At 67.8% G+C, this 54,619-nt stretch carries 59 protein-coding genes and 1 tRNA gene (2 of these 60 running past the window's edge); 33 read left to right on the forward strand and 27 right to left on the reverse strand.

The features are described from left to right. The 3 genes from J7U37_RS03140 to J7U37_RS03150 form a co-directional block, all read right to left on the reverse strand. Positions 1-1,210, reverse strand: the 5' portion of a protein-coding gene (locus tag J7U37_RS03140) for a hypothetical protein (RefSeq protein ID WP_247634789.1). The gene continues 509 nt to the left of window position 1, outside the view; only the first 1,210 of its 1,719 coding nucleotides appear in the window; it begins with the start codon at positions 1,208-1,210; its stop codon lies beyond the left edge, outside the window. A gap of 196 nt (positions 1,211-1,406) precedes the next feature. Further along, positions 1,407-1,688 (reverse strand): hypothetical protein, encoded by a 282-nt coding sequence (locus tag J7U37_RS03145; RefSeq protein ID WP_247634790.1) that lies wholly within the window; start codon positions 1,686-1,688, stop codon positions 1,407-1,409. Between the two features lie 316 nt (positions 1,689-2,004). Continuing rightward, positions 2,005-2,442 (reverse strand): hypothetical protein, encoded by a 438-nt coding sequence (locus J7U37_RS03150; protein WP_247634791.1) that lies wholly within the window; start codon positions 2,440-2,442, stop codon positions 2,005-2,007. A gap of 684 nt (positions 2,443-3,126) precedes the next feature. Between J7U37_RS03150 and oxlT the strand changes: the two genes are divergently transcribed. The 3 genes from oxlT (at position 3,127) to J7U37_RS03165 (ending at position 5,576) form a co-directional block, all read left to right on the forward strand. Next, on the forward strand, positions 3,127-4,443 hold the full coding sequence (oxlT, locus tag J7U37_RS03155; RefSeq protein WP_056182039.1) for an oxalate/formate MFS antiporter: 1,317 nt from the start codon (positions 3,127-3,129) through the stop codon (positions 4,441-4,443). A gap of 127 nt (positions 4,444-4,570) precedes the next feature. Then, positions 4,571-4,894, forward strand: coding sequence for a hypothetical protein (locus J7U37_RS03160; RefSeq protein WP_247634792.1), 324 nt, complete (start codon positions 4,571-4,573; stop codon positions 4,892-4,894). 187 nt (positions 4,895-5,081) lie between these two features. Then, complete coding sequence (locus J7U37_RS03165; protein WP_247634793.1) at positions 5,082-5,576, forward strand: DUF2867 domain-containing protein; 495 nt, start codon at positions 5,082-5,084, stop codon at positions 5,574-5,576. A 200-nt stretch (positions 5,577-5,776) separates the two neighbouring features. On the opposite strand, the gene frc is transcribed toward J7U37_RS03165, so the two are convergent. Together frc and J7U37_RS03175 are read right to left on the reverse strand one after the other, a co-directional pair. After that, a complete protein-coding gene (gene frc / locus J7U37_RS03170; protein WP_056182032.1) occupies positions 5,777-7,027 on the reverse strand; it encodes a formyl-CoA transferase in 1,251 nt (416 codons plus the stop codon). A 150-nt stretch (positions 7,028-7,177) separates the two neighbouring features. After that, on the reverse strand, positions 7,178-7,612 hold the full coding sequence (locus tag J7U37_RS03175; RefSeq protein WP_056182260.1) for a PAS sensor domain-containing protein: 435 nt from the start codon (positions 7,610-7,612) through the stop codon (positions 7,178-7,180). 340 nt (positions 7,613-7,952) lie between these two features. On the opposite strand from J7U37_RS03175, the gene J7U37_RS03180 reads away from it, so the two are divergent. The 7 genes from J7U37_RS03180 (at position 7,953) to J7U37_RS25070 (ending at position 18,447) form a co-directional block, all read left to right on the forward strand. After that, a complete protein-coding gene (locus J7U37_RS03180) occupies positions 7,953-8,396 on the forward strand; it encodes an OsmC family protein (RefSeq protein WP_247634794.1) in 444 nt (147 codons plus the stop codon). A 33-nt stretch (positions 8,397-8,429) separates the two neighbouring features. Next, positions 8,430-8,843 (forward strand): nuclear transport factor 2 family protein, encoded by a 414-nt coding sequence (locus tag J7U37_RS03185; protein ID WP_247634795.1) that lies wholly within the window; start codon positions 8,430-8,432, stop codon positions 8,841-8,843. 43 nt (positions 8,844-8,886) lie between these two features. Continuing rightward, positions 8,887-9,576, forward strand: coding sequence for an esterase (locus J7U37_RS03190; RefSeq protein ID WP_056182023.1), 690 nt, complete (start codon positions 8,887-8,889; stop codon positions 9,574-9,576). A 394-nt stretch (positions 9,577-9,970) separates the two neighbouring features. Further along, on the forward strand, positions 9,971-10,585 hold the full coding sequence (locus tag J7U37_RS03195; protein ID WP_244478340.1) for a sugar transferase: 615 nt from the start codon (positions 9,971-9,973) through the stop codon (positions 10,583-10,585). Positions 10,586-11,005: 420 nt separating this feature from the next. Beyond that, positions 11,006-12,370 carry a tandem-95 repeat protein gene (locus J7U37_RS03200; RefSeq protein WP_247634796.1) on the forward strand — a complete coding sequence of 455 codons (1,365 nt, stop codon included), beginning with the start codon at positions 11,006-11,008 and terminating at the stop codon, positions 12,368-12,370. Positions 12,371-13,256: 886 nt separating this feature from the next. Next, positions 13,257-15,218, forward strand: a complete 1,962-nt coding sequence (locus J7U37_RS03205) for a family 16 glycosylhydrolase (RefSeq protein WP_247634797.1) — start codon at positions 13,257-13,259, stop codon at positions 15,216-15,218. Between the two features lie 673 nt (positions 15,219-15,891). Further along, positions 15,892-18,447, forward strand: coding sequence for a family 16 glycosylhydrolase (locus tag J7U37_RS25070; protein ID WP_282103563.1), 2,556 nt, complete (start codon positions 15,892-15,894; stop codon positions 18,445-18,447). 376 nt (positions 18,448-18,823) lie between these two features. Here J7U37_RS25070 and J7U37_RS03225 read toward each other — a convergent pair. After that, a tRNA-Lys gene (locus tag J7U37_RS03225) sits at positions 18,824-18,899 on the reverse strand. A gap of 103 nt (positions 18,900-19,002) precedes the next feature. Next, positions 19,003-20,571 (reverse strand): 2-isopropylmalate synthase, encoded by a 1,569-nt coding sequence (locus tag J7U37_RS03230; protein WP_247634798.1) that lies wholly within the window; start codon positions 20,569-20,571, stop codon positions 19,003-19,005. A 564-nt stretch (positions 20,572-21,135) separates the two neighbouring features. On the opposite strand from J7U37_RS03230, the gene J7U37_RS03235 reads away from it, so the two are divergent. Both J7U37_RS03235 and J7U37_RS03240 read left to right on the forward strand, forming a co-directional pair. Next, positions 21,136-21,621, forward strand: a complete 486-nt coding sequence (locus J7U37_RS03235; RefSeq protein WP_247634799.1) for an SRPBCC family protein — start codon at positions 21,136-21,138, stop codon at positions 21,619-21,621. 212 nt (positions 21,622-21,833) lie between these two features. After that, positions 21,834-22,160, forward strand: coding sequence for a hypothetical protein (locus J7U37_RS03240; RefSeq protein ID WP_247634800.1), 327 nt, complete (start codon positions 21,834-21,836; stop codon positions 22,158-22,160). Here the strand turns inward: J7U37_RS03240 and J7U37_RS03245 are convergent. From J7U37_RS03245 to pdxY, 3 genes are all read right to left on the reverse strand, one after another. Then, entirely contained in the window at positions 22,151-22,867 is a 717-nt protein-coding gene (locus J7U37_RS03245) for an NUDIX hydrolase (RefSeq protein ID WP_247634801.1), read from the reverse strand. The two genes, J7U37_RS03240 and J7U37_RS03245, sit on opposite strands and share 10 nt — an antisense overlap. Then, positions 22,860-23,756, reverse strand: coding sequence for a PhzF family phenazine biosynthesis protein (locus tag J7U37_RS03250; RefSeq protein WP_056484824.1), 897 nt, complete (start codon positions 23,754-23,756; stop codon positions 22,860-22,862). The genes J7U37_RS03245 and J7U37_RS03250 overlap by 8 nt, the downstream gene beginning before the upstream one ends. 117 nt (positions 23,757-23,873) lie before the next feature. Further along, complete coding sequence (gene pdxY / locus J7U37_RS03255) at positions 23,874-24,722, reverse strand: pyridoxal kinase PdxY (protein ID WP_056185769.1); 849 nt, start codon at positions 24,720-24,722, stop codon at positions 23,874-23,876. Between the two features lie 208 nt (positions 24,723-24,930). Here pdxY and J7U37_RS03260 point away from each other — a divergent pair, with 208 nt between their 5' ends. The 4 genes from J7U37_RS03260 to J7U37_RS03275 all read left to right on the forward strand — a co-directional run bounded on the left by J7U37_RS03260 (position 24,931) and on the right by J7U37_RS03275 (position 28,454). Continuing rightward, the gene (locus J7U37_RS03260; RefSeq protein WP_247634802.1) at positions 24,931-25,452 is read left to right on the forward strand and encodes a DedA family protein; all 522 of its coding nucleotides are present in this window, start codon (positions 24,931-24,933) and stop codon (positions 25,450-25,452) included. Between the two features lie 5 nt (positions 25,453-25,457). Next, positions 25,458-26,258 (forward strand): cobalamin-binding protein, encoded by an 801-nt coding sequence (locus tag J7U37_RS03265; protein WP_247634803.1) that lies wholly within the window; start codon positions 25,458-25,460, stop codon positions 26,256-26,258. Between the two features lie 124 nt (positions 26,259-26,382). Continuing rightward, positions 26,383-26,868: an MmcB family DNA repair protein gene (locus tag J7U37_RS03270; protein ID WP_056185847.1), complete on the forward strand. Its 486-nt coding sequence runs from the start codon at positions 26,383-26,385 to the stop codon at positions 26,866-26,868. A gap of 245 nt (positions 26,869-27,113) precedes the next feature. Next, the gene (locus J7U37_RS03275; RefSeq protein WP_082504019.1) at positions 27,114-28,454 is read left to right on the forward strand and encodes an adenylate/guanylate cyclase domain-containing protein; all 1,341 of its coding nucleotides are present in this window, start codon (positions 27,114-27,116) and stop codon (positions 28,452-28,454) included. A 34-nt stretch (positions 28,455-28,488) separates the two neighbouring features. On the opposite strand, the gene J7U37_RS03280 is transcribed toward J7U37_RS03275, so the two are convergent. The 5 genes from J7U37_RS03280 to J7U37_RS03300 form a co-directional block, all read right to left on the reverse strand. Then, positions 28,489-29,175: a carbonic anhydrase gene (locus J7U37_RS03280; protein WP_056484831.1), complete on the reverse strand. Its 687-nt coding sequence runs from the start codon at positions 29,173-29,175 to the stop codon at positions 28,489-28,491. Positions 29,176-29,665: 490 nt separating this feature from the next. After that, complete coding sequence (locus tag J7U37_RS03285) at positions 29,666-29,854, reverse strand: hypothetical protein (RefSeq protein ID WP_056484833.1); 189 nt, start codon at positions 29,852-29,854, stop codon at positions 29,666-29,668. Positions 29,855-29,968: 114 nt separating this feature from the next. Continuing rightward, entirely contained in the window at positions 29,969-30,241 is a 273-nt protein-coding gene (locus J7U37_RS03290) for a hypothetical protein (RefSeq protein ID WP_247634854.1), read from the reverse strand. Between the two features lie 88 nt (positions 30,242-30,329). Further along, positions 30,330-31,820 carry a protein adenylyltransferase SelO gene (locus tag J7U37_RS03295; protein ID WP_247634804.1) on the reverse strand — a complete coding sequence of 497 codons (1,491 nt, stop codon included), beginning with the start codon at positions 31,818-31,820 and terminating at the stop codon, positions 30,330-30,332. Positions 31,821-32,071: 251 nt separating this feature from the next. Further along, on the reverse strand, positions 32,072-33,166 hold the full coding sequence (locus J7U37_RS03300; RefSeq protein WP_247634805.1) for a phosphatase PAP2 family protein: 1,095 nt from the start codon (positions 33,164-33,166) through the stop codon (positions 32,072-32,074). 124 nt (positions 33,167-33,290) lie between these two features. On the opposite strand from J7U37_RS03300, the gene J7U37_RS03305 reads away from it, so the two are divergent. Then, entirely contained in the window at positions 33,291-33,872 is a 582-nt protein-coding gene (locus J7U37_RS03305; protein ID WP_247634806.1) for a transcriptional regulator, read from the forward strand. A 6-nt stretch (positions 33,873-33,878) separates the two neighbouring features. Here the strand turns inward: J7U37_RS03305 and J7U37_RS03310 are convergent, their stop codons facing one another. From J7U37_RS03310 to J7U37_RS03320, 3 genes are read right to left on the reverse strand one after another with little or no spacing between them, the layout of a single operon-like run. Continuing rightward, the gene (locus J7U37_RS03310) at positions 33,879-36,347 is read right to left on the reverse strand and encodes a branched-chain amino acid ABC transporter ATP-binding protein/permease (RefSeq protein ID WP_247634807.1); all 2,469 of its coding nucleotides are present in this window, start codon (positions 36,345-36,347) and stop codon (positions 33,879-33,881) included. 5 nt (positions 36,348-36,352) lie between these two features. Then, positions 36,353-37,222, reverse strand: coding sequence for a branched-chain amino acid ABC transporter permease (locus tag J7U37_RS03315; protein WP_056185791.1), 870 nt, complete (start codon positions 37,220-37,222; stop codon positions 36,353-36,355). A 13-nt stretch (positions 37,223-37,235) separates the two neighbouring features. Next, positions 37,236-38,423 carry an ABC transporter substrate-binding protein gene (locus tag J7U37_RS03320; RefSeq protein ID WP_247634808.1) on the reverse strand — a complete coding sequence of 396 codons (1,188 nt, stop codon included), beginning with the start codon at positions 38,421-38,423 and terminating at the stop codon, positions 37,236-37,238. 190 nt (positions 38,424-38,613) lie between these two features. Here J7U37_RS03320 and J7U37_RS03325 point away from each other — a divergent pair, with 190 nt between their 5' ends. Then, the gene (locus J7U37_RS03325; RefSeq protein ID WP_056185796.1) at positions 38,614-39,033 is read left to right on the forward strand and encodes a nuclear transport factor 2 family protein; all 420 of its coding nucleotides are present in this window, start codon (positions 38,614-38,616) and stop codon (positions 39,031-39,033) included. Positions 39,034-39,040: 7 nt separating this feature from the next. Here the strand turns inward: J7U37_RS03325 and J7U37_RS03330 are convergent, their stop codons facing one another. After that, complete coding sequence (locus J7U37_RS03330) at positions 39,041-39,778, reverse strand: GntR family transcriptional regulator (RefSeq protein WP_247634809.1); 738 nt, start codon at positions 39,776-39,778, stop codon at positions 39,041-39,043. Between the two features lie 146 nt (positions 39,779-39,924). Then, positions 39,925-40,254, reverse strand: coding sequence for a hypothetical protein (locus tag J7U37_RS03335; protein WP_247634810.1), 330 nt, complete (start codon positions 40,252-40,254; stop codon positions 39,925-39,927). 279 nt (positions 40,255-40,533) lie between these two features. Between J7U37_RS03335 and J7U37_RS03340 the strand changes: the two genes are divergently transcribed. The 10 genes from J7U37_RS03340 (at position 40,534) to J7U37_RS03385 (ending at position 44,612) form a co-directional block, all read left to right on the forward strand. Continuing rightward, positions 40,534-41,394: a glucose 1-dehydrogenase gene (locus tag J7U37_RS03340; protein ID WP_056185807.1), complete on the forward strand. Its 861-nt coding sequence runs from the start codon at positions 40,534-40,536 to the stop codon at positions 41,392-41,394. Between the two features lie 76 nt (positions 41,395-41,470). Next, positions 41,471-41,905 carry a hypothetical protein gene (locus J7U37_RS03345; protein WP_247634811.1) on the forward strand — a complete coding sequence of 145 codons (435 nt, stop codon included), beginning with the start codon at positions 41,471-41,473 and terminating at the stop codon, positions 41,903-41,905. Positions 41,906-41,922: 17 nt separating this feature from the next. Further along, positions 41,923-42,297 (forward strand): hypothetical protein, encoded by a 375-nt coding sequence (locus J7U37_RS03350; RefSeq protein ID WP_247634812.1) that lies wholly within the window; start codon positions 41,923-41,925, stop codon positions 42,295-42,297. A gap of 43 nt (positions 42,298-42,340) precedes the next feature. After that, positions 42,341-42,520, forward strand: a complete 180-nt coding sequence (locus J7U37_RS03355; RefSeq protein WP_247634813.1) for a hypothetical protein — start codon at positions 42,341-42,343, stop codon at positions 42,518-42,520. A 92-nt stretch (positions 42,521-42,612) separates the two neighbouring features. Next, positions 42,613-42,798, forward strand: a complete 186-nt coding sequence (locus tag J7U37_RS03360; protein WP_056185813.1) for a hypothetical protein — start codon at positions 42,613-42,615, stop codon at positions 42,796-42,798. Continuing rightward, positions 42,798-43,016, forward strand: coding sequence for a hypothetical protein (locus J7U37_RS03365; RefSeq protein WP_056185816.1), 219 nt, complete (start codon positions 42,798-42,800; stop codon positions 43,014-43,016). The genes J7U37_RS03360 and J7U37_RS03365 overlap by 1 nt, the downstream gene beginning before the upstream one ends. A 105-nt stretch (positions 43,017-43,121) precedes the next feature. Beyond that, on the forward strand, positions 43,122-43,442 hold the full coding sequence (locus J7U37_RS03370) for a hypothetical protein (RefSeq protein WP_247634814.1): 321 nt from the start codon (positions 43,122-43,124) through the stop codon (positions 43,440-43,442). 64 nt (positions 43,443-43,506) lie between these two features. Next, a complete protein-coding gene (locus J7U37_RS03375; protein WP_247634815.1) occupies positions 43,507-43,689 on the forward strand; it encodes a hypothetical protein in 183 nt (60 codons plus the stop codon). A 69-nt stretch (positions 43,690-43,758) separates the two neighbouring features. Continuing rightward, on the forward strand, positions 43,759-43,896 hold the full coding sequence (locus J7U37_RS03380; RefSeq protein WP_156376169.1) for a hypothetical protein: 138 nt from the start codon (positions 43,759-43,761) through the stop codon (positions 43,894-43,896). A gap of 215 nt (positions 43,897-44,111) precedes the next feature. After that, complete coding sequence (locus J7U37_RS03385; RefSeq protein WP_247634816.1) at positions 44,112-44,612, forward strand: DUF4142 domain-containing protein; 501 nt, start codon at positions 44,112-44,114, stop codon at positions 44,610-44,612. A 76-nt stretch (positions 44,613-44,688) separates the two neighbouring features. Here the strand turns inward: J7U37_RS03385 and J7U37_RS03390 are convergent, their stop codons facing one another. Further along, positions 44,689-44,856, reverse strand: a complete 168-nt coding sequence (locus J7U37_RS03390; RefSeq protein WP_247634817.1) for a hypothetical protein — start codon at positions 44,854-44,856, stop codon at positions 44,689-44,691. Positions 44,857-45,053: 197 nt separating this feature from the next. Here J7U37_RS03390 and J7U37_RS03395 point away from each other — a divergent pair, with 197 nt between their 5' ends. Together J7U37_RS03395 and J7U37_RS03400 are read left to right on the forward strand one after the other, a co-directional pair. Further along, positions 45,054-45,344 (forward strand): hypothetical protein, encoded by a 291-nt coding sequence (locus J7U37_RS03395; protein WP_247634818.1) that lies wholly within the window; start codon positions 45,054-45,056, stop codon positions 45,342-45,344. A 166-nt stretch (positions 45,345-45,510) separates the two neighbouring features. Further along, a complete protein-coding gene (locus J7U37_RS03400) occupies positions 45,511-45,870 on the forward strand; it encodes a hypothetical protein (protein WP_056185830.1) in 360 nt (119 codons plus the stop codon). A gap of 30 nt (positions 45,871-45,900) precedes the next feature. Here the strand turns inward: J7U37_RS03400 and J7U37_RS03405 are convergent, their stop codons facing one another. Further along, complete coding sequence (locus J7U37_RS03405; protein ID WP_247634819.1) at positions 45,901-46,770, reverse strand: NAD(P)-dependent oxidoreductase; 870 nt, start codon at positions 46,768-46,770, stop codon at positions 45,901-45,903. Between the two features lie 25 nt (positions 46,771-46,795). Continuing rightward, positions 46,796-47,815, reverse strand: a complete 1,020-nt coding sequence (locus J7U37_RS03410) for an alpha/beta hydrolase (RefSeq protein WP_247634820.1) — start codon at positions 47,813-47,815, stop codon at positions 46,796-46,798. 146 nt (positions 47,816-47,961) lie between these two features. On the opposite strand from J7U37_RS03410, the gene J7U37_RS03415 reads away from it, so the two are divergent. The 3 genes from J7U37_RS03415 (at position 47,962) to J7U37_RS03425 (ending at position 51,474) form a co-directional block, all read left to right on the forward strand. Then, entirely contained in the window at positions 47,962-49,359 is a 1,398-nt protein-coding gene (locus tag J7U37_RS03415) for an MFS transporter (RefSeq protein ID WP_056185840.1), read from the forward strand. Between the two features lie 154 nt (positions 49,360-49,513). Beyond that, positions 49,514-50,320, forward strand: a complete 807-nt coding sequence (locus J7U37_RS03420) for an SDR family oxidoreductase (RefSeq protein ID WP_056185843.1) — start codon at positions 49,514-49,516, stop codon at positions 50,318-50,320. Positions 50,321-50,514: 194 nt separating this feature from the next. Further along, positions 50,515-51,474, forward strand: a complete 960-nt coding sequence (locus tag J7U37_RS03425; protein ID WP_247634821.1) for a matrixin family metalloprotease — start codon at positions 50,515-50,517, stop codon at positions 51,472-51,474. 19 nt (positions 51,475-51,493) lie between these two features. Here J7U37_RS03425 and phoB read toward each other — a convergent pair whose 3' ends face one another. From phoB to pstA, 4 genes are all read right to left on the reverse strand, one after another. Then, a complete protein-coding gene (gene phoB, locus J7U37_RS03430) occupies positions 51,494-52,198 on the reverse strand; it encodes a phosphate regulon transcriptional regulator PhoB (protein ID WP_056181319.1) in 705 nt (234 codons plus the stop codon). 23 nt (positions 52,199-52,221) lie between these two features. Next, positions 52,222-52,947 carry a phosphate signaling complex protein PhoU gene (gene phoU, locus J7U37_RS03435; RefSeq protein ID WP_056181321.1) on the reverse strand — a complete coding sequence of 242 codons (726 nt, stop codon included), beginning with the start codon at positions 52,945-52,947 and terminating at the stop codon, positions 52,222-52,224. Between the two features lie 93 nt (positions 52,948-53,040). Then, positions 53,041-53,859 (reverse strand): phosphate ABC transporter ATP-binding protein PstB, encoded by an 819-nt coding sequence (pstB, locus tag J7U37_RS03440; RefSeq protein ID WP_056181324.1) that lies wholly within the window; start codon positions 53,857-53,859, stop codon positions 53,041-53,043. Positions 53,860-53,914: 55 nt separating this feature from the next. Next, positions 53,915-54,619: the 3' portion of a phosphate ABC transporter permease PstA gene (pstA, locus tag J7U37_RS03445; protein WP_056181326.1), read on the reverse strand. It continues 183 nt past the right edge of the window; only the last 705 of its 888 coding nucleotides appear in the window; its start codon lies off the right edge, out of view — the gene reads right to left on this strand; the stop codon is at positions 53,915-53,917.

Below are 54,619 nucleotides of genomic sequence, written 5' to 3' on the forward strand. Positions count from 1 at the left end.
ACAACCGCGGCATGCCCGTATAGGCCTCCACATTGTGCGCGAGCAGATCCTCGACCGCTTTGTAGCGGCCGAACTGCTGGCCCCGCTTCCAGGCCCGCTCCACCGTGGCGTCGGGCGGCGTGACCATGAATTGCATGTAGACTTGGTGCCCGAACCGGGTGAGGAGTTGGCTCCCCATCTCGGTCCCGGGATTCACCGCGAAGCTGTCGAAGCGGAAGCGATCGATGAGGAGGTGGGAGATCCGACCTGCCTCCGCCTTGCGCGCCATGTAGCCGTCGAGCTTCCGGTCGACGATCTCGACCTCGTGCCCGGTGAGTGGGCCTGCATAGCGCCAAGCTGGGCCGAGGCTGTCGTAGTCGAGCAGATACTTGCGCCAGACATCCGGAGTGATCAGCGCAAAATCCGCCCAATCGAGCCCCAGGGATTCCACCAATGCGCGCTGATGCGGCCGGATCGTACTTTTGCCGGAGGCGGAGGACCCCTTCACGTTCAGAATGACGGGGCCGTCCTGCGGCCTGAGCCGCCCATAGCCCTCCCGGTCGATCACAGTCTGCATCCAGGGCTCGATCATCTCGCCGAGCGCACGACTGCCATAGCTGTTCGCGAAGAGTATGCCGGCGAGCTTGCAGAGCAGCGTCCGGTCGCGGATCAGGAAGCCACGACGGCCGATCACGCTGGCAACGACGGAGCGAAGCGCCGCGCAGGCTGCGATCGCCATAGGATCGGCGGCCTCGGCGGCGCGTTGCTGCCACGCCTCGAGATGAAGCTCCGCCCTTCGCTCCGGGTCCAAGCCCGCACGTGGCGCGCGCGCGAGCGCAGAATCGGTTTGCCGGAAGGCGCTGGTCCAGAAAGTCAACCAGGGCGGCGATGGGCGGATCGGCGGCGCGGAAGGCAAGCCCTCGCCCAGCATCGCGGCGACTTCAATCTGGAGAAGCGCCGCAGCCTCCGCACGAAGCGCCGCGAGGCGGGTGGCGATCTGCGGAGCGTGGGCGGCGAGGCCGTCTTGGAGGATGGTGGAGACCATAGCGCGGAAGTTCACGCCAAGGTCGCCGTAGGTCTGCCCCATCGGCACGAAGAGATCCGCCATGACGCGGATCAGAACCTCATGGATCACCAGCCGTTCGGCTCGGAAGACCACGAGCTGAGTCAGTGGCAGACCGCTGACATCGCTCATCTCGAAGGCGTCCGCGAGTGACGTCTCGACGTTCACGCTTCGAAACACTGTCGCCAGGGGTAGGATCGTGCGGGGAAGGCCTGACTCGAGACCGGGGTTCCAGGGTCCGCAGACATCATCGCGTATGGCCTGCGGCGGGTCCTCCCGGGCACGGATCAGCATGCCAAAGCCCTCCGCCCCTCAAGAGGCTCCTGTCCCGAAGTCCCGACTGAGATCTCGAAGATGAGAGCGGTCAGGCCGCCTGTGGCTCCTCGATCGCTTCCAGCCGGAGCTGATACTGATCGCCCCAGAGTTCGCCAGCCTTCTGATACCAAGCGGTGTCGAAGTAGACGCGGCAGCAAAACTCGCTGGTCCAGATGCAGACTGCGATCAGACGGCCATCGATCACCTTCACGTGGCGGCTGATCAGGCCGCCTGTAATTCCAGTCGACGGGCACATATCGATGCTGGTCATCCCGTAGCTGTTCTCGCCACTGAAGATCACGGGGCAGTCGAGGATGGCCAGAAACCGCATGGAAGTCCCTCCTTCATGAACCGACCGAGGATCGAGGCGTCACCGGGTGCGCCCTCTATGCTCGTCGGCGCCGGCGCCAAGAGCCAGCTTTGTTGTGCCTCATCCGCCGGACGAGGGTTTAGAAAAATCTGTGTTCAAACGAGATCAGGGTCAAGACGACCGCACCGCAAAAGCTTTTGTGCAGCACAAACCTTGCCTCACCGAATCTACATCTCGCGGTCCGATAAGTTGAAGACAAATCCTGTCACAACCCATGCATCGGTGTCCTTTCCGACATCTTCCCACATTCCAACGGCTCATCACGGCGCAAGTTCGGTCACGCAACCTTGGCGCTCACCTCGGCGCTCGCCGTAGCGCTTGGAGGCACCGCCGCAACGCAATCCCAGATACTCTGGATAGAGTGGAGGGCGAACCCGTCCATGATCGCAATGTGGTTGGTCTTGTGGGTGCAGAAGACCTGTAGACGATCAGCTGGGGGCGTCCGGATATCGACGGACACGACGTTCGGCGCCGTCAGCATCCACACCAGACTATCCAGAACCTCAAGACCCTGATCCGCCATGGCCTGAAAGATATCGCGCTCCGTCAGTAGACCCATGAAGGACCCGGTGTTCTCGCAACGCCCGTCCACGACGATCAGGGCGTCGACATCGGGCAAAGACAAGGTTTGGACCGCTTCGCGAACGGAACGATCCATGCGGATGGCACGGACACGGGAGTCAGGACTGATCGGTGTCTGACGTAACTCCGTCATGCCTCCCCTCCCCGGATCTCTACGTCTTCTCGGATGAACACTGGTATACAGAATTTCAGCCGTCAACGCGCGCGCTGCAATATTATGCAAAAACCAGCAACAGAATCTCCCCTTTGTCGCCTTTGACGCTTCGGCCTGATCAGGCGTTCGCAAGCTACGGTTTGCGAATCACCTCGGTATTTCACTGATTTCGTGCTGCATCGCAAAAATAATCGATCTGGGAGGCCAGTCTTCGCCTGGAACGGGCCAACCCGCGATTTTTTATGAATTTGGCTTGCAGACACGACCGTCTGGATACGAGAAGGTGCATTATCGCGCAGCTTCCGACCACGGGAGCGCGAGGGTGCTGTCCGCCGCGGAGGCGCTCCGGTGTCAGGCGCAAAGTCGGTGGAATGGCCAAGCGATTGAGCCCGTTCCCCTCGAACGCCCAGGTTGAGAAATCGATTGGCTCTGCCGACGCCAAAGCCCACGCTTTGTTATGAAAGCACTTCCGATTTTAATCCCTGTTGCTGCGTTGCGAAATCGATTTCTTGACCAAAGACCCTTGACGACTGCATCGGCGCGAGCGAGGCTGGTATTCCACATACCAGTCGGCACCAAGTTCGGCGGCGGGTGGCCTTTGCGCCCAGGATCGGCCCTCGAGCCGACCGCGTATCTCGTTTCAAAAAATGATGGAGGAAAGCCATGTCGAGGGCGGAAACTGCACCTGAGCGCGTATCCGACAGTTATCGATGGGGACAGCTCGTAATCGGCGTCATCTGCATGGTGATGATTGCCAACCTGCAATACGGCTGGACCTTCTTCGTCCCGGACATCCAGAAGAAATTCGGCTTCGATCGCGCCGCGATCCAATGGGCCTTCACCTTGTTCGTGCTGTTCGAGACCTGGCTGGTTCCGGTCGAGGGCTGGTTCGTCGACAAGTACGGCCCGCGCGTGGTGGTGCTGTTCGGCGGCCTGCTCTGCGGCATCGGCTGGGTCATCAATTCCTACGCCAGCAGCTTGAACATGTTCTATCTCGGTCAGGTCGTTGCCGGCATCGGCGCGGGCGCCGTCTACGGTACCTGCGTGGGCTCTGCCCTGAAGTGGTTCCCGGACAAGCGCGGTCTCGCCGCCGGCATCATTGCCGCCGGATTCGGCGCGGGCTCGGCCCTGACCGTGGCACCGATCCAGTGGATGATCGCCGATCACGGCTTCCAGGCCGCGTTCTTCAACTTCGGAATCGGCCAGGGCCTCGTCGTCTGCGCGCTGGCCTTCTTCTTCACCTCGCCGAAGAAGGGCCAGGTCCCGGAGGTCGTCGCCAACGCCAACATCATTCAGACCCGGCGCAACTACACGCCCGGTGAAGTCGCCCGCCAGCCGATCTTCTGGCTGATGTACTTCATGTTCGTCATCGTGGGCGCCGGCGGCCTGATGATCACCGCCAACCTCAAGCCCATCGCTTCCGACATCGGCGTCGACAAGGTTCCGGTCACGATCATGGGCATCACCATGGTGGCGATCACCTTCGCGGCCACCATCGACCGCGTGCTCAACGGTCTGACCCGTCCGTTCTTCGGCTGGGTCTCCGACAAGATCGGCCGTGAGAACACCATGTTCGTCGCCTTCGCGATGGAAGGCTTCGGCATCTACATGCTCTACCTCTGGGGCCATGATCCGCTGTGGTTCGTGCTGCTCTCCGGCTTCGTGTTCTTCGCCTGGGGCGAGATCTACTCCCTCTTCCCCTCGACCTGCACGGATACCTTCGGCACGAAGTTCGCCGCCACCAATGCGGGGCTGCTCTACACCGCGAAGGGCACCGCCGCCCTCCTGGTGCCCGTCGCGAACTACCTGCAGCAGGCGACCAACAGCTGGGACGGCGTGTTCCTGGTGGCCGCCGGCGCCAACATCCTTGCGTCGCTGCTCGCCATCGCGGTGCTGAAGCCCTGGCGCAAGCGGGTGGTGGCTCAGGCCCTGGCCGTCTCCGACGAGACCAAGCCGGCTTCGCGGATCGCGGTCGCCTGATCCTTCGGACCGTATGACAGCAGAGCGCGGGGGCCGGACATCAGTCCAGGCCCCCGCGTCCGTTGCGGCCCCCAGGCAAAGCCTCGGTCTCGAGCAGGCAACGCCACACCTCAGGAGGAGATGTCCGATGCAGTCGCTCGCTCCCTGGCGCCCGATGCACACCGCGCCGCAGACGATCGATCGGATCTGGCTCAATCATCTGACCCTTGGGCCGATCCTGGCGGAGGGACGGCCCGGACGCTGGTATGCTCCGAGCGCCGCCCATCAGGTCTGGCGCTGGTATCGCTCCGTCGAGACGAGCGCGATCGAACCGTTCAGCGGCTGGCTGCCCTTCGAGGCTGTGGCGGGCACGGCGTTCCCTGCGCGGCCCGCAGCCGACACTGGATTGATCGGTCCCGGCCTGATCCGGGCGGAAAGCACGTCGGAGGATGTGACGACGACGCGCGCCTGATGCGCGCCGGGTGACCCGTCAGCCTGATCGCCCGGACCGATCCGGTCGCCCCATCGACACCGGGTTCTGGGCGTCTACAGCCTGGATCCCCGTTCGAGGCATGCGCCGAGCGGCCTGTCCGCAGCGTGCCGAGCGCGTATGGTAAAGGCCGCGGTTGTCCTCAGGTCGAGACAGGACGTTGGCCACCATGAGCCTTGCCCGAACCCTGCGGCCGGTCGCGGATCTCGACTTCCACGATGTGCAGTCGATCCTGCTTCCCGTCGCGGTCACCCCGCTTGAGGCGTGGAATCTCATGACCGGCGCCCCCCGCCCCCTTATGCGGCTGGCGTTCCGTCTCCGCGATGCGATGTCCGCGCCGTTCGGCGTCAAGCGCATCGGCGGATACGGCCGAGCGAACCCGAAGCAGGTCAGTGCCGGGGAGCGGCTGGATTTCCTCCTCGTCGAGCATGCTGAACCCGACGTGCTGATCCTGACCGAGCGGGATCGGCACCTCGAAGTCATGATCTGCATGGCCATCGAGGGGCGCCGACTGACGATCACGGCCTCCGTCGTCACCCACAATGCCTTCGGGCGCCTCTACATGCTGCCGGTTGCACCGGCGCATCGGCGGATCGTCCGTCACGATCTCAGGCTCCTGCAGCGAATCCTGCGGGGCAGCGTGGCGAATTCTGCGGTCCCATAACGTCAGGTGGCGCAGACCGTCGCGCTGACCGCCACCGTGCGGTCCGATCCCTGGCCACATCGGAAGGCCGCCTCCTCGCAGGGTAGCAGATCGCCCCCGGCGGGCGAACAGACCGCAGATCGTCCGGGCACGAACGAAGAACGGCGCGCCTCGCGGCGCGCCGTTGTATTCATTCTCGGGATGTTGCGGCGGATTTCGCCTCAGACGGCCCGAGCCTGGTGCAGGTGCTCGATCTGCTGCTGCGTGTAGCCAAGGTCGAGCAGGACCTCGTCGGTGTGCTCGCCCAGCAGCGGCGAGGCCTTCACCTCGACCGGCATATCGGAGAACTTGATCGGGCTTCCCACCGTCAGGTACGAGCCGAGCTTCGGGTGCGGGACCTCGACGATGGTGCCGCTGGCGCGCAGGGACGGATCGACCGAGAGTTCCTTCATCGACAGCACCGGCGAGCACGGGATGTCGAATTTGCGCAGGATGTCGACGGCCTCGAACTTGGTCTTGTCGGCCAGCCACGCCTCGATGGTGCCGAAGATGTCCATGATCTTGTCCTGGCGAGCCCGGGCCGTGTTGTAGGCCGGATCGTCGATCCACTCTTCCTTGCCGATCGCCTTGCAGATCGGCGCCCAGGCATGGCCCTGGATGGTGAAGTAGATGTAGGCGTTCGGGTCGGTCTCCCAGCCCTTGCACTTGAGCACCCAGCCCGGCTGGCCGCCGCCGCCGGCATTGCCGCCGCGCGGCACCACATCCGTGAACTCGCCGTGCGGATACTGAGGGTATTCCTCGAGGTAGCCGAGGGCATCGAGACGCTGCTGGTCGCGCAGTTTCACGCGGCACAGGTTGAGCACCGAATCCTGCATCGACACGGCGACCTTCTGGCCCTTGCCGGTCTTGTTCTTCTGATGAAGCGCCGTGAGGATGCCGATGGCCAGATGCATGCCGGTGTTCGAGTCCCCGAGGGCGGCGGCCGACACGGTGGGCGGGCCGTCCCAGAAGCCGGTGGTCGAAGCGGCACCGCCCGCACACTGGGCGACGTTCTCGTAGACCTTCAGATCCTCGTAATGGTGGCCGTCCGAGAAGCCCTTCACCGAGGCAAGGATCATGCCTGGGTTGAGTTCCTGGATGCGGGCCCAGGAGAAGCCCATACGGTCCAGCGCACCCGGACCGAAATTCTCGACCATCACGTCGGACTGCTTGATAAGGTTCTCGAGAACCTCCTTGCCTTCGGGAGTTTTGGTGTCGAGCGTCAGCGAACGCTTATTGGAGTTGAGCATCGTGAAGTAGAGCGCATCGGCATCCTCGACATGGCGAAGCTGCGTGCGCGTCACGTCGCCTGCACCGGGGCGCTCGACCTTGATCACGTCGGCGCCGAACCAGGCCAGGAGCTGCGTGCAGGCCGGGCCAGCCTGGACGTGGGTGAAATCGATGATCTTGGTACCCTCGAGCGGCTTGCTCATCGTGGCGTTCTCCCTGTCGCTTAAACCGATAGACTTGGTTGGAAGCCGTTATCCGACATTCTGCCCGGTCGATCCGGGTTCTGGTTTGGCCAACACGACCGGTGAAGACGCGGCTTCAGAGTCGTCCTGGTCCGATCCGTCGCGCCGCCTTCAAGCGACGCGGGATTCGAGGTCCGCGAGGCGCCGGCGCAGGGTGCGCTCGTCGTTCCAGCGTTCGGTCTCGTCGCGGATGATCGCGGCGATTCCGGTGACGTTCTGGTCGGGACCGTGGATCAGCCCGACCGTGAAGGCGATGGAGAGCGCGCGCCCGTCCTTGTGGATCGCCGGAACCCGCAGGACGTCGGCGCCATACTTGGTCACCCCCGTCGCCATAGTTTTGGCGTACCCGTCCCAGTGGCGCTTGCGCTGTCGCTCCGGGGTGATGAGATCGAGGGACTGGCCGATCGCCTCCTCCGCCGCGTACCCGAAGATGCGCGTTGCGGCCGGATTCCAGACGGTGATCGCCCCCGCGGGATCGGACACCACCACCGCGTCCCCCGCCGCCGCCACCAGCGCCGCGAAATCGACGTCCTGCGCCATGGTCATGCCGTCTTCCGGCGGCCTCGCACTCCGCATCGTCGGATCGAAAGGCTCGGGGATTTCGGCATTGGACACTCCTCTGTTCTCCGCCGGGCCGGAACCCAGACGTTGGCGTTGCGAGGACTTGCTGTTTCGACGACTTGCTTTTTCTCTGCTTCCGTCGTTGGTATTTGGTATGCCAACGATTAGAGGGTGTCAACCGAGGCGTTCCGCACCGCTCGTGGGTTTCACACCGGGGCCATGAGGCCGGCCGTGACCGCCCGCGGAAGGGGTCGGAGCAGGGAGGCGGGCCGGAACGTTCTCGGATCGGTGCCGACAGAAAATGGTCGTCTGAGGGAGACACGCGATGGGGCCGAGCCCGAGCATCACAATCACGCAGATCGAAGGCTACAAATTCGCGGTCGATTTCGGCAGCATCCTGCCACACTTGATCGTCGACGAGGCCGTGCCGATCGGCAAGGGCGAGGGTCCCTTTCCCGAGCAGTTGCTGGTGAGCGCCGTAACCAACTGCCTGTGTGCCAGCCTCGTGTTCGCGCTCGGAAAGTACAAGCAGGATGCGGGCGGGATTCGGGCCGAGGCCCATTGCGAGGTCACGCGCAATGCCGAGAACCGCCTCCGCATCACCGGGATTACGATCGCCATCATCCTCGGGGCGACGGCCGACGCCGTGCCGCGCATCGACCGGGTGCTGGAGCAGTTCCAGCGCTTCTGCACCGTCTCCGAGAGCGTCCAGGCCGGCATACCCGTCGCGGTGGCTGTCCGCGATGCGGCCGGCACGCTGCTGTCCTGAGAGTCCACCACCTCCGTTACGGAAGGATCTGCCATGACCCATTCGGATCGCACCACCGACACGGCCCCGGCGTCAGCCGCACCTGCATTGACGGCGCAAGCCCCGGAAGATCTGGCCCGCCTCTTCAACGAACGCGCCAATGCGGGTGACGTGGAGGGCCTGGTGGCGCTCTACGAACCGGATGCCGTGCTGGCCGCCGGCCGGGTGGTGGCGACCGGGCATGCCGAGATCCGGAAGTTCTATGCCGACCTGCTCGCCCGCAAGTCGGACTTTCCGGCGGCCGAGGCCCTGCCGGCGATCCGCAACGGTGAACTTGCCATGACCTTTGCGCGCCTGCCCAACGGCACGATCTCGACCGAGACGGCCCGGCGTCAGGCCAGCGGCGGATGGCTCTGGTCGATCGACCAGCTGAAAATCAAACCGCTTCCGGTGGACAAGGCGGACTAGCAGGCCCTCGGCGCCGCCCCACCCATCCGCCACAGAGGTTCGCATGATCGATCCCCAGCTCGCCGGGCGGCTCACCTTCGCCCATCGGCTTCCGACGAAGCCGCCCCTGCCTCCGGGGCGCCATGCCCTGGAATTGTTTGCCGAACGCGACGCGATGCTGGTGGTGCCGGATGGGATCGTGCCGCGCCGGCCGACGCCCCTGGTGGTGCTGTTCCACGGAGGCGGCGGCAGTGCCGAGAAGATCCTGCCGATGCTGGAGGACCACGCAAAGGCACGCGGCTTCCTGCTTCTGGCGCCCCAATCGCTGTTCCCGACCTGGGATCTGGTGATCGGCGGGCATGGTCCCGACCGCGAGCGGCTCGATCAGGCGCTCGCCGAGGTGAGCGCGCGCTACCTCCTCGACCCGACTCACCTCATCTTCGCGGGCCATTCGGATGGCGGCAGCTACACGCTCTCCCTCGGCCTCGCCAACGGCCACGTGGTCACCCACCTCCTCGTCTCCTCGGCGGGCTTCCTCTCCGTCCACCTGCAATCGGGGGCGCCGCGGATCTTCCTGTCGCACGGCACACGCGACGAGCAGATTCCGATCGCCCGCAGCGCCCGGGTCCACGTCGCCCAGTTGCGAGAGGCCGGCTATGAGGTGATGGCGGTCGAGTACGATGGGCCGCACGCCTACGATCCATCCGTGGTGTCCGAAGGGATAAGGGTCCTCCTCGAGGGTACGACCTCCTGAAGGTCCGAACGCGCCGGACGAATGCCCGGAGTCTCGCCGGCCCCTCGCTTCTTTGCGCCGGCACGACCCGGAGGACCTGCTGCAGCCTGATCGACAACGTCCACGATGCGGTCCGACGGCACGCGGCGCTCGGTTTCTGCGCGCCGATCCGAACAGGAGCCACGACAGGACAGGTCGCCCGCAGATCACGCCCCGCTCTACGCGAGCAGATCAACATCAGTGCAGGACTGGCGCCGCAAATATAAGTATGAACCCTTTTCGCCAGCTCGACGTTAGGACGGAGTTAATCCTAATCTTGAGCACCGCGACGATGCCGTTTGGCCCTTGGAAGAACACATCGGATCGCGCTGCGCGAACGCTTGTGATGGCAAATTCACACGCGGACGCTCCGTCCATGCTGGAAGTGTTGGGCAAACGTGGATTGGATATTTCCGTTGCCGCCATCGCGCTCTTTCTGCTCCTCCCGCTGCTGCTGATGCTCGGCCTGCTTGTCTGGGCGAGCGACCGCAAGGCGCCGATCTTCCGCCACATGCGGATTGGACGCGATGGCCGCCACTTCGGCTGCCTCAAGTTCCGGTCCATGATCACGGACGGCGATGCCGTGCTGCGCGCGCATCTGGCGGCGAACCCCGCCGCGCGGCGCGAATGGGAGGCGACGCACAAGCTCACTCATGATCCACGGATCACGAAGCTCGGCTCGATCCTGCGCAAGACCAGCCTGGATGAGCTGCCCCAGTTGGTGAACGTCTTGCGCGGCGAGATGAGCCTGGTTGGCCCCCGCCCGATCGTTTCCAGCGAGATCGAGCGCTACGGCGCGGCGTTCGCGGCCTGCTTTTCGGTCACGCCTGGAGTGACCGGCCTGTGGCAGGTGTCGGGGCGCAGCGATTGCTCGTACGCCGAGCGGGTCGCCCTCGACCTCGACTACGCCACCCGCTGGAGCTTCTCACGCGACATGGCCATCCTGTTGCGGACCGTCCCGACCGTGCTGACGCAGCGCGGCAGCCGCTGACATCCGGCAGCGCAGGCGTCGCTTCACAAGGTCGGGAATTCGATCGGATGGGACCCGGTCCGATTCGCCGGGGTGCCTTGCCTGCACTGCACCCGCACCTGGACCTGAACCCGGGAATCCCGATCGCGGCATGGCCGAACCCATGCCGGGCCATGTGCGATCGTCACGACGCGAGCGCGTGCCGTGTCTGCATCTATCGTGAAGCGACCGTCCTGGATCGGGCGCGGTTCTCGGATGAAGACGGGATCGGGAACGGCTTTTCGCGGCGCGCCGGCGCGTGAGACGTCTGCGAACAGAATCAGCTGCCGGCCTCGGTCTTCGGATTGTTAACAATCCCAATTGCGCAGTATCCAAGCGCGTCATAAAATACTTGAACAATTAGGGAGGCCGATCATGGCAGCAGGCGGAAATCTTGCACCTGTGACCCAGGACGATATCCTCAATGTCCGTCCCTACTACGATGATTTTCAGCAGTTCTTCAGCTTCTCGGATCTCACCCAAAACGACAGAGATCCTGAGGGTGGCCCTCTGACGCTGGTGGCGATCGAGCCAAAGCCCGGCACCGGCACGGGAGACTGGGCTTCCTTAAGCGACCCCAATACCGACGCCATCTATTTTTCCGTCGGCAATCCGTCCATCCGTGCTGAGGGCGTGGCCACCTTCGTCTACACGGTTGCCGATCAGGAGGGTCTCACCAGCACCGGCACGGTGCAGATCCTTTACGGGGAGCCCGCTCCGGAGCCGCGGTCGATCACGGTTTCGGAGGACACGCGCGTCTTCGTCGCCAGCTACATTATCGCCAATGGCGGAGGGACCAGCTACGATCAGCCCGAACACGGCGTGGTCTATCAAGAAGACGATCCGGAAAACGGCCGCAACCAGCTCATCTACTATCAGCCGGATCCGGACTTCAACGGTACCGATACCTTTGACCTCATATCCGGTCCCAACGGCGGCCCTCTCACTTACGCCCCCATCGTTCTCACGGTCACGCCGGTGGCGGACGCGCCCGAAGCCAGCAACGACAGCGGCGCCACCGGTGCCGGCCAGCCTCTGGTCATTCCGATCGCGCAACTCCTGAGCAACGACACCGACGCCGATGGCGACACGCTCACCCTCACGGCGGTCGGCGACGCCGCCAACGGCTCGGTGAGCCTCGGCAACGGCCAGGTCGTCTTTACCCCGAAAGCCGGCTTCACGGGTCAGGCCAGCTTCACCTACCAGGTCGAGGACGGGACCGGGCTCAGCGATACGGCCACCGTCAGCGTCCTCGTCGGGCAAACCGCGGCCGGCAGCTATGTGCGCGGCACGGCGGGGGCCGATACGCTGGACTACGCCTCCGCCACCACGCGCGTGCAGATCGCGGGTCTGGAGGGCAACGACACGCTTCGGGGTGGCGCCGGCAACGACGCGCTCAACGGCGGTGCGGGCAACGACATCGCCACGGGCGGCGCCGGCAACGACAGCATCACGGGCGGCATGGGCGCCGACCGCCTCGGTGGCGGTGCGGGCAACGACACCTTCCACATCGCGCGCGGCGATCTTTCCCTGACGGGTGCCACTGACCTGATCGTGGACTTCCAGGGTGCGGGCCAAGCCGGGGGCGATGTGATCCGCTTCACGGGCTTTGCCGCGGGCTCGACGCTGGCGCTGGTCGGTGCTTCAGGCAATGCGCGGGTGTACGAGGTGCAGGACGGAGCAGGCGTGTCGGAGGGGCAGATCCTGGTGAGCGCGGGCGGTGCGCTGGGTCAGGTACTGACCTCGAGCGATTACGCCTTCGCCTGAACGCCAGGAAGGGGTCCGGTCCGAGCGCCCTTCCTGAAGGGTCCCAACTCCACCGACCGGACACGAGCAGCCTGCGCCCTCATGTCGAACCGGCCCCACCGGCTCCCCGGCCACACGGTTTGACTGAGATGACCGGCCGCGAGGTCCCGGCTCCGGCAGCACTGATTCGGACCTGCGTTCGAAGGAGAAGGCCTTCGGTCGGCCTCTAAGCAAGGGCTCGGCTGAGCCCCGCATTGTCGAGGCGTCCGCCAAAGGTTTGTGCGTCCGCCTTACCGATGCTGATGCCCTGAATACTGAGGGTCTTGATGTCGCCCCCCAGCATGTCGCGGCCGCCTAAGCCGATGACGGTGGCAGTGCTCGCACCGGCCGTCTCGACGATCTTGGTATTCTGAATCCCGATCGTGTAGATGTCGTCCCAACGCCGCCGACGACGGGGACCTCGCTGGCCGTACGGCGGGACGTATCGGTCTCGAAAGGACTCACCAGGGTTGTATTCCGGTCCGGGTAAACCACCGCCGCGATCATCACTGGGCCAATCTCCAGCATCGGGTTGCCGGCATCGTCAAGAGCGGGCCATGCAAGGGGCTTGACCGGGATCTGTAAGAATATTTTCAAGATCAGACTGTATTCTTATAGGACTGTATCTCTAGGAATTCAGCACTTCGACAAATCAGCCAATATATTTCGCGTTGCTAAAAAACAACAAGGCATAAAATTCTGGCAGTATCGATCTTTGTAGCTTCAAAGAAGCAGAGCTCGCGGTCGGATACAAGCGCGAGTGCCTGCGAAATCTGGACGCACTGAGGCAATTACCGGCTCAGGGGTTGCATAAACTTGTTCATAGTGCTCTAGGTTCCCTCCGTCGGAAGCAAAATGTGAGTGACGGATGGCAAGTACAACCCAGTCGAAAGCCCAATACACCGCAGGGACTGCGAACGCGGACCGGATCGATCTCTCTTCTCGCGGCACGCAGACCCAGCTGATCGCGGGCGGCAACGGCAATGACGTCCTCATCGGGGGGACGGGCAACGACAAGATCAATGGGGGCGCCGGTCAGGACACGATTCGTGGCGGCCGCGGCGCCGACACCCTGACGGGCGGGGCCGGTGCGGACCGCTTCGTGTTCAGCAAGGCGGATCTCGCCGGCACGGCCAACCTGACGGGCGCAGCCCTCGATCGGATCGTAGACTTCCAGGGGGCCGGCGTCGCCGGCGGGGACACCCTGGTGTTTGAGGGCTTCGCCGCCGATGCCAGCGTGGTCGAGATCAGCAGCCGCGGCGCGCTGCACACCTACGAAATTCAGGAGAACGGGACCGCCGTGGGCCGCTTGAACGTCGTTCATGCCGGCGACCTGATGGTATCCGTCGACGTTGTCGGCGCCTCTGCATCGACGACCATTCCGCTGCCGCCCGTGCCGCTGCCGCCGGTGGTGGTTGCCCCTCCGGTCGAGCCCAAGCCCCCCGTGGTGGTCGCGCCACCGGCTGAGACGGGCGAGTCGGCCCGCGCGAGTGCCACACCGACCCACACGATCAAGGCCAACAACGCCGTCAAGGCCCTGAGCGGCACGGCCGGTCACGACGACATCTGGGGCTGGGACAAGGGCAATGCTGTCCTGAAGGGCGGCGCCGGCGACGACACCTATCATATCTGGCAATCGAGCGATCAGGTCGTCGAGGCGCCCAGCGGCGGCGTCGATACGGTCATCGTCGCCTGGCGCGACTACATCCTGCCCGACAATGTCGAGAACCTGAGCTTCAGCAACGCCAAGAGCGGCACCGGCAACAGCCTCAACAACATGATCACCGGCGATGGCGGCGCCCAGACCCTCAACGGCAAGGCCGGGAACGACATCCTGACCGGCCGCGGCGGGGCCGATACCTTCATCATCGCCAAGGGTGAGGGCAGCGATATCATCACCGATTTCACCTCCGGCGTGGACAAGGTCCGCCTGGAGGGGGTGAGCCTCCACAGCTTCGCCGAGCTGAAGACGGCGGCCAAGCAGGTCGGTTCGGACACCGTCATCGCGTTGGGTGGCGGCGAGACGCTGACGCTGGACAATTTTTCCGTCACAAACCTCAAGGCGAAGGATTTCGCCCTGCCGGCGGACCCGTCGCATCCGGGCATGACGTTGAGCTTCGCCGAGGAGTTCAACGGCCTGAGCGCTTCGGCGACGGGCAACGGTACCGTGTGGAAGAGCTCGCTCGGCATCGGCAGCCAGGATCGGACCCTGGGGTCCAACAACGAGGCGCAGTACTACACGGACAAATCCGTCGGCTTGAACCCGTTCTCGATCTCGAACGGCGTCCTCAGCATCACGGCGGCTCCGGATCACGACGGCAACCCGCTGGGTCTGGCCTACACCTCGGGCGTGCTCACCACGGCCAAGTCGTTCGCCCAGACCTATGGCTATTTCGAGATGCGCGCCGAGCTGCCGGCGGGCCAGGGTATGTGGCCTGCCTTCTGGCTGCTGAACGCCGACGGGACGTGGCCGGCCGAACTCGACGTTCTCGAATTCCTGGGCCACGACAAGGACACCGCCTACGCCACGGCGCATTCCTCGATCGGCGGCCACACTCTGACGAGCTTCCCCGTCAAGACGGACGACCTCACCGAGGGCTTCCACACCTTCGGCGTCGATTGGCAGAAGGACACGCTGGAATGGTACATCGACGGTGCGAAGGTGGCCGAGATGGCAACCCCGCGTGACATGCACAAGCCGATGTACATGCTGGTCAACCTGGCGGTGGGTGACACCGGCAGCTGGCCGGGCAAGTACGACGCCTCCATGCCGACCACGCAGCTGAACGTCGACTATGTCCACGCGTGGGCTAACGACGCCATCCACTGACCCGCGTCTGTTGGTGCCTTACCTCCGGCCCTGAGATCCGGCGGCTTCGTCGACGCCGCGGCCTGCAGAGGCCCGGGTCTTCGGGACTTCAGATCAGGCAGGGCTGAAACAAAAACACCGGATGCTGCTGGCACAGTCGGGTCGACCGACAGCAGCATCCGGTCCGGTGGCGGATCTTCCTTCCGGCGAGGAAGGTTTTAGCCCGCCACTCCCATGAAAACGATTTTGGCGGAAGCCAGGGCACGGCGCGTCTCGCGCTTTTGGCCACGGCGCACTGCCTCCCGGGAGCGACCTCGTCCGGTGAGGGGGCGACATCCACCTGACGTCGGAACTCCGGATGGAGGGGTCTGGATCGTGCGGCAGGCCCGCGCAACCGCCCTCGACATAACGCCGTCGCCTGCGCCGGACCGCGAACCGATATCAGCCGCCCTCCCTGCCCATTGACGGCACGTCCGGGCGCTTGGCCAGATGCAGGCCGCGACCAGCTCCCGCACTCGCTCCATCCGGGGCCTTTGAACTCAATGTTTAGATTAATTTGTCTGTGTCGCGGTACTGATCTTTAACGAAACAAGTACCTCACTACGCTAAGTTGGGGAACAACCGGCAGTATTTGCCCTGCATTAACTTGGCTGCTCGCATCGTCCGTCATCGATCGCGAGAAAGTAAGCGACCCATGGCGGACACGGCATTGTTATCGGCTCAGTACACCGCAGGCAAAGCGGGTGCGGATCGGATCGACCTCTCGTCGCGCGGGACGCGCGCACAACTGATTGCCGGCCAGGATGGTGATGACATCATCATTGGTGCATCGGGCAACGATACAATCAACGGTGGCGTCGGAAACGACATCATGACCGGTGGGCTCGGCGTCGACACCCTGACGGGTGGAGCCGGGGCCGACCGCTTCGTGTTCAGCAAGGCGGATCTCGCCGGTACGGCCACCCTGACGGGCGCCGCCCTCGACCGGATCACCGACTTCGAGGGCGCCGGCGTCGCCGGGGGCGATACCATCGTCCTCCAGGGCTTCGCCACCGATTCCAGCGTGGTCGAGGTCAGTCGGCAGGGCGCGCTGCACACCTACGAAATTCGGGAGAACGGCGTCGCCGTCGGCCGTTTCACCGCCGTCCATGCCGGAGAGGCGCTCAAGTCAGGCGACTTCGTGTTCGAGGCGTCGGAGGCGTCCGTGGTCAAGCCTTCTCCGGAAGCGCTGATCACGCCGGCGGCGTCGAGCACGCTCGCGCCGGTGGTTTCCGCAACCGCACCAGTCAGTTCGAGCAGCGGCCCGATCGCACCCCTGGCGGCTCAGTACACCGCCGGCACCGCAGGTGCGGATCGGATCGACCTCTCCTCGCGCGGGACGCGGGCGCAGCTCATCGCCGGCCAGGACGGTGACGACATCATCATCGGGGCGTCGGGCAACGACACCATCAACGGCGGCGCCGGCAACGACATCATCACCGGTGGGCTCGGCGTCGACCTGCTGACGGGCGGGGCCGGAGCCGACCGCTTCGTCTTCAGCAAGGCGGATCTGGCCGGGACGGCCGGCCTGACGGGCACGGCCCTCGACCGGATCACCGACTTTCAGGGGGCCGGCGCCGCCGGCGGGGACACGCTGGTGTTCCGCGGCTTTGCCGCCGATGCCAACGTGGTCGAGATCGCCCGTCAAGGTACGCTGCACACCTACGAGATCCGCGAGCACGGCGCGGCCGTCGGCCGCTTCACCGCCGCCCATGCCAATGGCACGCTGAAGTCCGGCGACTTCGTCTTCGAAGCCTCCGCGGAGACGCCCGTGGTCGCGGCTCCCCCCGTGCTGTCGAAGCCGCCCGTGGTCGTGGCTCCGCCCGTGCTGGCTGCGCCCTCGGCTGAGACGGGCGAGGCAGCCCGCGCAAGTGCCACGCCGACCCACACGATCAAGGCCAACAATGCCGTCAAGGCCCTGAGCGGCACGGCCGGGCACGACGACATCTGGGGCTGGGACAAGGGTGGTGCGGTCCTGACCGGCGGCGCCGGCGACGACACCTACCACATCTGGCAATCGAGCGATCAGGTCGTCGAGGCGCCCAGCGGCGGCGTCGACACGGTCGTCGTCGCCTGGCGGGATTACACGCTCTCCGCCAATGTCGAGAACCTGATCTTCAGCAACGCCAAGAGCGGCACCGGCAACAGCCTCAACAACATGATCACCGGCGATGGCGGCGCCCAGACCCTCAACGGCAAGGCCGGGAACGACATCCTGACCGGCCGCGGCGGGGCGGATACCTTCGTCATCGCCAAGGGCGAGGGCAGCGACATCATCACCGATTTCACCTCCGGCGTGGACAAGGTCCGCATGGAGGGGGTCAACCTGCACAGCTTCGCCGAGTTGAAGCTGGCAGCCAAGCAGGTCAGTTCGGACACCGTCATCGCGCTCGGCGGCGGCGAGACGCTGACCTTGCAGAACGTGGCGCTCACGAACCTCAAGGCCGGCGACTTCGCCCTGCCGGCGGACCCGTCGCATCCGGGCATGACGTTGAGTTTCGCGGAAGAGTTCAACACCCTCAGTGCCTCGGCCAACGGCAAAGGCACGGTGTGGAAGACGACGTACGGCATCGGCAGCCAGGATCGGACCCTGGGGGCCAACAAGGAGGCGCAGTACTACACGGACAAATCCGTTGGCACGGACCCGTTCTCGATCTCGGACGGCGTCCTCAGCATCACGGCGGCCCCGGATCACGACGGCAATCCGCTGGGCCTGGCCTACACCTCGGGCGTGCTCACCACGGCCAAGTCGTTCGCCCAGACCTACGGCTACTTCGAGATGCGTGCCGAGCTGCCGGCGGGCCAGGGCATGTGGCCGGCTTTCTGGCTGCTGAACGCGGCCAACAATGGACGGACCGAACTCGACGTCATGGAGCTTCTGGGCCACGACACGGACACCGCCTACGTGTCAGCCCATTCCAAGATCGGCGGTCACACCCTGACGAGCTTCCCCGTACAGACCGAGGATCTGACGGAAGGCTTCCACACCTTCGGGGTCGACTGGCAGAAGGACACGCTCAAGTGGTATATCGACGGCGCGAAAGTCGCCGAGATGGCGACACCACGCGATATGAACGAGCCGATGTACATGCTGGTCAATCTGGCGGTGGGTGACACCGGCAGCTGGCCGGGCAAGTACGACGCCTCCATGCCGACCGCCCAGATGAACGTCGACTACGTTCGGGCGTGGGCCAACGACGACCTGCTGTAAGATCCAGCTGGCTCGATTGAAGCGCTGATTTGCATCAGCCCGGCAGGCGTGTGGCTGCCGGGCTGAACGACACCGACCGCGTTCCGCATCCACGGCTCGGCAGCGTCTCACCTGCGCGAAGCAAGCGATCGACAGGCGCCTTCTCCGCCGAATCTCAGGCCTCGTATCGGTGCAGAGCGCGCCAGGACCACCTCCGCACACATGACCGACAGGCTGAATGCGAAGCGGTGGAACCGCAGCGCAGGCAGGATCCGGCGACCGTGGCGCCAGCCGAGACCGGCCCAGATTGGACGAGCCGTCGTCATGATGTTCGCAAGATTCCGAAAACACAAAAGCTCCGGACGTAGGTCCAGAGCTTCGGCCGTCTGAGGAGATTTGGTGGGTGCACAAGGGTTCGAACCTTGGACCCGCTGATTAAGAGTCAGCTGCTCTACCAACTGAGCTATGCACCCAACGCCTTGCGGCGGTCGCTGCGGCCCACCAAGTCCGCCGCGACGAGGGGGCTGATAGCAAAGGGCTCCGGAGGTGTCCACCCCCGGAGCGTTATTTTCTCGGCTAAACCGCCGCCGGGCTCTGGGCGTGCAGGCGAACGGCCGAGGCCGAGAGCTTGTTGAGGGCGGAGAGATAGGCCCGGGCCGAGGCCACCAGGGTGTCCGGGTCGGCGCCGCGCGCGGTGACGCTGCGTTCGCCGCTCTTCAGGCGAACCGAGACCTCGGCCTGGGCATCGGTGCCCTCCGTGACCGCGTGGACCTGATACAGCTCGAGGTCGGCCTCGTGCGGCACCAGGGCCTGGATCGCGTTGAAGACGGCATCGACCGGACCGTTGCCGTCGGCCTCCTCGGTGACCACGCGTCCCTCGATGTCGAGCTTGAGGGTGGCGCGCTGCGGGCCGCGCGTGCCCGCGATCACCGACAGGGAGACGAGACGGATGCGGTGGTGCGCGGTCGCGAGGTTCTCATCGACCAGGGCCTCGATATCCTCGTCGTAGACATGCTTCTTGCGGTCGGCCAGGGCCTTGAAGCGCTCGAACACGTCCTGCATCTGGTTGTCGCTCAAGCTCAGGCCGAGCTCTTCCAGCTTCGAGCGGAAGGCGGCGCGGCCCGAGTGCTTGCCCATCACCAGCGACGTCTTGGCGACGCCGACCGAGGCCGGGGTCATGATCTCGTAGGTCTCGGTGTGCTTGAGCATGCCGTCCTGGTGGATGCCGCTCTCATGGGCGAATGCATTCCGGCCGACGATCGCCTTGTTGTACTGCACGGGGAAGTTCGTCGCGTGGCTGACCAGCTTCGAGGCGCGGGTCAACATCGTCGACTCGATGCCGGTCTCGTAAGGCATCACGTCGCCACGGGTGCGGATCGCCATCACGATCTCCTCCAGGGCGGCGTTGCCGGCGCGCTCGCCGATGCCGTTGATGGTGCATTCCACCTGCCGTGCACCGCCCTCGAGCCCCGCCAGGGAATTGGCGATGGCGAGGCCGAGGTCATCGTGGCAATGCACCGAGAAGATCGCCTTGTCGGCGTTGGTCACGCGGTTTCGGACGTTCTGGAACATCCGGCGGTACTCGTCCGGCGTGGCGTAGCCCACCGTGTCGGGCAGGTTGATGGTGGTGGCGCCCGATCGGATCGCCGCCTCGACGCAGCGGCAGAGATAATCGATCGGCGTGCGGGTCGCGTCCATGGCCGACCATTCGACATCCTCGACGAGGTTGCGCGCCTGGGTCACGGTTTTCAGGATGATCTCCACCACCTCGTCCTCGGACTTGCGCATCTGGTGCGCGAGATGGATCGGCGATGTCGAGACGAAGGTGTGGATCCGTCCCCGGACAGCGTGGCGCACCGCCTCGCCCGCGCGGGCGATGTCGGCCGGGATCGCCCGGGCGAGACCCGCGATCGTGGCGCGCTTGGCCCGGCGCGCGATCTCGGACACCGCCTCGAAGTCGCCATGCGAAGCGATCGGGAAGCCCGCCTCGATGATGTCGACGCCCATCGTGTCCAGGAGTTCGGCCACCGCCAGCTTCTCGTCGAGCGTCATGGTGGCGCCGGGGCATTGCTCGCCGTCGCGCAGGGTGGTGTCGAAGATGAGGACGCGGTCTTTGGGTGTGGAATCGGTCACGGAAGCGGTCATCGGAGGAATCCTGTCGCGGCGCGGTCCCGGGCGGACGCGGACGCCGGTGGTGTCGAGGGAGCCCGGGCGGCCAGCGCCGTCACGGGTCTCGCGGATGCGCTCCCCTGAGAGCCCAGGCGCACGCGCCCGGACGGCCCTCAGGGGCGGATAAGGAGACGCAGGAGGACGAGAGACGCGCGCGACCGAGCCGCCGCGGAAGCGGCGTCGGTGAAGCGGCGCGTGGAGCCGGCACTGGCCAAGGCTCGTCTCTCCCGAGGGGCAAGGGCGCGTCGACGGGGCGCGCGAACCGTTGCGAAGGCGGCTGTCGTAGACCCTGGGCCGCGGATTGACAAGGTTCGGGGCTGGCTGGGCAGGCCGCAAGCTGCGGCCGGGACGCAGGAATTTCGGTCGAAGGCAGCTCCGGGGCGGTTCTGGCGCTCGATCGCAGGCGATAACCACCACGATCGGATCGCTGCGCATTGCCACCAGCGCAACTCTGCCTAGCTTGCCATTCGGGCCTCGCACGGTCCGGCGGGCAAAACAGTCCGCTCACCCAAGAAAAAACATCAGGAAGGAACCCCCACCATGCTGCGGACGCTCACGCGCACCTTCGCGCTGCCCACCCTCGCGCTCCTCGCCGGCACCCTCCCGGGCTATGCCCTCGACGTCGCCAAATCCACCGAGGTCGCGGCGCCCCCGGCCAAGGTCTGGTCGACGATCGGGGATTTCTGCGGGATCGGCCAATGGCATCCGGCGATCGAGAAGTGTGTCCTGTCGCAGGAGGGCGGCAAGTCCCTCCGGACCCTCAGCCTGAAGGGCGGCGGTACCATCGTCGAATCGCAGACGGCCCGTGACGACAAGGCGATGTCCTACACCTACGCCATCGTCTCCGGCCCGTTGCCGGTCAGCGATTACAGCTCCACCCTGTCGGTCATACCGAAGGGCACGGGCTCGACGGTCAAGTGGACCGGCAGCTTCAAGGCGAAGGGCGCTCCGGACACCGTCGCGGTCGATGCCATCTCGGGCATCTACGAGTCCGGCCTGAAGGCGATCGCCGACAAGTCGAAGTAACAGTGCCAAGTAACGGCGCCAAGTAACTACGGCAAGTAATGGCGCCAAATAGCGGCAGGGCGATGCCTTCGCGCCGTCCTGCCGTGTTTTCCGCCTTCGGAGCTTCGCCGGGACGGAGCGGCAGGCCGGATTGACCGGCCCTGCGAGGCAGCGCAGAACCGGCCCGGATCAAGCTGTGCCGTTTGCCGGCACCTTCGTTGTCAGGAGCCGCCGTGTCCCGCGTCAGCCTCATCGTTGTCCTCGTCACCGCCGGCCTCGTCGGGGCCTGCAAGCCGACCGCCTCAACCCCACCGGCCGCGGCCGTCGCCGCCGCTCCCGTGGTCGCCGCGCCTTTTCCACAGGGCAGTGGCTGCGGGCCGGCCATCGCCCGGACTCAGGCGGTGGTCGACAGCGATGTCGCGACCGGCAATCTCAACGCCCCCGTGGGCGAGCGCTTCAGCACCGACCTGCGCAATGCCGCGACGGCCTGCCAGGGTGGACGCGACCGGGAAGCGCTCGGTCTGCTCGCGGCCGCGAAGGCGCGCTACGGCTACCCGTAGGTCCCCGCGAAGGCGTCCTCCAGGTAGGCCTGCACGAAGGGGGGCATGCGGGTGGGATCGAGGTCGTCGCGCCCCCGCACGGTGACAAAGCCGGCGAGTTCCGGCGCCGCCTCGGCCCGGCGATGCGCTTCCATCCGGGCCAGCAGCGCATCGGCCTCCTCCGCGAAGCGGACCGGCCGCAGGAAGGCGCGCTGGCTCTCACCGCTGAGGAGAACCCACGCCTCCGCCGCGTCCGGGGCCAGGGCGATTCCCGTCTCTTCACGAAACTCGCGGGCGGCGCTGCCGGCGAGATCGACCTCTCCGCCCGGGCGGATGTCGTCCCGGTCCGGCGTTCCGCAGGCGAAGTAGATCTGGCCCGCATTGGCGGTGTGCGCCCCCATGATGCCGAGGAGGGCCGCGCCGTCGACGGTCCACGGCACGATGGCCGCGAAGGCGTTGGTCACTGCGGGATCGGGCGATCCGGCCTGCCGGAAGGCCAGGAACTGCGAGTACGCGACCTCGAACAGGTCGATCTCGCAGCGATCCCCCGTGATGCGGCAGGCGCGGGCGAGGAGAACGCGCCCGTCGAACAGGCCGGACCGCTCCGCGCAGCGCCGCGCCCAGGTGGCGGCGATGGTCTCGGCATTGTCGCGGGCCCAGGCCCAGTCATGCGCCACCAGCCGCGCTTCGAGGTGGCGCAGCCGCGTCCAGGTGAAGGACTCAGACAAGCAGGGTTCCCTCGCTGACCAGCACGGCGCTGCCGCTGATCTCCACCGAGCGCAGGGCGCCAGCCTCGATGCAGAGTTGCACCCCGATGGTGCTCGGGCGGCCCATCGCGACGCCCTGGGTCAGGACGATGTCGTGCTCGCCCTCGCCGAGGGGCTCGAACTGCATCATCACCCCCGCGAAGGCCGCCGCCGCCGACCCCGTCGCCGGGTCCTCCGGCACGCCCAGATGAGGCGCAAACATCCGGGCCTGGTAGCGATGGCCGAGCCCCTCCGGGTCGGGCGTGTAGCAATAGAGCGCCGCAGGCGGTCCCAGGGCCGCGAGCGCGCTCGACACCACGCGTGCGCGCCCGAGGGCTTCGCGGCTCGCCAGCGGCACGAACAGGAAGCCCGGTCCGGCCCCGTGGCGGCTCGGGGCATGACGCAGGAAGCCGATCTCAGCGGGCTCCAGGCCGAGCGCGGCGGCGACCGCGTCCGGCTCCGGGCCATCGCCCAGGAACTCGGGCAGGACCGGCATCTTGAACCGGCCGGTGCCGCGTCCCTCCCCCGGCACGATCACGCAGGCCAAGGTCCCGAGCGTGGTTTCGAGCCCGAAGGCCAGCGCGTCGGTCAGGCCGGCCCTTCGGTCGCGGAGCGCCAGCAGCACGGCCGTGCCGAGGGTGGGGTGCCCCGCGAAGGGCAATTCGGTGGCGGGTGTAAAGATGCGCAGGCGGGCCCGGTGGCGCGACGCCTCGGGCGGCAGCACGAACACCGTCTCGGACAGGTTGAACTCGCCCGCGAGGGCCTGCATGGCGGCCGTGTCCAAACCCTCGGCATCCAGCACCACCGCCAAGGGGTTGCCGGCGAGGGCGGTGTCGGTGAACACGTCGAGGGTCACGAAGCGGCGCGTCATGGTGGGGATCTCCGAACGGGGGGCGATACAACCCTGGAGGGTCTTGCCTAGACCGTCTTACCTTAACCGTCCTGGCTCAACCGTCTCGCGTCAACCGTCTTGGCTAGACCGTCTTGGCTAGACCGTCTCCACCGGGAACGTCTCGCTCGGCGTGACGAACTCGTCCTGCGCGGCCACCGTCAGGATCTCGCGCGAGCCGGCCTCGGCCGTCCGCCGAAGCAGTCCATAGACCGACGCCCCCGCCAGCCCGAGGGCCTCGGCCGCCGAGCCGGTGCGGGCATAATGCACCAGGAACAGGGCCGCGATGGCGTCGCCGGCCCCGTTCACGTCGAGATGCAGGCGTGGCGTGCGCAGCCGCCAGAACCGCCCGCCCTCCCCGGCCATCAGGTCAATGGCGTCGGCGGGGGTGTCGTCGGTGATCAGCGACGTGACGAGCACGACCCGGGGGCCGAGGGCCTGTACCGAGGCCACCGCGCGCTTGGCCTGCGCCAGGGTCCCGGTCGGCAGGCCCGAGAGGTGATTCAGCTCGAACTGGTTCGGGGTCACGATGTCGGCGGCGGGAACCGCCTGGTCGCGCATGAATTCCGGGATGCCAGGGCGCACGTAGATGCCCCGATCGGTATCGCCCATCACGGGATCGCAGGCATAGAGCGCCTTCGGGTTGAGCGCCCGCACCGAGGCCACCGCCCGCACGATGGCGGTGCCGATATCGGCCGAGCCCATGTAGCCCGACAGGACGCCGTCGCAGGTGCCGAGCACTCCGCGCTCCGCGATGCCGGCGACGAGATCCTCGATCGCGGGTCCGTCGAACACCCGGCCGCGCCAGGCGCCGTAGCCCGTGTGGTTGGAGAACTGAACCGTGTGGATCGGCCAGACTTCGACACCGAGGCGCTGCATCGGAAACACCGCGGACGCGTTGCCGACATGGCCGAAGGCGACGTGCGACTGAATCGAGAGGATGTTCAAACCGTTTTCTCCCAAAGACGCGCGCCGAAGGATCGGTCGTGCCAGCCCTTACCGCAAGGTCTCCCGCCTTCGCACCCTCCTTCGTGTGACCCCGGCTTGCCCCGGCACAGGGCTTTCGCCACAGCGGCGCAACCGGTCCGGTCCGCATTCGGGGTCAGGGCTCCGACCCGTGCCCGACACACTCAGCCATGATGGATTTCCGGACGACATGGACTTCGAAGCCCTCCGCACCAGCACCCTCGCCTTCGTGGAGGCGAACCAGGGATGGACGCCGCTCATCGTCGGCATCCTCGCCTTCTGCGAATCCCTGGCCTTCCTGTCGCTGCTGGTGCCCGCCACCTTCCTGCTTCTCGGCATCGGGGCGCTGATGGGCTCGGTCGGCATCCCGTTCTGGCCGGTGATGCTGGCCGGCGCCTTCGGCGCAGCCCTGGGCGACTGGGTCTCCTACGAATTCGGGCACTACTACAAGGAGGGCGCCAAGCAGATGTGGCCGATGCGGCGCTACCCCGCGCTCGTCGAGCGCGCCGAGCGCTTCTGCCACAGGTGGGGCGCGGGCGGCATCCTGATCGGGCGCTTCATCGGCCCGGCCCGCGCCGTGGTGCCCCTCATCGCCGGGGTGTTCGGCGTCAAACGCCTGCCGTTCCAGATCGCCAACGTGACCTCGGCCCTGGCCTGGGCCTTCCTGATGCTGGCCCCAGGCGCCGGCCTGCTCGCCAACTTCAAGGGCTGAGCGCCATGCGGTGCTTTCCACCCGAGCGCATCGTCTGCCTGACGGAGGAGACGGTCGAGACCCTGTATCTGCTGGGACAGGAGGACCGCATCGTCGGAGTCTCGGGCTATGCGGTGCGGCCGGCGCGGGTGCGCCGCGAGAAGCCGCGGGTCTCGGCCTTCACCTCGGCCGACCTGCCGAAGATCCTGGCCCTCAGCCCCGATCTCGTGCTCGCCTTCTCCGATCTGCAGGCGGAGATCGTGGCCGACCTGGCCCGGGCCGGCATCGCCGTGCACCTGTTCAACCAGCGCGACCTGCCCGGCTGCCTCGCCATGATCCGCACCGTCGGTGCCCTGGTGGGCGTGCCTGCCGACGCCGACGCCCTGGCCACGCGCCTCGCCGAGCGGATCGACTGCGTCGCCCGGGAAAGCGTCGGCCGGCCGCGGCCGCGCGTGTATTTCGAGGAATGGGACGCGCCGATGATTTCCGGGATCGGCTGGGTCTCGGACCTGATCGCGCAGGCGGGCGGCGACGATGTCTTCGCAGACCTCAGCCGGGAACCGGCGGCCAAGGACCGGATCGTCACCGCGGAGGCGGTGATCGCCGCGCGGCCGGACGTGATCCTCGCCTCCTGGTGCGGCAAGCGCGTGAACCCGGATCGTATCCGCGCCCGCCCCGGTTGGGACGCGATCCCCGCCGTCGCGGCCGGCCGCATCCACGAAATCAAATCGCCGCTGATCCTGCAGCCGGGTCCGGCCGCGCTTACCGACGGATTCGATGCGATCCGGGCGGCCCTGCACGCCTCGGACGTTCTGACCGGCGGGTGATGCTCGGCCGGTGATGCTTGGCGCCGATGCCCGCGCAACGGGGTCGCAGGTGACAAGCCGCGCGGCGGCTGATTTCCTGTGGTCGATCCCGATTCGGGACAAATTCCCGATCCATCAGAGCCGTATGTCAGCAGCCCTCGCGACCGTCCTCCTCCCGCCCGACCGGCGTCAGTCGGCCACCGCGCTCCAGGTCCAACGCGGCGTCCGGCGTCTGTTCGCCGAACTCGGCCACGTCACCATTCCGGAATTTTCCCTGGCGAACGGTCGGCGCGCCGACATCATCGCCCTGTGCCCGGCCGGGCGCCTGACCATCGTGGAGATCAAGTCGAGCGTGGCCGATTTTCGTGCCGATCGGAAATGGCCGGATTACCGCGACTATTGCGACCGCTTCTACTTCGCCATCCCCGAGACGCTCTCCACCACCCTGACGCCGGAGGAGGCCGGCCTCATCGTCGCCGATGCCTTCGGGGCAGCGATCCTGCGCGATCCCGCCGATCATCCCCTGAGCGGTCCCCGGCGCAAAGCCGTGACCCTGCGCTTCGCCCACAACGCGGCGCGCCTGCTGCACGCCCTGGCCGATCCCGGCGCGATCCGCGAAGGCGCCCTCTGAGATCCCGTTCGCCGGATCGCCGGCGATGATGCTCTCCCGCGGATCACTGCCGGTCGGCGCACTGTCGAGACCCGCCATTCCTGGCTTCACGGGTTGCGAGAAGTGCGGGACCTCGTCCTGGCCAGGGCGACGCAGCGCTGCGGCCGAACCGTGCCACCTGCGAGACGCGCGGTTCGGAGTTGTTATGACGCCGCGGACGCACAGGGTGCTAAGCCCCCGCGATCCCTCCAATCGATCGTCCCGTCATGCGCATTCCGTCCCGTCGCCGTCCGAACCTGGGTGACCCCACCATCCTGCGCCGCCTCCAGGCGGCTTCGGGACGCCGCTCGCTGGTGCTTCATCTCGTCATCGTCCTTGTGTTGCTCGCCACCGCGCAGGGCTATGACGGATCGAACCACTCGGCCCATCACTGGGTCGGCCTCAGCATCTACGCGCTGTTCTCCCTCGGCCTCGGTCTCGCCGACTGGCGCGCGAGCCAGAGCGACCGGGCGGGCGAGCGCACGACCGAATGGCTGGCCTGGACGGCAACGCTGCTCAATGCCGGCGTGGCCCTGTTCCTTCTCGTCGAGCACATGCTGGTCGGCGCGGTGGAGACCGAGGAGACTGCCACGGCCGTCAGCCGTCTGCCGGCTTTCCTCCTGCTGCTCCAGACCGGGCTCAGCATGCGGGTGTGGCACACGGCGGCCTTCTCAGGGCTGGTGGGCCTGGGGTGGGGCCTCACCCTCCTGTTCGCCTTCCTGGTCCCCGAGAGCGCGCTGCTCGGCCCGCACGTGACCTTCGAGGAGGAAGTGCCCGGCCTCCTGACCTTCCTGGCCGCCAGCCTCGTGGTGATCGACGGGGTGCGGCGCCTCCAGGCGGCGGTGACCACGGCCCTGCGCATGGAGCGGGAGCGCACCAGCCTCGCGCGCTTCGTGCCCCGCCGGGTCGCGGGCGCCCTCGCCGAGAGCGGCGGCGGGCTCGGCACCGTACAATCCCGCCACGCCTGCCTGTTCGGCCTCGACCTGCGCGGCTTCTCGGCCTTCTCGCGCAACCACGCGCAGGAGGAGGTGGTGCGGGCGCTGCTCGACATGCGCGCCCTGACCCATGTGGCCGTCACCGAGCATGGCGGCATCGTCGACAAGTACGTCGGCGACGGCATCCTGGCCCAGTTCATCGTCGGACGCCCCCAGGCCCAGGCTCAGGCGGCCCTCGCCTGCGGCCGGACCATCCTGGCGCGCCTCGCGCGCCTGAACGTGGAGCGTCGCGACGAGGGCCGTCCCGTCCTGCGCATCACCCTGGCGCTGCATGCCGGCGAGGTCCTGGTCGGCGTCTTCGACGACGGGCACCGGGCCGAATTCACCGTGCTGGGGACGCCGATGAACCGCCTCGCCCGGATCGAGGCGCGGGCCAAGGCCGCAGATCTGTCCGTCGCGGCCTCGGACGACGTGATCCGCCTGCTGAGCCCGACCACCCTGGCGACGCTGCGGCTCTCCGCCATGCCGCCCTCGGATTGTCGCGACACCCGCGACATGCGGCTCTTTGCGGTGTCGTGGGCCGATGACGCGGATGCCCCGGAGACCGAGCCCGCCCTCCCGTCCGTCGCGTGAGGCGGCAGCCAGACAGCCGCCGCCCAGGTTTGCGTCAGGCCGCGTGTCCGGTCGTCATCACCCGGGCGCTCGGAGCGTCGGCGACCGGAAGCGCCGCGCCGTCCGCGAGGCCCACGAAGCGCGACTGCGCGCCGTCATAGGCCAGGACCTCGCCGGTCTCGATCTCGAAGAACCAGCCGTGCAGGCGCAATTCGCCCTTGGCGAGGCCGGCGGCGACGCTCGGATGCGTGCGCAGATGGTTGAGCTGGACCACGACGTTCTCGAGCGCCAGGACCCGCGCATGGGTCTTGGGGTCGAGATCGGCCGGATAGGCCTCGCAGACGATCTTCTGAGCGGCGTGGCTGTGGCGCAGCCAGGCGGCGACGCTCGGCATCGCCTCCAGGGCCTTGGTATCGGCCAAACCCTTCATCGCCCCGCAATCCGAATGGCCGCAGATCACGATGTCCTTCACCCCCAGCGCCACCACGGCGTACTCGATGGCCGAGGAGACACCGCCGTTCACCTGCGAGAACGGAGGCACGATGTTGCCGGCGTTGCGGCACACGAACAGGTCGCCGGGGCCGGCCTGGGTGATGTGCTCGGGCGAGACGCGGGAATCCGCGCAGGCGATGAACAGCGCCTGAGGCTGCTGCCCGTCGCGGACCAGCTGGCGATACATCGCCTCCTGCCCGGGGAAGACGTTGCCGCGAAACTGCGAAATGCCCTGGATGAGCGTGTCCATACCTGTTCCTTCGCTGGTGATGGCCTTGCCCGACGCGCCGAGGCGCCCGGATGCAAGCCGCTGAGATTCAAGCCGCTGAGATTCAAGCCGGTGAGATGCGAGGCGCCGAGAGGCAGGCAGGAGCGGACGATGCGCGCCTGCATCCGTTCGACCCCGCCGCGTTCTCTCGTTGATGCAGGAAGAACAGATTAGGTCGCAACACCGCGACGGAAAGTGCAGAACTGCACAAGTATAGATATTTATTTTAATCCATTCGCCCCATCGCCCGGGTGCGCGGCGGCACGACTTCGGCGATCAGACTGAAATACACTGGGATTAACTGCCCTTCGGCAGCCTGCGCAAAGACCTGGATCTGCCTCACGCGGGGAACGAACCGTGTGTCCCGACAGACGAAACCCTCCGTGGCTTTCCGCGCCAAGGAGGGTTTGATGGTCGATCGGTGCTTGAGGATCCGCGATCGATTTTGGCGATCCCGGCCGGCCCGGTGTCCTCAGCCCGAGAACGAGCCGAAGCCCTCGAAGGCGGTCGGCTTGATCAGGGCGGAATCCGGTGCCGGACGTTCGATCCCGGCCGAATTCGGCGGCGGGGTATCAGCTTGGGCAGGCTTGGGCTCCGGGCCCGTCCGCGTGTCGGGAACGGGTGGCCAGATCGGACGATCCGGCTTCACTGTCTGTGTCATCGATGCACCTCTCGGCATGACGCGAGAACGCCACTTGGAATACGGTATACCAACAACTTTGCAAGGGGATGGTTCGCGGGGCCAACTGGTTTCGGCGCGCGTCCCGAGGCGGGATCAGCCCTCCGCCTTGTCGGGCTGCCCCGTTTTCATGCCGCCCATCGGGTCGGTTTCATCCGGGTCGGACGCGTCCTCGCCGGTCCGACCCTGCGGGGTCAGGCGAGGTCCGTCGATGGCTCCCGCGATCCCCCCGGTCCGCGCGGCCTGCTCGGCGTTTTCGGTTCCGGGCCGCTCCATCGGCTCACCCGGAGCGTCCCGGACCGCGCCGCTGACGGTATCGCGCGGACCGGTGGCGAGCGATTCGGACGATGTCTTGCGTGTGTCGGCCATGGCTGAAGGTCCTCCTGGCTTAAGAACGCTCCGCCAGCCGGACCTGTTCTGGAAGCACCGATAACCGCGTGCCGGTGCTCCCTGGGTGTCAGGTGCCGCAGAAGGTGCGCAGCACCCGCTCGTGCGGCTGGGGCGGCTCGGCATAGGCCGCGAAGGCAGGCTGGTCGTCGTAGGGCTTGGCCAGCACCGTCACGAGTTCGTGGAAGGGGCCGAAATCGTCGCGGGCGATCGCCGCCTCGATGACGGCTTCGACCCGGTGGTTGCGCGGGATGAAGGCGGGATTGACCCGGTTCATCGCGGCGCGGCGCGTTTCGGGGTCCATCGGTTCGGCGGCGAGCCGCTCGCGCCAACGCACCGCCCAGGCGTCGTAGGCCCCGGGATCGTCGAACAGGGTGCGCACGCCGGCGTCACCCTCCGGTCCGAGGGCGGCCTCCCCGAGGCGGCGGAACGTCAGGGTGAAATCCGCGTGGTTCGCGCCCATGATCTCCAGCAGTGCCCGGCCGAGGTCCTTGTCGGCCTCCTCCGCACGAGTCAGGCCGAGCTTGGCCCGCAGGCCGCCGTAATACGCTGCCTCGAAGCGCGGCCCGAAGGCCCCGAGGAGATCCTGCGCCACTGCGACACCGTCCTCCGTCTCGCGGGCGAGCAGGGGCAGCAGGGCCTCGGCCAGACGGGTGAGGTTCCAGTGCAGGATGCCGGGCTGATTGCCGTAGGCGTAGCGGCCGTTCTCGTCGATCGCGCTGAAGACGGCGGACGGGTCGTAGGCGTCGAGGAAGGCGCAGGGGCCGAAATCGATGGTCTCTCCGGAGACCGCGCAATTGTCGGTGTTCATCACCCCGTGGATGAAGCCGACCAGGAGCCAGCGCGCGACGAGATCCGCCTGCCGCTCGACCACCCGCGTGAGCAGAGCCTGATAGGGATTGTCGGCTTGCGCCAGTTCCGGATAGTGCCGGCCGATGACGTGATCGGCGAGATCGCGCACCCCGTCGACATCGCCCCGCATGGCGAAGAACTGGAAGGTGCCGACGCGGATGTGGCTGGTGGCCACCCGGGTCAGGACACCGCCGGGCAGGACCGTCTCGCGCATCACGGAATCGCCGGTGAGCACGGCCGCCAGGGCGCGGGTGCTGGGAATGCCGAGCGCCGCCATGGCCTCGCTGACCACGTATTCCCGCAGCACCGGACCGAGGGCGGCCCGGCCGTCACCCCGCCGCGAGAACGGGGTCGGGCCCGACCCTTTAAGCTGGATATCGCGCCGGATGCCGTCGCGGCCGACCACCTCACCGAGCAGGATGGCCCGGCCGTCGCCGAGCTGCGGCACGCGGTTGCCGAACTGGTGGCCCGCATAGGCCATGGCGAGCGGCTCGGCGCCCTCCGGCACCCTGTTGCCCGCCAGCACCGCGACACCATCCGGGCTGGCGAGCCAATCGGAATCGATACCGAGCAGGGCGGCCAGTTCGGCGTTCACCCGGATGAGCCGGGGCGCGGCGACCGGCGTCGGCGCGACTTCGGCGAAGAAGCGCTCCGGCAGGCGCGCGTAGGTGTTGGCGAAGGGAATGGTGGAGGAGGAAGCGGGTGTCATCGAAGGGGTGATCCCGTGTGGGGCGCGGCGGCCATGTCGATCCCCGAGCTGGGGTCTGGCAGCCCGCAAGGCAAATCCTGCGCGGCGACGTTCATGGGGTATGGCTCCGGTCAGTTGTCCCGACCAGAGGGATCACGGTGCCTTCGGAGAGGCGGCGCCACCCTGATCTCGGCGCTCGGCGTCGAAAATCCCGGCAGCGGGTGTGGTAGCGATGAGCCGATGCGAAGCGCCGATCCGGACCGCAGGAGCCGTTATGCCGGACAACGCGGCCCGTCCACGGCGGGTTCAGCGGCGCCCCGCGCCCTCCGGCGAGACCAGACCCGCCGCCGCAGCATCGAGCGACCGCCGATGACGACGGCGGACAGGGCGAAACCCGCCAGGACATCCGGCAGATAATGTCCGCCGGCCCCCAGGGTCGCCACCATGATCACGGCGTTGAGCAGGATCGCCAGCGGGCCGACGACCGGAACCTGCGCCAGCGCCCAGGCGGTCAGGGCGGCGAGGCAGACATGGAAGGACGGAAAGGTCACGAGGCCCCGGATGTCCCCGAGGGCCAGGGTGTGCAGGGTGCCGGCCCTCAGGTGCTCCAGCGCGTCGAGGTGCCAGAGCGCCCCCATGGTCTCGATCGACCCGTCCGGGTCGGTCGGAAGGCCGTATTGCACGAAGGGACCGGCGGCCGGCACCAGGGCGGCGATCAACACCACGGCGACGAGCAGGACTGTGAACATCCGGACATAGGCCCAGAGCCGGCCGAGGCGGCAGGTGGCGGCGAGCACGATCACCGTCAGCCCCACCTGCGGGCCGCTGGTGTGGTAGGCGAGCGCCAGCCACCAGGCGAGGCGCGGATGCGCCTGCAGGAAGGCGAGATAGGCCGGCCAGTCGAAGCCGAGCGCGACCTCCGTGCGCGCCAGGCGGGCATCGGCGAGCGGCAGGGCCCAGGTGGCGGTGAGGTAGTGCAGCACCGCGATCGGCAGCGTCACGGCGATCAGACAGGCACTTGCGAGGGCCATGGCCCGCAGCTTCGGTTCGGACAGGATCGGCCCGAACAGGAAGGCCAGAGCGAGCAGCGCCCCGACGAGCCCCGCCGCCACGGTGAATCCCTGCGGCGCCACGGCGATCCCGAGCCGGCGCAGCCAGAGCGCGTCGAGAAGCGCGACCGCGCCAGCGAGTCCCCAGAGACCGGGATGCGGCGCCGCCAGGGCCGCGGCGAACCGGTTGATCCGCCCGACCGGCGTCTCGAGACGGGAGCGGACGAAACGGGTCGGGGCCAAGAACACCGGAACGACATCGGCACGCCACCGGCGCGCGCCGCGCACGGGCATCGAGATCGGTGTTGCGTCGCTCACACGGGGTCCTTCGCGGTTCGTCGAAGCCGGAACTCGGCTTTGCACCGGTTTGTTGCCCGGCATCGTTCCTTTTCCCGTGCCGATCCTCTCGACCCCGAGCCGTGGCCCCACCGATGGTCCGCCCGTGACCCGCATCGCCTTCCTGGATTTCGAGGCTTCGTCGCTGGCCAGGACCAGCTATCCGATCGAGGTCGCCTGGGTCTTCGCGGACGGGCCTTCGGAGAGCTACCTGATCCGCCCGGCCCCAGGCTGGACCGATTGGTCCCCGGAGGCGGAGCGGGTCCACGGCCTGGAGCGCGCGCGCCTGATCCGGGAGGGCGTGGCTCACGACTGGGTGGCACTGCACATGCTGACCACTTTGCGCGACGTCGCCCTCTATGCCTCGGCGCCGTCCTGGGACGGCCAATGGCTGAGCCGGCTCCTGCGCGCGTCCGGCCTGCCCCGGCACGCCCTCCGGCTCAGGGCGACCCGGGAGGCGCAGCGCAGCGCCATCCTGGACGTACTGGCCCATGGCGGCATCCCGCTCCCGTCGCGCGACGGCATCGCGGGCAAGCTGCTCGCGGACCTGCGCCGGGACGCGCAGGCCGACCCCGCCCCGGACCATCGCGCCCTGTCGGATGCGCGTCGCGAGTGCCGGCGCTGGGAACGGGCGCGGTCCCTGGCCGAGGCCACGATCCGCGCGGCTGAGCCGGGTTTTGCCGACTGAGCCGTTTCAGGCCGCCCCGAGATAGGCGGCCTCCAGGCCGGCATCGGCGCCGAGTTCGGCCGCCGTCCCCGCGGTGACGACCCGGCCCTGCTCCAGCACGTAGCCCCGATCCGCCACTGTCAGGGCGAGAGCCGCCATCTGGTCGACGATCAGGATGGTCACACCCTGGTCCCGCAGGTCCGCCACCACGGCGTAGAGGGCGTTGATCATCGCCGGCGCGAGACCGAGGGAGGGCTCGTCGAGGAGGAGGATGCGCGGCTGTGCCATCATCCCGCGGGCGATCGCCAGCATCTGCTGTTCGCCTCCCGAGAGGAGGCCGGCCCGGCTCGTCGCCCGGTCGCGCAGACGGGGGAACCGGGTGAGCAGCGCCTCGATCTCGGCCGGGTCGATCGGCGCCTTGCGGCCATGCGCCCCGAGGCGGATGTTCTCGATGACGGTGAGTTCGGGAAATACCTGCCGGCCCTCGGGCACCAGGGCGAGGCCGAGGCGGGCGATGGCATGGGCCGGCAGGTGCGCGATGCTGCGGTCCTCCAGGACGATCCGGCCCTCCACCGGCCGGAGCAGCCCGGCGAGCGCCCGCATGGTGGTCGACTTGCCGGCGCCGTTGGCGCCCAGGAGCGCCACGGTCTCGCCGGGGCGGACCTCGACGCTGACGCCGTCGAGGACCGGGGCGGCGCCATAGTCGGCGGTGAGGCCCAGGGTCGAGAGCACCGCGTCGGCCGGGGGCGTCCATGCGGCCGCGCGGGGCCGCGCCGGCGTGTCGGCGCCGCCCAGATAGGCGCGGATCACCGCCGGGTCGCGCCGGATCGCGGCCGGGGTCCCCTGCGCGATCGGCCGCCCGGCATCCATGACCAGGATGGCGTCGGAAACGCTCATGACGAGGGGCATGTCGTGCTCGACCAGCACCACGGCGATGCCCTGCCCGGCGATCCGGCGCAGGAGCCCGCCGAGCACATCGGTGTCGGCCCGGGTCAGGCCGGCGGCGGGCTCGTCGAGGAGGAGGATGCGGGGCCGGCCGGCGAGCGCCCGGGCGATCTCCACGAGGCGGCGGTCGACATGCGGCAGTTCGGATGCGGGCCGGTCCGGAGCGCCCGCATAGCCGACGAAGTCCAGCAGGGTCGCGGCCGCGGCGCGATCCCGGGCACGGGTGCGCCGCCACAGGCGCCCCGGGTCGAGGGCCAGGGCCACGTTGTCGAGAACGCTGAGCGAACCGAACAGGCGCGTGGTCTGGTAGGTGCGGGCGATGCCGGCCCGGGCGATGACGTGGGCCGGAGCGCCGGCGAGGTCGCGCCCTCCGAGGCGGATCGTCCCGGCCTGAGGACGGTAGAACCCCGAGACCATGTTGAGCACGGTGGTCTTGCCGGCGCCGTTGGGGCCGATGAGGCTCGTCACCGCCCCGGCCTCGGCCCTCACCGAGACGCCCTCCGCCGCGCGGATGCCGCCGAAGCTGATGCCGATGCCCTCGACCACCAGGGCCTCGGCCGCGCGCTGCCCGATCAGTTGCCCGAAATCCGTGGCCGGCGGGACGGTACCGGCGCGCGGCCGCGGCAGCAGCCGGGCCGCGCTGCCGACGATCCCCGAGGGCACCAGCCACAAAACCACCAGGGTGGCGAGGCCGAAGAACAGCAGCCGGTACTCGGCGAGCCCCGCCAGGGTCTCGGGCAGCAGCACGGTGACGAGGGCACCCAGCAGCGGCCCGAGCACGGTACCGGCCCCGCCGACCACCACGGAGAGCACGAACAGGATCGACTGCGAGAACGGGAAGGAGCTTGGGGCGATGAAAAGCATCAACGGCGGCAGCACAGCCCCGGCGAGCCCCGTCAGCGCGGCCGAGATTGCGAAGGCCAGGGTCTTCACCCGCACCGGGTCGAAGCCCAGGGACGCGGCCGCCACGTCGGCATCGCGCACCGCCCGCATGGCCCGGCCCAGGCGGCTGCGGGCGAGGCGGTGGAAGCCGTAGAGGCTCAGGCCTGCGCCGAGCACGGCGAGGCAAGCCAGCTCGCGCTCGGCGAAGGGAACTCCGAACAGGCTCGGCCCCGCGGTGACCACGAGGCCGTTCTGGCCACCGGTGAGCGACCCGCCCTCGATCAGGGCGTGCTCGATGATGAAGCCGAACGCGATGGTGACCATCGCGAGGTAAGGCCCCTTCACCCGCATCGCCGGCACCGCCAGCCCGGCCCCGACCAGGCCCGAGAGCAGGCCCGCGGCCGGAACCGCGAGCCAGAAGCTCAGGCCGGCCCCGGTCAGGATCGCGCTGGCATAGGCGCCGATGGCGTAGAAGCCGGCATGGCCGAAGGAGATCAGCCCGGTCAGCCCGAGGAGGACGTTGAGCCCGGTTCCCGCCACGGTGGTGAGCGCCACCAGGGCGATGACGAAGTGGCTGTAGTCGCCCGTCAGTCCCACCAGGGCGAGGCCCGCCAGGGTCAGGGCCAGGATGGCGACCGGCATCGCACCCGGGGCGCGCAAGATGTGCATCGGGCTCAGACCTTGTTGATCGCGGCGCGGCCGAGGAGCCCGTCGGGACGCAGCGCCAGGGCGACGATGATCACCGAGAACACCACGAGCTGGGTGTAGGTGGAGCCGAGGGTCGCGGTGACGCCGGCCTCGACGAGGCCGTAGAGCAGGCCTGCCAGCACCACGCCGGTGGCCGAGCCGATGCCACCCAGGATCGCCACCGCGAAGGCCTTGATTCCGAACAATGCGCCCATCTCGGCCGAGACCGAGAACAGCGGCGCGATGAGGAGGCCGGCCGCCCCGGCGAGCAGGGCCGAGAGCGCGAAGGCGCAGGCGACCGTGCGCCGGACGTCGATGCCCATCAGACGGGCGGCGTCGGAATTCTGCGCCACCGCCAGCAGCACCCGGCCGAGATCGGTGCGGCGGAACAGGGTCTGGATCGCCGCAGCGACCGAGAGGCCGACGACGGGAATGAGGAGCTGGAGCGGGTAGATGCCGGTGCCGAGGATTTCCACCGGCGTCACCGCAAGCGACGAGGGCAGGCTGCGCGGCTCCTTGCCGAAGGTGAACAGCATCGCGTTGTCGAGGACGATGCCGCCCGCCACGGTGGCGAGCAGCCAGGCATCCGAACCCTTCTCGACGAAGGGCCGCACCAGCAGCCGCTCGACCACGAGGCCGAGGACGGCGCAGCCCAGCAGAGCCCCGAGGATCGCCACCGGCATCGGCCAGCCGAGGGTAACGCCGAGCGCGTAGCCGAGCACGGCCCCGAGCGTGACGGCGCTGCCCTGTGCGAAGTTCACCGTGCCGGAGACCGCGTAGGTGATGTGGAAGCCGAGCGCCACCAGCCCGTACATGCTGCCGAGGCCGAGGCCGGTGATGAGGGTGCTGGCGAGCATCGGCGCGGCGCCTTCAGTTCGTGACGGCGACGATCTCGCCATCCTTGAAGCGGGTGAAGACGTAGTCCTGCGGCCCGAGGGCGTCGTGCTGCCCGGGCGCGAAGGGCTTGTCGTAGGTCTTGATCAGGCCCGGATAGGCCGCGACCTTGTAGAAGCCGTCGCGCACCTCCGGTCCCTTGGTCGAACCGGCGGCCTTGATCGCCAGGGCGAGCAGGTGGATAGCGTCGTAGGCGTTGGCGATGCCCACCGCCGGGGTGACGTCGGCCATCGACTTGATCGCCGGATACTTCTTCTTCAGCGCCTCGAGCACGGCCAGCGCCTTCGGGGCGCTGTTGCCCGCGAAGGTGAAGGTCTGGATGAAATGGACCTTCGCGGCGCTCGGCCCGGCAAGCTCGTCGAAGCGTCCGCCGGCCGGCCCCCAATGCGAGACCACCGGCACGCTCCAGCCCATCCGGTCGAGGGACTTCACCACCTGGGCCGAGGGGCCGACATTGCCGACGAGGAACAGGGTGTCGGCGCCGGCCTCCCGCAGGCGGGTGAGCTGGGGCACCATGTCGAGGTCGGCGGCCTCGTACTTCTCGATGCCGGCGGCCGGCAGGTTGGCGGCCTTCAGCGCCGCCGTCAGGCCCTGCTGGTTCGACTCGCCCCAGGCGTTGTTGACCAGGATCATCCCGGGCTTCTTCGCCCCGTGAGTCTTCACCGCGTAGGCCACCAGCGCCTCGTCCACCAGGGCATCCACCGCCGAGACCCGGAAGGCGTAGTTGTCGGCGGCCCCGTTGCGGGTGATGCCGGTGCCGGCGGCCCAGGGGCCGAGGAACGGCACCTTCATCTGGTTGGCGATGGGCACCAGCGCCATCGAGACCGGCGTGTCGAGACCGCCGACCAGCGCCACCACGCCGACCCGCTGGATCAGCTCCCGGGCGGCGAGCACGCCTTTCGACGGGTTGGCCTCGTCGTCGCGCGCCACCAGCTCCAGGGGCCGCCCGAGCACGCCGCCACCGGCGTTGATCTCGTCGATGGCGAGGCCGATGCCGCGGGAGATCGCCTCGCCGGATTTCGCCGACTGTCCGCTCAGCGCCGTGACGAGGCCGATCCGGATCGGCTCCGCGGCCCGCGCCGCACCGGCGAGGGGCAGCCCCAGGAGCAGGCAGGCGCCGAGCGCGAGGCGGCAGGTCAGGGGCGGCGTCGATCGGCGGGGCATCGGGTCTCTCCGGCGGGCAATTTGGCAACCCGTCCGCAACCGCCATGCCATCGGGCACACCGCTGACATCGCTGGGAAATTCTCGGGACTGTCCGCGTCGGTGCCTCACGATGCGCCAAAGTGCATACAGTTGTTGCATGCACTTTGGCGGCATTTGCGTCAGGTTTGGCGACGCCTCGGAGACCCGACCATGCCCGATACCTCCCTCACTCAAGACATCACCGCGCGCGACGCGGCCAACGTCACCGCCTATCTCGAAGCCTCGATGGTGCCGGACCCCGAGCGGGCCGCGACCTACATGGCACCGGGCATCAGCATCGTGTTCACGGGGGCCCGCACCTTCGCGCATCCGCGCGAGGTCACCGCTTTCAATGCCGGGCGCTACGCCTGGGTGAAGAAGCGGATGGAGCGCCTCGACGTGGTGCCGGGCGATGGCGTCACCACGGTCTACAGCCTCGGCACGCTCTACGGTGCCTGGCCGGACGGGACGCCGTTCGAGGGCAACCGCTACGTCGACCGGTTCACGGTGCGGGACGGTCTGATCGTGACCATGGAGGTCTGGAACGACAGCGCCGAGCGGCTGCTCACCCGCGCCGGCCTCGACACCTGAGCCGGGCTCAGCCGTCCACGGCCTCGATGTAGGGCGCCAGCAGGCGGCCGAGGTCGCGCTCGCGCGGCGGGGTCGCGACGATGCGCGCCCGCTCGGCGACCGCATCGAGATGATGGTCCATCAGGGCGCTCACGCGCTCCGGATCGCCGGCGATCAGGGCGGCCACCAGGGCGCGGTGCTCGCTGACACCGCACTCGGCCGAATGGGGTCGGCTGTAGAGCGAGAGCACCAGGGCGCAGCGGTATCCGAGTTCGGCCACGTAGCGCTCCAGCACGGGGCTGCGGGTCATCTGGGCCAGCAACAGGTGGAACTCGGTGGCCAGCCGGATCGACCCGGCCTCGGAGCCTCCCTGCGCGGCCTCCTCCAGCGCGATATGCGCGAGCAGCGCCGCCTGCTGCGCCTCGGTGAGGCGCCCGGCCAAGCGGGCGACCACCAGCCGCTCCAGGCAGATGCGGACATCGAAGGTGTCGCGGGCCTCTTCCCAGCTCGGCGTTGCCACCACGGCGATCCGGTTGCGCCGCAGCTCCACCAGCCCCTCGCTCGCCAGTTGCCCGAGGGCCTGACGGGCGATGGTGCGGCTGACACCGAAGCGTTCGCCGAGGGCATCCTCCGGCAGACGGTCCCCGGGCACGATGGCCCGCTCGACGATCGCGCGGCGCAGGGCCCGGCAGATCGACCCGACCCGATCCTTGGTCCCCGCCCGCGTGTTGTCGTCCTGCGAGTGGCTCTGCAAGTGACTCTGCATGTGGCTCTGCAAGTGACTCTGCCTTTCGTCCCGTATGTGGTCCCGATTCGTCCCGGTGGTTCGGAAGCACGAGCGGGACCAGACAGGGTCCGATGCCTTCGGTCGAGGGGCCACGGGACGCTGCCTGGTGCGAAAGGCGGGAATCGTCACGGGCGGCGCCCCGGCTGGGCGCCCGTGACCAGGGCGGCGGCGAGGCCGAGCCCCATCAGCGCGAGGCTCAGGCGCTCGCCCTGCAGCATGGCGGAGGACAGGAGGCCGATCAGGCGTGGCGACCAGGCTACGGTGAGCGGCTCCTCGACGGCGAGGGCGGCAACCGGCAGCGGGATCGCCGCCGGCAGCATCTGCCAGGGCGCGAGTTCGAGGGGGTGGGCGGTCCAGTTGTGGCGGCGGACATGCAGGATGGCGATGGCCCAGCCCAGCCGGCGATGATCGATTATGAGTATCGGATCGTACAGCGAGACGGCCCCACTGCTCATACCATCCGGATGTCAACATAGATCAAAATTCGGACCGCGAAACAAAGTGATCCGGGCGCGGTTATCGTGACAGAACCGACCCAACACACCGGGACACGTCGCAGGCCGACGCACGATACAAGGATGCGGCGCGGTCAGATCTGGTCCTCGGGTCTGCCCCCGACCGCTGCACCACCGCCACGATGCCGAACCGCCCTTCCGGGACATCCTGATCCCGTGCGCGGCGCGGCCTGCCGGTGCCCCGAACCCGATCCGCCACCCCTCAGGAAGAGTTTCGCGATGACGGACTTCCCGAAGCCGCCCTTCGACAAGCAGCGCCAGCTCACGCCGCCGGCCCGCGACGCCGACATGGACCCGCGCCCCGATTACGGCGAGGCGCATTATCGTGGGTCGGGGCGGCTCACCGGACGGAAGACCATCATCACCGGCGCCGACAGCGGCATCGGTCGCGCCGTCGCCCTGGCCTATGCCCGCGAGGGTGCCGACGTGCTGGTCGCCTATTACGACGAGCACGACGACGCGAAGGAGACCTGCCGCCTGGTCGAGGAGGCCGGACGCAAGGCCGTGGCCGTCGCGGGCGACATCAAGGACCCCAAGCATTGCCGCGCGATCATCGACCGGGCGGTGGCGGCCTTCGGGCAGGTCGACGTCCTCGTCAACAACGCAGCCCACCAGAAGACCTTCGAGAAGCCCGAGGACATCTCCGACGAGGAGTGGGAAGTCACCTTCGCCACCAACATCCATGCGATGTTCTATCTGGTGAAGGCCGCGCTGCCGCACATGAAGGCGGGTGCGGCCATCATCAACACCACATCGGTCAATGCCGACACGCCGAGCCCGCAACTGCTCGCCTACGCCACCACCAAAGGCGCGATCCAGAACTTCACCGGCGGTCTGGCCCAGATGCTGGCCGACCGCGACATCCGGGTGAATTGCGTCGCGCCGGGGCCGATCTGGACGCCGCTGATCCCCTCCACCATGCCGATGGAGAAGGTCCGGAGCTTCGGATCGCAGGTGCCGATGCAGCGGCCCGGCCAGCCCTGCGAACTGGCCCCCGTCTACGTCATGCTGGCGAGCCCGGAAGCCAGCTACGTCTCCGGCGCCACCATCGCGGTCACCGGCGGCAAACCTATCATCTGATCACGCCCGTCATCCGAGAGCGCCCATCCTATGGCCCTGTGATCCTGTGATCAGCCGATCCTGTGAGGAGATCGCCATGAACGCCCCCCGGAACCGCCCTGATGCGCCCGCGCGCCCGAGCTTGCGCGACTTCGATGCCTCTACCGACCGGAACGGCCAGGATTTCGGTCAGGACGAGGCCCGCGATGTCGGCCGCCCGGACCGGTTGCAGCACGCGTTGGACTCGGACCCGAGCTGGCAGGCCGAGACGGCGCGCGTCGCCTCCGGCTTTCCCCGCCAGGATTCCATCGGCGGCGGCGATATCGCCAGCGTCGAGGCGACCGAGGCAGAGACGCCGGCCGCCAACCTGCGCCGCATCTCCGATCCAAGCCCTGCTTCTGATGCAAGCCCCGACTCCAAGGCAAGCCCAGCCTCCAAGGCAAGCCTTCCCTCCAAAGCAAGCCCCGCCTCCAATTCGAGCCCCGACTCCGCTCCGCGTCCGGCCGCGTCCGGTTCGAAAGAAACGCTCTGACACGAAGGCCGACAGCGATGATTCCCACCCGCCTGCACGCCGTGGCCGACTACCTGTTGCCGGCCGCCATCGCCGCCCTCTCGCTCTCGCCGCGGCGTGGGCGCGCGACGCGCCGGATCATGCGGGTCGGGCCGGTCTGGCACTACGGCTACACGATGCTCACCCGCTACGAAGGCGGTCTCGTTCCGGCGATCGGAATGCCGACCCATCTGGCGTGCGATGCCGTCGGTGCCCTCGGCTTCGTCGGGGCGGCCGCCCTGCTGCAGGACGAGCCGGCCCGGGACCGTCTGCTGCTGGCCGCCATCGGTCTCGGGGAACTCGCCGTCATCGCGGCGAGCCGCCGGCATCCGCCGTGGGACGTGCGCGCGACGACCGATGGACGGCACCGCTAGCGGCTCACCGAACGCCTTCCTGATCGAACCACAGGAGCCCGCCATGGATCGCGACATCGAGGACTCGACATCGGACAAGCCGGACTCCACCGGCACCAACGCGCGTCCGCGTGAGACAACCATCGCTCAGACCGGAGACGGTATTCCGGACGACAGCGGCCGTCCGGTGCAAGTCGATGACACCGAACTCAAGCGCATCGCGGACAAGATCCGCACGCTATAGCCTGGCACCGATGCGACAGCATCGCGACGGAACTGTTCGAATGCGGAACGATTGATTGCTTACCCACCCGAAACCGCAGACAGGAGCCGCGCATGACGGCCAAGGCACCGCCCGTTCCGCCCGCCAACCAGTCCGATAAGGGCCCCGGGAGCGCACCGGAAGCGCCCCTTGCCACGGGTCCGAAGGGGTCGAGCCAGACCCAGAACCCCGACAAGATCGGGCAGGCCGGCAATTCCAAGGTGAACACCACGAACCAGGGCTACCAGCAGGATCGCTAATGAGCACCTCGAAGAAGACGCCCGCCGCCGACCGTCATCACGGCGGCCCCGGCAGCAGCCATCAGGACGCGTCCAAGCCGCAGGCGGACGTACGGCACGGCCCGATTCCGGGCAGTCCGACCAACGACGCGACGTCCCATGTATCCGGCGGCGGCGGTGAGCGCGACCGGCATCATGCCCACGATGCCGAGGGTAAATCCGCCGCCCGGTCGCACTGAGTCGGCTTCTTCGGAGCTGACTTTTTCGGAGCTGACCTCTGCCGAGCCGGCGTCTTCGGTGCCGGCGCCGGCCCTCAGGATCTCAACATCTCAGGAGACGCAGCGATGGCGAACGCCGATCGACACAAGATGGGTCCGGCCGCACAGGGCAAGGGCACCGGAACCGGCGCCATGACGGACCTGCCGGACGGAATCCTGGAAGAGAACATGGTTCTCAGCAATCGCGACAAGTCCCGGCACAACGACATGCGCGGGCTCGACAGCAAGATGGTCCAGACCGAGCAGTATCAGGACCATGCCGCCAACCGGGAGGTTCCGGCCGACGCGATCGAGTCGGATCCGGCCGGAAACACGACCGGGCTCGCCAGCCCGAAGTCGGACCTGTCCGGCGCTCAGAGCAGCCTCGCCAGCCAGGACAAGCCGTAGGCCGCAGAAGATCTTGCTCACGAGGATCTTGCCCACGAGGATCTTGCCCGCGAGGATCTTGCCCATGCAGACAACCACGCAGCTTCGCGACCAGGGCCGCCCCGAGACCGGCGGCCCCCGTCAGGGTCCGGGTTCCGGCGACGGTCGGACCGTCGATCAAGCCGATCAGGTCAGCAGCCTGGTGCTGCTCGGCCTCGCCATCGTGGGCGCCGGCGTAGTCGTGACCCTGGAAGCCCTCATCCACTGAGCCGGGCTTACCGACGGACGCGGGATCGGCTTCGGATCTCGCGACCGGATGCCATTCGGGAGATCCTTCGTGCCGCCCATCGACCATAAACCCAACCCTGTGCGGACGAACCGCTTCGGATGGATCGCCGCCGGTCTGCTGGTAGCAGCCCTGATCGCCTACACGATCTACTTCGTCATGATCCCATCGCCCCTGCCGCCGCAATAATCGGCATCAGCAAGGTGCTCACCTTGAGCCGGGCACGGGTCGCAAGGTCATCATCGGATAGTCTACTCATTGATCGAAGTTAAGATCTTTTCTAATCTGAAAATCGACTCGGCCGCATCCGACAAGTGGGAACAAGCAACGGCGAACTGAAATTCACGGAAATGATCACGCTTTAAGATCAAAATCCTGTTCTCTCAGCTCGAAAGACCGTTTCCATGGATCGACGTTCCGTTCTGTTTGCTATGGCAGGTCTGGTCTCGGCCGTGCCGCTGGCCCAGGCCCAGCCCGCTTTCGACCTCGGCTCGCCGGATCAGTTCCGGCTGTCGGAACTGATGGGCGGCGAGTTCGCCATCCAGACCAGCCGGCTCGCTCTCGAGCGCTCGCGCAGCCCCGCCATCCGCAACTTCGCGCAACTCGAGATCAACGAGCAGACCGCCGTGGCGGCCGCCCTCGGGGCGACACCGGGCAACGTGCAGCCGCGGCCGGACCAGATGGCGATCCTGCAGCAACTACAGGGCCTCTCGCCGGGTCGAGCCTTCGACCGTGCCTACGTGCAGGGACAGATCGCCGGTCATGAGGAGTTGCTGGCGCTGAACACCGCCTATGCGCAGGGTGGCTCCGACCCCCGCAGCCGCGCGGTGGCCACCGTCGCGGTGCCGTCGATCCAGACCCACCTGTCCATGCTCAGCAGCCTGCGCCGCGGCGGCCACGTCTGACGCGGATCGGAGAATCCCGCGGGGCAGACTGCGTCATGCCCCGCGGATCTCGTGATCGACCCGTAGGGCTGGCGGCTCAGCCGCCGCCGATCCCGCTGGTGATGGTGCCGGTCCCCCGGCATTCGGGGCAGGGCTGGGCGTTCAGCAGTCCGGTCCCCTGGCAGTGACGACACAGGTTCTCGCCGGTCCCCGGCGCGCCAGGCGTGGCCTCGTCACCGGGTTTGGTCGGTTCCGGATCCTGCATTCGTCGCTCCTCATAGCTTTCGATTGTCAGATCCTGGTAAAAACTCAAACGACAACGTGTGTTCCCCTTGGGACAGCAGAGCCATTACAGGAACTGTACGGATCAGGACAGAAGTATCGCGTGTCTCAAGACTGAGGAACGAGCGCGATATTCGGCGGTTGCCCTGACATATCCCCTCTTTGGAAAGCCTTCGTAGCATGTCCCTCGTGAAAACGTCCGCGCCCCTTCTCGGAGCCGCCCTCATCGCCGCCGTCACCGGCCTGTCCGTCTCGGCCCAGACCGGCGTCCTGCCCGAGCGCGGACCCGGTGGACGCGGCACCATCGTCGAGAGCCAGCCGAACACCACCGGAAACGATCCCGACGTGGTGATCGCGCGGGGCGCCAACGGGGCCGACACCATCACCACCGACTCGGCCGCGGGCGGCAACGCCAACCTTCCCGAGCGCGCCATCCCGAACGGCAGCGCGGGCGGCGGCGGCGGTCGCTGATCGCACAGGCCGATCACCTCGGACCCGAACGCAGCCAGAAGAGTCCCGAACCCTGGTTCGGGGCTCTTCTGGCATTCCGGCTGCGTCACAGCGTGGCGCCGCCGGAGGGCGTCGAACGGCCGGTCGGATTGACGCGTTGGCCCCGCACAGACACCCGGAGACCTCCATGGCCCTGCGATCCGAAACCCCACCCACCCCGGGCGATCTCTCCGTCGAGACGCCCCCGGACTCCGAGCGGCCCACCACCGCCATGCTCAAGGCGGATATCGACAGCGGGCGGACCGGCGACAAGATCGCCCATTACGACACCGGCCTGTCGCAACTCGGCACCGACGACGAGGCGGCCGGCAATGCCCCCTCGCATGCCCGCATCGCCCTGGCACGCAAGACCGAGGCGGCGCCCCCGAAGGTCCGCGCCGCCGCGAAGCCCGAGGGTCACAACCGGTGGATCCTGCCGCTGTTCATCGGGTTCGCCGCGATGGTCCCCGTGGTGGTCGGTACGTCGCTCTACCTGTTCGGACGATAGGCGACCGCACGCCGCGGAAAGGGCCGGACCTCAGACGGTCCGGCTGCGCCGGCGGGCGACCTCGGCGAGGGCGGCGAGGTCCTTGTCGGCATCGCCGTGGTCCATCGCCGCGATCAGGGTGTCGCGCAACACGTCGGCGAAGGGCATCGGCACGCCGGCCGCCCCGGCGGCGTCCAGGGCGAGGCCGATATCCTTGGCGCCGAGCTTGAGGGCGAATCCCGGCGGCTCGTAGCGATGGTCGGCGATCAGGGCGCCGTAGTTCTTGTAGACCGGCGATGCGAACAGCGTGTTGGTGAAAAGGTCGAGGAGATCGGCCCCCGTCACCCCGTGCCCCTCCACCAAGGCGGCCGCTTCGCCCATCGCCTCGATCGCCGAGATCAGCATGAAGTTGCCCGCGAGCTTGACCGCGTTGGCCCGGTGCGGCTCGGACCCGAAGGCCCAGGTCCGGGCGCCCATGGCATCGAGCAGCGGCTGCGCCCGGGCGACGGCTGCGGGATCGCCCGCCGCGACGATGTTCAGCTTGCCCATCGCGGCGACATCGGGGCGCCCGAAGACCGGGGCCGCGACATAGGGCACTCCGGCGCGCGCATGGATCGCCGCCAGATCCTGGGCCAGGGCCACCGAGATCGTGCTCATCGACAGGTGCAGGCCCGGGCGGGTGCCGCCGTCGAGGAGACCGCCCGCGACGATCACGGCGCGCAACGCCGCGTCGTCCGCCAGCATGGTGATCGCCGCATCGCCCGCGAAGGCCTCGGCGGCCGTGGCCACCGGCACCACGCCTTCCAGCCCCTCGACCCCCGCCGGGGAGCGATTCCAGACCCGGACCCGGTGACCGGCCCGCACGAGGCTCGCCGCCATGCCGCGTCCCATCCGGCCGAGGCCGATCACGCCCACATCCATGAACCGTCTCCCGCGTTGCGTCGTCTCAGTGGCCGTTGAGGAATTCGAGGGTCAGCGTGTTGAACTGGTCCGTCGCTTCCAGGTGGACGAGATGGCCGATGCCCGGCAGCACCACGGCGCGGCCGTTCGGCATCCGAGCGGCCAACGTGCGCGCGTGCTCGGCGTTGCGCCCCATGTCGGCCCGGAGCGATTCCGGCGCGAAGGGCTTGCCCGGGGCATTGTGGTCGTTTTCGCCCATGAGGAAGAGGGTCGGCACCGGGATCAGCGGGATCTCGTGCACCACCGGCTGGCCCCAGATGGCCTGGTAGGAATTGACGAAGGACTGGAGCCAGCGCGGATACTCGCCCGAGCCCTTGACCCGCTCGCGCACGGAGACGAACGGCTCGATGGCGGAGGACGGCAGCGAAAGGGCATAGTTCGTCATCAACTGGCGGCGGTAGGAATCGGCGGTCGTGTCGCCCTCCAGGCGCAGCAGGGTCGCGTCGGAGACGGGCGGCACGGTGAACCGGTAATCCTCCAGACCGATCGGGGCTTCGAGCACGAGGCTGTTGATGCGGGCAGGGGCATTGCGGGTCAGGCGCACCGCCAGCATTCCGCCCATCGAATGGGCCACCACGTCGACGCGCGGCAACCCGAGGGAATCGAGCAGGCCCACCGTGTCGGCCGCCATGGCGTCGAACGTGTACGGGCCAACGGGCTTGGCCGATTTGCCGAAGCCGAGCTGATCCGGAACCAGCACCCGGTACCCGGCGCGGCTGAGCGCCAGGATCACCGGCTGCCAGTAGCTCGACGGGAAATTGCGCCCGTGCAGGAGCAGGACGGTGCGTCCGTTGGCCTGCCCCTCGGCGGGCACATCCATATAGGCGAGGCGCTGGCGCTCGCCGTCGCGCATCCGCTCGAGGAAGAACACCGGATAGGGATAGGCGAAGCCTTCGAGGGCGATGCCCAGGGGAGACGCGTCGTCGGCCCTCGTCTGCGCGGCGGCCGGTGCCACGGTGAGCTGGGCCGCCAGAAGGAGGGCGGAGACTGAGCGGAGCGCGTCCATGTGTGTTCCCGACAACGGCGCGCGGTCGCACGCATCGGCTGACATAGCGCAGGTTCCGGCCGCATGCCGCCCGATCCGGGTGACAAAGGACACGCGGAGTCTCCGGCCCCCTTGCGGAAACCGGCGCCGCGTCCCACGCCTCGGCCATGAATGTCGACGCGCCCCGCCACGCCTCGCCCGAGCCCGTACCGGATGGCTTGCCGGTGCGCGAACGCATGCTGGCGCTTTTGGCGATCAGCCTTGCGATGACCATGGCGGTGCTCGACGGCGCCATCGTCAACGTGGCCCTGCCGGTGATGGCCAAGGATCTGGCGGTGGAGCCCTCCGCGGCGATCTTCGTCACCAACAGCTTCCAGATCGCGGTGACGGCCTCCCTGCTGCCTCTGGCCTCGCTCGGCGACATCCTCGGTTATCGCCGGGTCTACCTCACCGGCCTCGTCCTGTTCACGGCGGCCTCCGTGGCCTGCGCCTTCGCCCCGACCCTCGACTGGCTGGTGGCGGCGCGGATCGCGCAGGGGTTCGGCGCCGCCGGCATCATGAGCGTCAACATCGCCCTGGTGCGCTTCATCTATCCGCATCGCCTGATCGGGCGCGGCGTCGGCAACGTCGCCCTGGTGGTGGCCATGGCCTCGGCCGCCGGGCCGACGGTGGCGGCCGCGATCCTGTCGGTGGCGACTTGGCCCTGGCTGTTCCTGGTCAACCTGCCGGTCGGGGTGATCGCCCTCGCGGTCGGCGCCCGCACCCTGCCGGCGACGCCGAAGAGCGGCGGCCGCTTCGACATCCGCAGCGCGCTTCTCAACGCCCTGACCTTCGGGCTCCTGATCACCGGCGTCGACGGCCTCGGCGATCCGGCCACGCGCGGCGTCGCCCTGGCGGAGATCGGCGCGGCCCTCTGCGTCGGCGCCGTCTTCGTCTGGACGCAGACCCGGATGACCCGTCCGCTCCTGCCGGTCGATCTCCTGCGGATTCCAGCCTTCGCCCTCTCCATGGCGACCTCGATCGCCTCGTTCGGGGCGCAGATGATGGCCTATGTCGCCCTGCCCTTCTACTTTCAGGACGTGCTGCACCTGTCCGAGACGCAGACCGGATTCCTGATGACGCCCTGGCCCATCGCCATCGCGGTGATGGCCCCCCTGTCCGGGCGCCTCGCGGACCGCTACGCTCCAGGGCTGCTGGGCGGCCTTGGTCTCGCCCTGATGGCGACCGGCCTCGCGGCGATCGCGCTGCTGCCGTCGGACGCCTCCCATCTCGACATCGCCTGGCGCCTCACCCTGTGCGGCCTCGGCTTCGGGCTGTTCCAGTCGCCGAACAACAAGGTCATCATCACCAGCGCCCCGCGTGACCGCAGCGGCGGGGCCAGCGGCATGCAATCCACCGCGCGTCTGACCGGACAATCCTTCGGGGCCGCCCTGGTGGCGGTGATCTTCGGGTTGCACCAGGGCGCCGCTCCGGCCGGACCGGTGGCCGCCACCCTGTGGTGCGCCGTCGGTCTCGCCGCCTTCGGGGCGGTGGCCAGCGTATTGCGGCGCCAACAGACAGGATGACGCTTCGGAGAAACGAGACTTCGAAGAGACGAGACTTCGAAGAGACGGTCTTCGGAACGTTGACCCAGCCTCGGCAGAGCCGCGCCGATGGCGTGATCGCACCAGGGCCGTTCCGGCGCGTTGACCCGGTGCCAGCTCCACCGAGGACAACACCATGCAACTCGACCTGTCGGGCAAGCGCGCCCTCGTCAGCGGTTCCACCACCGGCATCGGCTACGCCATCGCCAAGGCCCTGGCGGAGCTCGGCGCGACGGTGGCGATCAACGGGCGCACCCAGGATCGCGTGCGCGACGCCGTCGAGCGCCTCAAGCGCGAGACCGGCAAGGCGACCTTCATCGGCGCGCCGGGCGACGTCTCCACCCCGGACGGGGCCGCGCGCGTGGTCGCGGGGCTGCCGGACATCGACATCCTGGTCAACAACACCGGCATCTTCGAGCCGAAGCCGTTCTTCGACATTCCGGACGAGGACTGGCACCGCTTCTTCGAGACCAACGTGATGAGCGGCGTGCGCCTGTCGCGCGCCTACACGCCGGGCATGGTCCAGCGCGGTTGGGGCCGGGTTGTCTTCATCTCCAGCGAATCCGGCGTGAACATCCCGGTGGAGATGGTCCATTACGGCATGACCAAGACGGCCCAGCTCGCCGTGGCGCGCGGCCTCGCCGAGACCGTGTCCGGCTCCGGCGTGACCGTGAACAGCGTGCTGCCGGGACCGACCCTGTCCGAGGGCGTCGCGGACTTCATGAAGAGCATGGCCAAGGACGACGGACGCGGCGGCGACGTCGACCTCGATGCCGCCGGCCGCGCCTTCGTGGCCGAGCATCGCCCGACCTCGCTGATCGGCCGCCTCGCCACCGTCGACGAAGTCGCCAGCATGGTGGCCTACATCTGCAGCCCGGCCGCCAGCGCCACCAGCGGGGCGGCCCTCCGGGTCGATGGCGGCGTGGTGCGCAGCATCGTGTGACGCCCAAGTCACAGGGAGCCGAGCACTCGATTGAGAAGGGCCGGGATCGAAAAGGATTGAAAAAAGCGCGGTGTCATTAACGATTTGGTCATCCTTCCATTCGAGGTTCCCGGGCCGATGGGAGGATGCAGATGGGAGATTACGCGCTCGAGGGACCGCGCTGGGGCCGAGGTCCGGCGGGGACAGGCGGCGGCATGGTCACCTGGGCTCTCGACGCAACGATTCCCGCGAGCTTCGTCGGCGTCATCCAGGCCGCCTTCGCCGCCTGGTCGAGCTATGCCGACATCGCCTTCCAGCAGGTCGTGTCGACGGTCGAATCCGATATCGATCTCACCCTGAATAGCATCGACGGTCTCGGCAAGGTCGTCGGGAATGCGACCTATTCCTATAGCGGACAGCGCCTTCAATCCGTGACCGTCGCCTTCGACAGTGGAGAAGGATGGCACACGGCGAAGGGCCGCGTCGTCAGCAATCAGAACGTCGATCTTTCCGCCGTCGCCCTTCACGAGATCGGGCATGCGATCGGGCTCGACCACTACAATGCCAAGCCGGAGGTGATGAACGCCATCCTGGATCCCACCATCTCCAGCCTCGCGGCCGGCGACATCGCGGGCGTCCAGGCGCTGTACGGCGCTCGCAGCGCCCCGATTCAGGCAGCACCGCCCGCCCTGGTCGTGCAGGCCGAGGTCACGGCCGTGCACCGTTTCTACGACACCAAGACCGGGGACCATTTCTACACCACGAGCGGCGCCGAGAAGGCGCAGATCCTGCAGACCCTGCCGTGGTTCACCTACGAGGGAACCCCGTGGGCGACCCCGAGCCAGGGGGCCGACACCATCGACGTGTTCCGGTTCTTCGACACCGGCACGACCGCGCATTTCTTCACGACCAGCGTCGGCGAGCGCGACCAGATCATCAAGACCAACCCGTCCTACAAATACGAGGGCGTCGCGTTCGAGGCCTACGCGGATGCCAGCGCGCCCGGCACCGTGACGCTGGAGCGGTTCTTCAACACCAAGACCGGCCAGCATCACTTCGCCGGCAATGCCGAGGAGGCCGCCGGCATCAACCAGGGCGCTGCCGGTGCGGGCTGGATCGACGAGGGCAAGGGCTTCACCGTGCACGCGCCCAGCGACGGCATGCTGTTCGCCTGACTGCGTGGTAACGGCCGCCCTACTCGCCCTCTGCCTCGAACATCTCGTCGAAGGAATAGCCCGAGCCGCGCACGGTGCGGATCGGGTCGCTCTGGCGCGGACGGTTCAGGGCCTTGCGCAGGCGGCCGACATGGACGTCGACGGTGCGCTCGTCGATGTAGACGTCGTGGCCCCAGACCCCGTCGAGGAGCTGCTCGCGGGAAAACACCCGGCCGGGGCTCTGCATCAGGAACTCGAGCAGCTTGAACTCGGTCGGCCCGAGATGGATCTCGCGGCCCTCGCGGCGAATGCGGTGGCTGACCCGGTCGAGCTCGATGTCGCCGGCCACCAGCAGGTTGGCCACGTGGGCGGGCTTGGCCCGACGCAGCAGCGCGCGCACCCGCGCCAGCAGTTCCGGCACCGAGAACGGCTTGACGATGTAGTCGTCGGCGCCCGTGCCGAGACCGCGGATGCGGTCGCCCTCCTCGCCGCGCGCCGTGAGCATGATCACCGGCAGGCGCTCGGTCTCGCGCCGGGCCCGGATGCGGCGGCACAGCTCGATGCCCGACAGGGCCGGCAGCATCCAGTCGAGCAGGACAAGGTCGGGGACCTGCTCCTGCAGGCGCAGGTCCGCCTCGTCGCCGCGCGCGGCGGAATCGACGATGAAGCCCTCGGCCTCGAGGTTGTAACGGAGGAGGAGGGTCAGGGCCTCCTCGTCCTCGACGATCAGGATACGCGTACTCATCGTGCGCTTTCGATCAGGCGGAATCAGGCCGCGCCGGGCATGTCCACCGTGGCGTAGTTGGACGCGTCGTTCTTGGGCCGCTCCCGCTCCGCCAGCAGGTTCTCGCCGGTGACCAGGTAGTGGATCGTCTCGGCGATGTTGGTGGTGTGATCGCCGATGCGCTCGATGTTCTTGGCCACGAACAGCAGGTGGGTACAGAACGAGATGTTGCGCGGGTCCTCCATCATGTAGGTCAGGAGTTCGCGGAACAGCGAGTTGTAGAGCGCGTCGATGGCGTCGTCGCGCTCCCAGACGTCGAGCGCCGCCTTGATGTCGCGGCTGGCATAGGCGTCGAGCACGTCCTTGAGCTGCTCCTGCACGAGGTCGCTCATGTGCTGGACGCCGATGACGATCTTCTGCGGCTGGATCTGGTCGGCGATGGCCACGACGCGCTTGGCGACGTTCTTGGCGAGATCGCCGATGCGCTCGATATCGTTCGAGACTCGGATCGCCGTCACCGTCTCGCGCAGGTCGATGGCCAGCGGCTGGCGCCGGGCGATCAGCAGGATCGCCCGCTCCTCGATCTCGCGCTGAAGGGTGTCGAGGCGGGTATCGGCCGCGATGACGGCCTGAGCTAGGGGAGAGTCGCGGCGCACCAGGGCCTCGCCGGCCTCGGTCATCATCTTCTCGGCGATGCCGCCCATCTCGGAGATCGAGCGGCGCAGGTTCTCAAGATCCGTGTCGTAGGATTTGACGATGTGGTCGGGCATGGGTCGCACTCCTCGGTCGGGCCCGCCTGTCCGGTGCCCGCCACGGCATGGGATCTGGCATGGGTTCTGGCATGGGGTCTGGCGTGGACCGGATCAGCCGAAGCGGCCGGTGATGTAGTCCTGGGTCTGGCGCTTCTCCGGATTCATGAAGATGCGCGTGGTGGGTCCGAACTCCACCAGTTCGCCGAGATACATGAAGGCGGTGAACTGCGAGATGCGCGCCGCCTGCTGCATGTTGTGGGTCACGATGACGATGGTGAATTCCGAGCGCAGCTGCTCGATCAGCTCCTCGATGCGACCGGTCGAGATCGGGTCGAGGGCCGAGGTCGGCTCGTCGAACAGGATCACCTCCGGGCGCTGGGCCACGGTGCGGGCGATGCAGAGGCGCTGCTGCTGACCGCCGGAGAGGCCCATGCCGGATTGCTTGAGCTTGTCCTTGACCTCGTCCCAGAGGGCGGCCTTGCGGAGCGATTCCTCGACGCGCACGTCGAGGTCGGCCTTGGGCAGCTTCTCGTAGAGGCGCAGGCCGAAGGCGACGTTGTCGTAGATCGACATCGGGAAGGGCGTCGGCTTCTGGAACACCATGCCGATGCGCGAGCGCAGCTCGTTCAGGTCGACGTTGGAATCCAGCACGTTCTGGCCGTCGAGGAGGATTTCGCCCTCCGCCCGCTGGTCCGGATACAGGCTGTAGATGCGGTTGAAGGTGCGCAGCAGGGTCGACTTCCCGCAGCCGGACGGGCCGATCAGCGCCGTCACCTGGCGGTCGTGGAAGTTGAGGTTGACCGACTTCAGGCCGTGGAAGCTGCCGTAATAGAAGTTCAGGTCCTTGACGGCGATGCGGATCGGCGAGGTCTCGTCGGCCTTGTGGCGTCCGGTGAGCTGCGCGGAGGTGATCCCGGGGGCGGCGTTCATCGGTTCAGCATCCTGTCGAGCGAAGGGGAGGAAGCGGGAGGCGGGGCGCTGGAGGTCAGCGCGACCGCTCGGTCTTGATGACGAACCGGGCCACGATCGACAGGGCGAGGATCGTGACCGTGATCAGGAGGGCGCCGGCCCAGGCGAGCTGCTGCCAGTTCTGGTAGGGCGAGAGCGCGAACTGGTAGATCATCACCGGAAGGTTCGGGACGCCGCCCATCAAGTTGGGGGAGAACCAGCTGTTGTTGTTGAGCGCCGTGAACAGGAGCGGCGCCGTCTCGCCGGCGATGCGGGCGAGCGCCAGGATGATGCCGGTGACGATGCCGGCGCTGGCCCCGCGCCAGGTGATGCTCTTGATCACGATGGAGGGCGGCGCGCCGAGCGCCGCGCCGGCTTCGCGCAGGGTCGAGGGCACGAGGCGCAGCATGTCCTCGGTGGTGCGCACGATGACCGGGGTGGCGATGATGGCGAGCGCCACGGCGCCGGCCCAGCCCGAATAGGAGCCCATCGGGCGCACCATCAGGGTGTAGACGAACAGGCCGATGAGGATCGAGGGCGCCGACAGAAGGATGTCGTTCAGGAAGCGGATGACATCGGCGAGCTTCGAGTTGCGGCCGTACTCGGCCAGGAAGGTGCCGGCCATCACGCCGACCGGGGTCGCCACCAGGATGGCCAGGACGGTCATCACGAGGCTGCCCAGGATGGCGTTGGCGATGCCGCCGCCCTCGGAGCCGGGTCCCGGCGTCGGCTCGGTGAAGAG

Source organism: Methylobacterium sp. 37f (genome assembly GCF_023093475.1).
In the GTDB taxonomy this organism is placed as follows: domain Bacteria; phylum Pseudomonadota; class Alphaproteobacteria; order Rhizobiales; family Beijerinckiaceae; genus Methylobacterium.

Bases quoted from the DNA above. Each gene is read 5' to 3' on its own strand.
- pstB (WP_056181324.1), bottom strand. From the start codon at position 53,859: ATGAACGCCGCCCCCGGGATCACCTCCGCGCAGCTCACCGGACGCCAC.
- J7U37_RS25070 (WP_282103563.1), top strand. From the start codon at position 15,892: ATGGCGGACACGGCATTGTTATCGGCTCAGTACACCGCAGGCAAAGCG.
- J7U37_RS03365 (WP_056185816.1), top strand. From the start codon at position 42,798: ATGAGCACCTCGAAGAAGACGCCCGCCGCCGACCGTCATCACGGCGGC.
- J7U37_RS03175 (WP_056182260.1), bottom strand. From the start codon at position 7,612: ATGACCATGGCGCAGGACGTCGATTTCGCGGCGCTGGTGGCGGCGGCG.
- J7U37_RS03265 (WP_247634803.1), top strand. From the start codon at position 25,458: ATGCGGTGCTTTCCACCCGAGCGCATCGTCTGCCTGACGGAGGAGACG.
- J7U37_RS03335 (WP_247634810.1), bottom strand. From the start codon at position 40,254: ATGAGCAGTGGGGCCGTCTCGCTGTACGATCCGATACTCATAATCGAT.
- J7U37_RS03375 (WP_247634815.1), top strand. From the start codon at position 43,507: ATGCAGACAACCACGCAGCTTCGCGACCAGGGCCGCCCCGAGACCGGC.
- J7U37_RS03330 (WP_247634809.1), bottom strand. From the start codon at position 39,778: ATGCAGAGTCACTTGCAGAGCCACTCGCAGGACGACAACACGCGGGCG.
- J7U37_RS03420 (WP_056185843.1), top strand. From the start codon at position 49,514: ATGCAACTCGACCTGTCGGGCAAGCGCGCCCTCGTCAGCGGTTCCACC.
- J7U37_RS03180 (WP_247634794.1), top strand. From the start codon at position 7,953: ATGGGGCCGAGCCCGAGCATCACAATCACGCAGATCGAAGGCTACAAA.
- J7U37_RS03295 (WP_247634804.1), bottom strand. From the start codon at position 31,820: ATGACACCCGCTTCCTCCTCCACCATTCCCTTCGCCAACACCTACGCG.
- J7U37_RS03190 (WP_056182023.1), top strand. From the start codon at position 8,887: ATGATCGATCCCCAGCTCGCCGGGCGGCTCACCTTCGCCCATCGGCTT.
- J7U37_RS03280 (WP_056484831.1), bottom strand. From the start codon at position 29,175: ATGGACACGCTCATCCAGGGCATTTCGCAGTTTCGCGGCAACGTCTTC.
- J7U37_RS03360 (WP_056185813.1), top strand. From the start codon at position 42,613: ATGACGGCCAAGGCACCGCCCGTTCCGCCCGCCAACCAGTCCGATAAG.
- J7U37_RS03185 (WP_247634795.1), top strand. From the start codon at position 8,430: ATGACCCATTCGGATCGCACCACCGACACGGCCCCGGCGTCAGCCGCA.
- J7U37_RS03410 (WP_247634820.1), bottom strand. From the start codon at position 47,815: ATGGACGCGCTCCGCTCAGTCTCCGCCCTCCTTCTGGCGGCCCAGCTC.
- J7U37_RS03150 (WP_247634791.1), bottom strand. From the start codon at position 2,442: ATGACGGAGTTACGTCAGACACCGATCAGTCCTGACTCCCGTGTCCGT.
- J7U37_RS03285 (WP_056484833.1), bottom strand. From the start codon at position 29,854: ATGACACAGACAGTGAAGCCGGATCGTCCGATCTGGCCACCCGTTCCC.
- J7U37_RS03355 (WP_247634813.1), top strand. From the start codon at position 42,341: ATGGATCGCGACATCGAGGACTCGACATCGGACAAGCCGGACTCCACC.
- J7U37_RS03275 (WP_082504019.1), top strand. From the start codon at position 27,114: ATGCGCATTCCGTCCCGTCGCCGTCCGAACCTGGGTGACCCCACCATC.
- J7U37_RS03205 (WP_247634797.1), top strand. From the start codon at position 13,257: ATGGCAAGTACAACCCAGTCGAAAGCCCAATACACCGCAGGGACTGCG.
- J7U37_RS03400 (WP_056185830.1), top strand. From the start codon at position 45,511: ATGGCCCTGCGATCCGAAACCCCACCCACCCCGGGCGATCTCTCCGTC.
- frc (WP_056182032.1), bottom strand. From the start codon at position 7,027: ATGAGCAAGCCGCTCGAGGGTACCAAGATCATCGATTTCACCCACGTC.
- J7U37_RS03385 (WP_247634816.1), top strand. From the start codon at position 44,112: ATGGATCGACGTTCCGTTCTGTTTGCTATGGCAGGTCTGGTCTCGGCC.
- J7U37_RS03405 (WP_247634819.1), bottom strand. From the start codon at position 46,770: ATGGATGTGGGCGTGATCGGCCTCGGCCGGATGGGACGCGGCATGGCG.
- J7U37_RS03340 (WP_056185807.1), top strand. From the start codon at position 40,534: ATGACGGACTTCCCGAAGCCGCCCTTCGACAAGCAGCGCCAGCTCACG.
- J7U37_RS03270 (WP_056185847.1), top strand. From the start codon at position 26,383: ATGTCAGCAGCCCTCGCGACCGTCCTCCTCCCGCCCGACCGGCGTCAG.
- oxlT (WP_056182039.1), top strand. From the start codon at position 3,127: ATGTCGAGGGCGGAAACTGCACCTGAGCGCGTATCCGACAGTTATCGA.
- J7U37_RS03390 (WP_247634817.1), bottom strand. From the start codon at position 44,856: ATGCAGGATCCGGAACCGACCAAACCCGGTGACGAGGCCACGCCTGGC.
- J7U37_RS03370 (WP_247634814.1), top strand. From the start codon at position 43,122: ATGGCGAACGCCGATCGACACAAGATGGGTCCGGCCGCACAGGGCAAG.
- J7U37_RS03395 (WP_247634818.1), top strand. From the start codon at position 45,054: ATGTCCCTCGTGAAAACGTCCGCGCCCCTTCTCGGAGCCGCCCTCATC.
- J7U37_RS03345 (WP_247634811.1), top strand. From the start codon at position 41,471: ATGAACGCCCCCCGGAACCGCCCTGATGCGCCCGCGCGCCCGAGCTTG.
- J7U37_RS03160 (WP_247634792.1), top strand. From the start codon at position 4,571: ATGCAGTCGCTCGCTCCCTGGCGCCCGATGCACACCGCGCCGCAGACG.
- J7U37_RS03315 (WP_056185791.1), bottom strand. From the start codon at position 37,222: ATGCTCGCCAGCACCCTCATCACCGGCCTCGGCCTCGGCAGCATGTAC.
- J7U37_RS03350 (WP_247634812.1), top strand. From the start codon at position 41,923: ATGATTCCCACCCGCCTGCACGCCGTGGCCGACTACCTGTTGCCGGCC.
- J7U37_RS03290 (WP_247634854.1), bottom strand. From the start codon at position 30,241: ATGGCCGACACACGCAAGACATCGTCCGAATCGCTCGCCACCGGTCCG.
- phoU (WP_056181321.1), bottom strand. From the start codon at position 52,947: ATGCCCGACCACATCGTCAAATCCTACGACACGGATCTTGAGAACCTG.
- J7U37_RS03425 (WP_247634821.1), top strand. From the start codon at position 50,515: ATGGTCACCTGGGCTCTCGACGCAACGATTCCCGCGAGCTTCGTCGGC.
- J7U37_RS03325 (WP_056185796.1), top strand. From the start codon at position 38,614: ATGCCCGATACCTCCCTCACTCAAGACATCACCGCGCGCGACGCGGCC.
- J7U37_RS03260 (WP_247634802.1), top strand. From the start codon at position 24,931: ATGGACTTCGAAGCCCTCCGCACCAGCACCCTCGCCTTCGTGGAGGCG.
- J7U37_RS03230 (WP_247634798.1), bottom strand. From the start codon at position 20,571: ATGACCGCTTCCGTGACCGATTCCACACCCAAAGACCGCGTCCTCATC.
- J7U37_RS03310 (WP_247634807.1), bottom strand. From the start codon at position 36,347: ATGCACATCTTGCGCGCCCCGGGTGCGATGCCGGTCGCCATCCTGGCC.
- J7U37_RS03145 (WP_247634790.1), bottom strand. From the start codon at position 1,688: ATGCGGTTTCTGGCCATCCTCGACTGCCCCGTGATCTTCAGTGGCGAG.
- J7U37_RS03235 (WP_247634799.1), top strand. From the start codon at position 21,136: ATGCTGCGGACGCTCACGCGCACCTTCGCGCTGCCCACCCTCGCGCTC.
- J7U37_RS03250 (WP_056484824.1), bottom strand. From the start codon at position 23,756: ATGACGCGCCGCTTCGTGACCCTCGACGTGTTCACCGACACCGCCCTC.
- phoB (WP_056181319.1), bottom strand. From the start codon at position 52,198: ATGAGTACGCGTATCCTGATCGTCGAGGACGAGGAGGCCCTGACCCTC.
- J7U37_RS03165 (WP_247634793.1), top strand. From the start codon at position 5,082: ATGAGCCTTGCCCGAACCCTGCGGCCGGTCGCGGATCTCGACTTCCAC.
- J7U37_RS03320 (WP_247634808.1), bottom strand. From the start codon at position 38,423: ATGCCCCGCCGATCGACGCCGCCCCTGACCTGCCGCCTCGCGCTCGGC.
- J7U37_RS03195 (WP_244478340.1), top strand. From the start codon at position 9,971: ATGCTGGAAGTGTTGGGCAAACGTGGATTGGATATTTCCGTTGCCGCC.
- J7U37_RS03415 (WP_056185840.1), top strand. From the start codon at position 47,962: ATGAATGTCGACGCGCCCCGCCACGCCTCGCCCGAGCCCGTACCGGAT.